This is a genomic window from Halalkaliarchaeum sp. AArc-GB (assembly GCF_031432225.1).
In the GTDB taxonomy this organism is placed as follows: Archaea; Halobacteriota; Halobacteria; order Halobacteriales; family Haloferacaceae; genus Halalkaliarchaeum.
The window spans coordinates 55,896-111,456 of record NZ_JAVKGM010000002.1 but is presented as its reverse complement, the minus strand read 5'-3'; the positions used below and the strand labels follow the sequence as shown (position 1 = coordinate 111,456).

Sequence of the window (55,561 nt, the reverse complement as noted above, 5' to 3'; positions counted from 1 at the left end):
CGACGCCGATCGGCATCCCTGGAAACTGCTGACCTACGAAGGGCTCGCAGAGCGTCACTACTCCCTGGTCAAACCGCACAACTACGGCGTCCTGGCACGGGTAACTCGGTCGCAACTCGAGCGGCGTGCTCGGTATCTCTTCGACGACGAGCGGTACCGGAGCGTCGAGGAGGCGATCGCGGACGTCCCCTACACCGCCGGCTGGGATCGCCTGTTCGAGGTGCGGGAGAGTCACAACGACGTGACGTTCATCGACGAGTTTCTCACTCAGGAGTTCGTCGACGAGTACGACTACTTCACCTACGAGTACTCCCGAGCGGCCCAGGAGTATCGGGTCGCCTCGACCGACGCCGCCGACGTGAAAAAGAAGCTGCTGTTGCGGTTCACCAACTTCGGGAAGCCGACGATCGTCGTCTACGACGGCAACTTCGACAACGCGGGCGAACTGCTGTTGGGCCACCAGTACAACGGGGTTGCGATCGACGATCGACAGACACGGGCGACACTCGAGCGCGTCTTCCAGCTGTGGGGCCGGCCGGTCAACCTCGCGACGATCCGGGTCGAATACGACGATCGAGAGATCGAACTTGCCCGGCGGCGCTCGCGGGAACCAGAGGGGACCGAGATCGGCGTTCGGATCCGGTACGACGGCGACGGCTTCGAAGAGCACGACCTCGATGACGGCCTGTTCGACCGGCTGGCGGCGAACGACGTCGATTACGACACGAAGCCGGACGACTGGCTCGCGTGAGTCGCCGGCCGGCCGTGGCCGTCGAGGACAGCGCAGGATTGATAGCAGCAGCGTGACGACACTTGCGTATGACATCGGGGGGTGCCGAAGCGTCGGGCGAGGACAGGACGGCAGCATCGGGGGAGACGTCGTCGTCCGAATCGGCCGAGGAGAGGGACGACGTGGGCGATCTCGCGGAGACCGAGATCCACGACGTGCTCCGAAACGAGCGACGCCGCCTGGCGCTAGAGCGGCTCTCGGAGCGATCGGGTCCGGCGAGTGTGAGCGACCTGGCGGAACACGTTGCGGCGCTGGAGGCGGGCGAGCGCCCGCCGCCGAACAATCTCCGGCAAAGCGTGTACGTCTCCTTACACCAGACGCATCTCCCGAAGCTGGACGAACTCGGAATCGTCGAGTACGACACCGACGAAAAGACCGTCGAACTCACGGACCGTGCCGGACAGGTGACCGTCTACCTCGAGGTGGTGCCCCGGTACGGCATCTCCCGGAACGAACTGTATCTTGGGCTCGCGGTTCTCGGGATCCTCCTGACGCTCGCCGCCGCGCTCGGCGTTCCCGGGTTCGCCGCTGTCGCGCCGGGAACCTGGGCGCTGGTCGCGCTCGCGTTGATCGCGACCGCAGCGACGTTTTACACCGCAAAACAGGGAGAGACTGTGTTCGATCGGTTCTAGCTCGAGTGCGTTCCCGGTCGGTGACGTTCCGACGTTTTTCACTTGTCGACCGTGTCGTCTTCGAGTCGCATCCGACGACCGGAAGCGACGTGCACGAGCGCCGAAACGAACAGCACGAGGCTCACGACGGCAGCCAGCGTCGTTCCGGTGACGATCCCTGCCGGAAGGGCACCGAGGGCGAGAGCGACGGTCGTCGCAAGCGAGACGGCACCGAGCCCGAGGTAGTATTCGCTCCAGGGAAGTTCGTGTTTCCCGACCGTCTCGAGATAGACGTCCAGTTCGGCTGCGGCGGGCGTCAGCGCGACGCGGCCCCTGTGAGGTTCGTACTCGATGAATCCGCCCGCTGCCAGTTTCGGGAGATGGGTCTGGTGGAGCGACGTGTACACCCGTTTCCGCTGTCGGTAGGTCACTTCGGAGACGTCGACGTCGTTCTCCCAGGCGGCGATCCGCTCGGAAAGCGTTCGGACGCTCGTCTCGCCCGGGTTCCCCTTCAGGTACCGGAGCACGTCGCGCCGCCGTCGGTTGCTCAACGTCGCGAACGTCGCGTCCAGGGAGAGTTCCGACCCTGCAGACGTCACGGACGTCGCTGACGGTCCGACGGCCTGTAGCTGCCGCCGGGAGGGAACCGGCGTCGTCGAAAGCTGCAGATCCAGCTGTGGCTGTTGCCCCGGGTTCACTTGGAATACACATATAATATATGATATTTCAAGGTATTAACTGTATCGCCGAAAAGAACGTTATCGGCACCGTTCTCGTCCGCGTAGTCGGATAGGCCGGCACCTTTTATACTGCCTCGGGCGAACTCGGATCGAGATGCGGTTTACCGTCGATACCGACACCGGGACTGCGGTTCACGACGTGACGGAGCAGGTGGCGGACGTTCTCCCGCCGTCCGGGGACGGTGTCGCCACCGTGTTCGTTCGCCACACCACCGCCGGCCTCGTCGTCAACGAACCCGAAGCGCGACTGCTCGGGGACGTGGAGACGTTCCTCTCGGAACTCGTTCCCGACGAGGGGTGGGAACACGACCGGATCGACGACAACGCCGACTCCCATCTCCGGGCGCTCCTTTTGGGTGAAAGCGTCACCGTCCCGGTTCGGGACGGGGAGCCGGACCTGGGGACGTGGCAGGCGATCCTGCTCGTGGAGTGTGACGGGCCACGGTCCCGGACGGTTGAGGTGATCGTTCACTGAAAAGGGGACGTCGGTACTTTGGATGGCTTTGTCGTAGAAGCGTGCTCGCAGACTGTTCACAGCAAAATGCTCCCAGGAGTATCCGCTGGACAGTGCCGTACTCCGGCCACGTGCTGTCGTCAGCCGTTCGCAGGACCACAGCGAGTCGGCCAGCGAGACGACGACGACGTTCTGGTCGATCGCCTCGGCGTAGGAACGCTCGCCGAGTGGGGCGCTGACCTGCGAGAGCAGTCCCGCAGCGACGTGCGAGGGCTGCGTCGCGACGACTGCCGTGGGTGGTGACCGCGGCGACGTGGATGACACACGTCGGAGTCGTCTCCGAGACGGTGCCAGCCGGGGGACAGTGGCAGTTCGCGGTACCCGTCGCTGGCGTGGATGCGCGTGGGGAGGGCCTCGGCGAGACGGCGTGGGTGGGGGTTGGGTGAGAAGTGGATCGCCGAGGGGTGGGGACCCGAGTTCTTTCACTGATTGTGGTCACATCGAATCATATGACCGTCTTCCTTATCCAGGTGAACGGGGCCGAACAGTCGAAAGCTGCGCCGCCCGGTCACAGTAAAGCGGGCGGAAAGGGGCCCCGGTACTGTGATGATCCGTTCAAACACCACCAGTACGTGAATGGCGGGGACTACTGGAAGCAAGAGGCCTTTGGCCGGCGGGACGCCTGGGAGGCGGCTGCTCCGGGTGACGTGGTGTTTTTGTACGCGACATCGGACGTGCACGAGGAGTGGGGCGCCTCGTTGAGTCACGTGCTTCGCATTGAGGAGAAACAGATCGACGAGGTCGGGGCACGGTTGGACTTTGATCGAGTTATCGAGTTAGACCAGAAGATTCCGTATGCGGAGATCCACGACCGGGTCGACAGCGGGGAGTTTTCCGAGCGCATGGCCTACTGTGGGCAAGAAGGCTTCAACATCACTCACGTGACAGCTGGTGATCTAGAGACGGTACTGGAGTTGACCGAACTGGAGTAGGCTGAACTCGCAGCATAATCTCATCGATGTCTGGCATCTGAGATCGGATTTGTCGATCGGCAACGGGATCTCGCACGGGTTTGCTGCATTGGAGGAGATGGTGTATTAAAGATAATCGCTCCAGTCATTCCAACCACAGGAGACCACGTTAGACCTCGCAGGGCCCTTTTGTTGAGTTAATTTTTTAATAGTTGGTGAAATGGTATTACATGGTATGATGAATGTCAACAGGCGAATGGTGCTGGCTGCTGCGACGGGCGCTGCGACGATTGGCGTCTTCGGAACGGGAGTCGCCGTCGCGGACGACACGAAGGGTGACGAACTCCCGAATCCAAACGTTCCGGACGCAGATGTCTACGCCTTTCCGGACGAGGACGATCCGATCACAGTCGAGGCCGGCAAATGGATCACTTTCTCGAACGGGTGGATTACGAGTGACACGGATGAGATAGACGAATGCAGACTGGATTTTCTGAACGATACGACGACAACGTTCATCATTGACGACGAGAGGTTCGTCCTCAAAAGTCTCGAGGACTGGGAGTTCGACTCCGACCCTGACGAGGAGCACGAGGGCGACGAAATCTATTGTCGTGCAACTTTCACCCACTCCATCCCCCCGAAGCCGCCAGGATACACGTTTCCGGTCCGGATGGATATTGAACCCCGGGATCCCTTTGAAGGCTTCCCGTTCGAGAACGAAGTCAAGGTTGTCGGTCGCAGCGACGACGAGTAGGGGTCGTGCTCGCTGAGTTGATATCGGTCGCCGGATTTTTCCCGGCCTCATCATCAAGGTCTTCAAGATCCTTGTCCGCCTCGGGGTTCGGGTTGGGATTCATGCTTCTGAAAGTTCCTCGTGGGATGTAGCCGCTACCTGATCGATGTAAACTGGAATCTAGAGGCGAGTTTTAGCCGGACCTCGCAGGTCGATATCGAAGAGGACGGTACCAAGAGTAACAAGAAAGGCTTCCCAACAGAAGCTATAATGGGGCCTTGTTTAGACGGTTGATTCCGATCAGTCTGAGAGCTGTGTCACTCGGGTTGCCGTACTCGTCTCTCCGCAGAAGTGCCACATTTTCTAGGAACTGAAGCGGGACGGATTGGGTGTGCAAACCAAGACCGCCCGCTTCGCAGAAACGGTTGTAACGCTTGCTCAAAAAGCCGTCGCTGGTGAGCCAGCTCCCGCATACCGACCCGGAAAAGAGGGGTATGCCGACTGGGTAATTCTCGCCGTTCAGGGGTTCAAAGAGTATCTTGAACACGATTACCGGAAATTAATGGATGTTCTCCGAGAGATGCCGAGAGTAGCAGACTCACTTGGTTTGACGGTCGAGACGCTGCCACACTTTTCGACCGTCTGTGCGCGCAAGCAAGCGATCCCGATGAAGCGGTGGCGAGCGATCCTCAACGCGTCGGTCGAACTGTATCAACTCGGAGATGTCCAAGCAATCGACGCAACCGGCGTGGATCGCGTTCAAGCTAGTCAGCACTACGCGAAACGAACAGATTACACGTTTGAGGCGGTCAAAACCACGCTACTCATCGATTGTGAAACGAGCGCGATCATCGATATACACTGCTCGATGAAACAACCGCACGATACCCAAGTTGGTTTGCAGGTGTTAGTGCGGAATCTCGACGATCTAACGGCTGTGGCGGCGGATAAAGGATACGATTGGGAAGCTCTCCGGACGAGGTTGCGGGCTGAAAGTATCACACCACTGATTCCGAAACGTGGCCCCGGCTTCCGAGGATGGGCGAGAAACTTACTCATCCACGATCGGGAGCATAACCAGCGTTCAAACGCTGAATCCGTGTTTTTCGGATTGCGACAGCGATACGGTGAGACGCTGTGGGCGAGAACGTGGTTCGGTCAATTCCGCGAACTTGTCATGAAATCAGCGGTGCGAAACATCGAACGCGCAATCGAGGTGGCAGACCGCTAAACGCTGGCGTCTAAACAACGCCCAGGGCGCGAATGTCACACAAGTCAGGGTGTAACCGATCCGAAGAATTGAACACTCAGTGCAGCGGTTGGTCGTATTCGTGATGGTTCTTACTGGTGATCACTCTGAATACAGGAAGTAATTACAGCGTCAATTATTTTGCACCCGGATTCAATAGGCCGAATAAGACGAATGTCTGAGTCGCCACCGGCGGATGATGACCTCGGTGACTTCGGGCCGCCGGAGTATCTTCTGTATCGGGTGGCTGCGGAACGTCACGAGCAGGACAGCCGTGAGACGGGGCGGACCCGTATCCACAAACTTTGCTGTTTAGCTGATCGGCTGTTAGCGCAGGAATACGACCGAGAAGTCGGTCTGCCGAAGTACTGGTACAAGTATGGCCGTACTATCTCCGAAGCTCATCTAAATTCAGCGGTTACGTACAGGCCCAACGCGAATCACTTTGGTGGACAGGCGTACTATCCGGCCGACCAAGTTAGCGAATCCGACTTCGACCACCTGTCTGAAGATCTCAAAGACGACATCTACAACGCGGTTCAGTACGTAGTTACTAAACACGGCGACAAAACAGCTGAGGAACTGGAAGAGTACCAGTACCAGAACTTTGCGCCCGACGATTTCGTTATCGCATATGCTGATTTGCGGTGGTACTTAAACACGATTTCGCAAGACGAAGGTCAGCATAGGCTGAGCCAATTCGTTGCCCCCGATGAGAAGACCCACATCGAAGAACTTCTGGATGAGATGCTGGCGAACTTCGACGAGGAGCGTTACTCGGAAATTTACGATATCTACCTTGATTGGGACGACACGATGCGCCTGTTGGTCGATATCGGGCGAAGCCCGAGAGAACTCCATGACTTCACAGAGATCTTCATTGAGGGGGCCGCAAGAATCATTCTCCGCTTTGAGGAGCATTCAAATATTGATCCGGAGACGCTTGAAGACTGGTGCGAAGAGAAGGAAAAAGTGCGCAGAGATCTCCAGAGCCGGGTAACACAGAAGCGGAAGGAAGCCCTCTCAGAAAGACAGTCCACCTCGGCTTTAGACAGCGTCGCTGATTCGTACAATACGGCTATCTCTGAGGAGCTAGACGACCTATAGAATGGCAGACAACGCCTTTCTCGACAAGGGAGTCATCCTCGGATTCTGTTTCTTTACTGACCCTCACCACCGAGAATGTAGGAGGTACTTGTTTAGTGACGAAACAGAGTATTTCGCTACGGAACAGGTTGAGAACATCTTCCGAAATGCCAAGGACTCAATTATCGAGGAGCACCGGAGGGGCATTCTCCGGAACCTCCAACAGGTGAAGGTCAATTACGAGGGGGAGCTAACTGAGAGTGATATCGAGGAGATTCAATCAGAAATTGATCGGGATGAAAATTCGGCATGGAGGTATTTAGAGGATTTTTACGAGGATAAAGCCGGAAGAGGTGTCTACGAGGTCACTGATGAATTGCGGGAGGTAATCCGTGAGATCGAACAACGAGCCGAGGCGCGAAAGGAGACGCTCTACTCAACGTTCCAAGGCTGGCTGAGGATTAGTTCGCACGAATCGGTACAGGACGAATTGACTCAACTCCGGGCTCAAGACGAGGAAGATTTCTGGATTGTGATCGATGCTCACGATGTCGCCGCAAACGTGCCGGGAGAAACAGAACTAGCGACAACGAATCCTGCAGAGTTTGCAGATGACCAAATAAAAGAGGAAGTTTTGGGAGCAACAGCCATCGATAGTATCCAGTTAGTGTTTGTTTCGAGGGACTATTCACCATTAGCACTCAGGAACAATCCCAGTGATGGCAGCGTCCCGACGGACGTTTCTGGGGACAATACCTGACCACTTCAAACACCAAGTCCGTAACGCGTTCCCTCGCTGAATTTCGGTTAAGGGAGCGACCTAAGTGCGCACGTATAGTGAGTATATATTCACTAATTCCGGCATGAAACAAGCTCACCTGTCTTGCTGCATTGCTATATCTTGCATACGAAGAATCGAATTGTCTCGTTCGATTACTATCTTGTCCGAACTTCTTCCCCCTCTACCAAGTTCGGCACTCGTGAGCGGTGATCCGTTCTGGTAACCCAACCCGCCCACAGACCGGACACTCCACCAGCGGCCTCACCGGAAGTTCCTCGGCGGCCTCCAGCGCCGCCTCGACGTGCGCCCTGGCATCCGGATCCTCGACCCGCGTGGCCGCCTGGGCGAGATGCATCCGCAACTCCTCCGCTGCCGTTCGGCCGTCGGTCATCGCCGCGCGCTCCGTTCGCGGTGTTCCCACGCTTCCCGTGCTTCCACGGGATCGCGCCGCCCGACCTTACGGAGCCCCCGCGCTTCCCGCGACGGAGTGTCACCCAGCGGCGCCACGCCCGTGAGCACGCCGATCCACTGGTTATGCTGGTTGGTGAGCGCGATCGTGGTCCCGCGGGGCGTCTCCGGGCGTCCCTGCCGGACGGGGATCTCCTCGGCCGGGTCGAGCGTGTCGGGATCGCCTCAAGGGTGCTGTTCTCACGCGTGACGATCCAACTTGCGGAGGCCGACGTGATCGAGACCGAACGAGTGCCGATCGATATCGGTAAGCCACGGAACCGGTTGTAGCTGGCGGACGACGTTGTGACATAAGCTCCGACGTTCGAATCGGTGATCGGTGCGCTTTAATATAAGTCGGCAACCGTCGACTAAATACGCCACACGTTTTCCAGCGAAAACTGACAGGCGTAACGAGAGAGCAAGAAGGCCCGATTCAACCAGGTCAGGCGTCCTCTGTTTCCGAGACCTCGACTAGAGCTGCAGAAAGCAGTTTTGTGGCATCTGCTCCGTCCTCGGCCTCGTCCTCCTCGGCTTCGAAGAATTTCGTCAATATATACTCATAATTGACATCGACAACAAGGAACGTTCCGAGCTCTTCAGTCCGTTCTCCGGCCCTCTCCGTGTCACTATCTGGTTCGGGATCATATATGAGCAACTCCGAGAGTGTTATTTCACTTCCCTCGCGAGGGACCATCATTTCCTCATCGTGGAGTGAAGCAATCGGATCGTCCGGATCCCCATCGTGGAAAATGATGAACTCCGTTGGCGGTAGCGATTGCGATTCGGGGTCCCGATCTAATAATAAATCAGCCATGTCTGTCTCACTTATTTGGGGAGGACAGCTTTCTGGGCCGCCCTGTCGTACGAGCGTTCACGTTCGGATTGCTCCGATTCAGTTGGCCCAGATGCAGCGTCGCCCGACACATCATTACGTTCTGTCTCAAGCCGGTTCCCGAGTGCGTCGCGGATCTGCTCGATATCCCTGTGCAGCAGCCACCCCGGCTTGTACACCTCCGTCTGTTCGGCGATTACAGGTGCGTGTGCCTGCAGTTTGGTGTGGGTGTCGTGAAGGATCTCGACGAACTCGTTCTCCTTGTTCAGTCGATAATATTCCGTCTGACCCTTGACGCGGGTTTGTTCGATAATGCCGAGATCGAGGAGTTCCTTCTTGTTTTTGTGGAACGTGGCCTTGTCGATGCCGCCGAGATCAGCGACCTCTGCGGCCGAAAGCTCGGTGTAGTGCTTTCGCAAAAAGACATCGTAGATTCGAACATGTGCCGGTTTCTCCAATAGCCGAACGAACGGCGAACGGTCACTGTACTCCGATCGCTTGATCCGGCTATCTTTCTCCATCATAGTGGAAGGTACTGTGCATACACATTAAAGGTATTGCATCTATGCAACAGACCGATGCTAAAATGCAATGGTGGGGGAAAGGGGGTGCAACGAGAAGATTCTTTACCGATGCCACCGCCCCGTCGGATAATGAGCAACTCGGCGAAGAAGAAAGCAGTTATGTCTGATATTCTTCGCATCCTCATCAACAACCATACGCCGGGTGGACGGAGGCGTATCGAAACGGGAGTCAGTATTGACAAACTATGTGACTACCATTTCCAGGCCGACGGAACGGATGACGAGTTCGTCGAGACCGCAATTGACGAACTCGTAACTGGCGACTTCGGGGTGGATTCTTGGGGGCGAAGCGGTGAGATGATCTATCTCGAAGATTGTGACACGGCGATCGACAAGCAGCAGGAACTCGAAGACGAGGCGTGGTGAGTGTGTTGCATCAACCTCCAAGGAGCCAAGCCTCGGTGGGATCCCGTCTTACGCGATTCACCCTCGGGGTCAAGTCGTTCGAGAATCTTCGATTCTCGTGATCACGAAAATCTTCGATTTTCGGACGACTCCGAGGCACTCTCGCTGTCTCTCTGTAGACTGATCGGAACCATTGAAAAACAGTTTCTCAACACTCGTGTACGGCGAGTTGCTCCGGCAATTCCTCCCGCTCACACGCCGGACAGATCTTCAGAAGAGTGCTCGCTAGGGGATCGTGAACCGAATGGAGACGGTCCGGGATGCTCGCTTCGCTGCGCTTTCGGGCTGCGACTCCCCGGGTTCAAATCACTCGCTGCGCTCCTCTCTCGTCACTTCGTTCCTCGAGAAGTGCTCGCTAGGGGATTTGAACCCCTGTCATCGGCTCGAAAGGCCGATATGATTGGCCGGGCTACACCAAGCGAGCGTGCAACCGCACGTATTGCTGCCTTCGATTTAACTCTTCTCAACTACGGCCAGTGTGTGGGCCGCCGGCACACCTTTAAATCGGGATGTAGATGTTCGGAATATGACGGAATCGAACGGCCTCGAGCCGGGCACGAAAAAAGGGGCAGGATCGGAAAACGCGGGCCCTGAGGACCCGAACATCGGCGACCTGATCGCGAAACTCGAGCGACTGGAGTCGACGGTCGACGAGGGACACGAGCGACAGAAGGTACGACAGACGATCGCCCTCGTCGAACGGATGCCGGGAAGTCGGGCGTTCACCCAGCGCGTGAGCAAGTACACGACCCGGGACATGGCGGAGGCGTTCGTCGGGGCGGTGCTGTTTTCGTTACCGCTTCTGGTCGAAGACGGCGTCTTCGAGATCGCCGACTACCTCACGTCCGTCACGGTCGGCGCCATCCCGGCGTTCTTCCTCGCGAACGTGACGTTTGTCGTCGTTCTCACCGCCGGGATGCTGTACTACACCGACTTCCGGGACGTACAGATCCACCGCCCGGTGTTCGGAATCATCCCCCGGCGACTGATCGGTGTCCTCGTGATCTCGCTTCTCACTGCGGCGATGATGATGTACATGTGGGGCCGTCTCGCCGCCGAGGATCCGACCTCCTTCGAGACCGTCGGTCGGATAACGGTCATCTGGGCGGCAGCCGCCTTCGGCGCGGCGCTGGGCGACATCCTCCCCGGCGAGTCGACCGGGACGGACGTCAGTGAACTCCTCGACCGTTCCGGCTCCGAACGGTAGCCGGGACTTTTTCGCCGGCGGTCCGCGTACGGTTCCGTCGATGACCGACGAACCCGATCCCAGGGCGGACGATCCGGGGGGACGGCCGCGCACCCATCCCGAGGCTGTCGGAGGACAGAATAGACCCGACATCGACCGAGAAAACCCGGACGTATCGGATCTCCTCACGGAGCTTGCAGAACTCGAAAAGACCGTCGACGAGGGGCACGAACGACAGAAGGTACGCCAGACGATCGCCCTCGTCGAGCGGATGCCGGGAAGCCGGGCGTTCACCCGGCGCGTGAGCAAGTACACGACGCGGGACATCGCGGAGTCGTTCGTCGGCAGCATCCTGATCTCGCTGCCACTTCTCGTCGAGGACGGCGTCTACGACATCGGCGACCACTTCCTCGCAGTGACCGTCGTCGGCGTCCCGATGTTCCTCCTCGCCAACGTGGCGTTCATCGTCTTCCTGTCGGCCGGACTGATGTACTACGCGGATTTTCGGGACGTCGACGTACAGCGCATCCTCGGTATCGTTCCCCGTCGGCTCCTCGGCGTCCTCGTCGTATCACTCGTCACGGCGACGACGCTCATGACGATGTGGGGTCGCGTCGAGGGGTGGGAGGACCCCTGGGTCGCGTTCGCCCGGATTTCGGTCATCTGGACGGCTGCCGCGTTCGGCGCGGCGCTGGGTGACATCCTTCCCGGCGAGTCGGAGGGGCCGGACATCCGCGAGCGGATCGACTCCTTTACCGACGCAGTCGGTGGCGACGACTAGCGCCGCCCGGGCGCTCAATACGCTTCGGCCCCTACATCGATCATGGAACGAAGCGAAGATCTCGCCGCGCTGGCCAGCGACCTTCGTGAGGCGGACACCGCGATCGCGCTCACCGGGGCGGGTCTGTCAGCCGCCTCGGGGATCCCGACGTTCCGGGGTGAAGACGGGATCTGGGGCGAGGAGTTCTCCGAGGCGGATTTTCATATCAGTCGGTTCGAGCGTGATCCAGAAGGGTTCTGGGAGGACCGACTCGATCTGAACGAACTGTTGCGGCCAGACAGCATCGAACCGAACCCGGCACACGAGGCGCTCGCGGACCTCGAGAACGCAGGGATTCTCGACGCAGTGGTCACCCAGAACACGGACGGGTTACACGCCGCCGCCGGCACCGGGGCGGTACTGGAACTGCACGGCAACGCCGACCGAGTGGTGTGTCACCGATGCGGCCGAACGAAACCGGCCACCGAGATCCACGAACGGGTTCGAACCGGGGGGAACCCGCCGGCCTGTTCCGACTGTGAGGGCATTTATAAGCCGGACGTCGTCCTGTTCGGTGAATTACTCCCCCGGGCCGTCCTCAAGCGTGCCCGTCAGTTAGCAGAAGACAGCGACGTGATCGTCGCCGCCGGCTCCTCGCTGCGGGTGGACCCGGCGGCGTCGCTGCCGAGTCAACAACGGGACGGCGTGCTGGCGATCGTCAATTTCGAGGAAACTCGGTACGCCTCGCGGGCGACGTACACGTTTCGCGAGGACGTCACCGAACTGCTGCCCGCCCTCGCAACGCGAGTGTTGAAGTGCGATCCGGAGTGAACACCGACTATGGCCATCCGAGCGTTCGCACCGGGTAGTATCACCGGACTGTTTGCCCCGCCCCCGGAGGAGGGCGGTGCCTCCCGAGGAGCCAGCTTCGCGACCCACGACGGGGTCGTCGTCGAGCTCGAACCGGCCACCGTAAGCGCCGTTACTGTTGACGGGGAGCCGGCCCCGTTCGAGCCCGTCGAGCGCGTCCTCTCGGAGCTCGGCGTCGACGCCGCGGTCGACGTGATGCCCGACGTGCCCCTCGGTCACGGGTTCGGCGCGAGCGGCGCTGCGACGCTCGCGACTGCGATCGCCGCGAACGACGCGTTCGATCTAGGACAGGCCCGCCCGGAACTGGTCGACGCCGCCCATCGAGCGGAGATGGCTGCCGGAACGGGACAGGGCGACGTGTTCATTCAGGATCGGGGCGGTCTGCTGTGGACCGTCGGCGATGGCGTCCGGCGGACGGTTCCCACCGAACCAGTTGAGTACGCCACCGCCGGCGGAATCGCGACCGAATCGATGCTCGCAGACGACGCGTTCATGGAGGCGGCACGTCGGGTCGGCTCCCGTGGACTGGATGCGCTCAAGTCGGAGCCGACCCTGCAGGCGCTCGCAGAACGCTCCAGTGAGTACGTCGACGCAACCGACGTCGCGACGCCGTTCGTCGAGCGAGAGATCGACCGGGTCGAGGAAGCCGGCGGCACGGCGGGGATGGCACTGTTCGGCGAGACTGTCTTCGCGGTCGGGGTCGAAGATATCCTCCCGAACCGGACGCAGGTGGCCAGAGAGGGGGCGAAACTGTTGTCCGGAGACTAGCTCCGTCTTCCGGGTTCTCCCCCGACTGCGCTCACTCCAGGTACTCTTCTTCCCGTTCGTCTTCCTCGACTGCGTCGTCGACCCGCTTTCGCACGTCGACCCGGTAATGCTGGAGGATGTCGCGCCCGAGCAACAGCGGGTATTCCATGTGTGAGCGGTCCTCCACGCTCGCGGTGACGGTGTGCTGGTTGCCGCCGATCCCGATCACGAGGTCGACGACGGGCCTGGCTGTGCCGGTCTTCATGCTGCCCGACTTCACGCGGGTCATACTCTTTATCGGGCCGGCGCCGATTTCGGCGGCGAGCTGGGTGTCGATGCTCGTGCGGGTCGCACCGGTGTCGGACTTGGCGTGGGCCTGCTTCGAGCCGCTGGTTCCGATGACCAGTACTTCCTCGATGTAGCCGATGAGCGGCGTTTCTCCGAGACCGGTCCGGCTCGGTCTCGGTGCCGAGGCCGGCCGTGAGTCGTCCAGCGTCGTCGAAAGTCCCTCGACGCGGTCCTCGTCGACCTCGCCGCCGACTGTCTCGATCGCGTGTTTCGCGATGTGCGGGGCGGGCGAGACGCCGGTCGCTTCGAACAGTCCCTTGAATCCCGCGGTCGGGTTCACCTCCAGCACGTACCAGCCGTCGTAGCCCTCGACGAGGTCGACGCCGGCGTAGTCGAGGCCGATGACCTCGGTCGCGTACAGCGCGGTTTCGGCGGCCTCCTCGGGCATGTCGGTCGCGTCCTCGACGGCGCCCCCGAGCGCGACGTTCGTCCGCCAGTCGCCTTCGGGGGCGTACCGGTACATCGCGCCGACGATCTGATCGCCCACGACGTACACGCGCAGGTCTCGATGCTTCTCGCCGTCGCGGTCGATCAACTCCTGAAGGAACGCCTGCCGGTTTCCGACCTTCGGGTTCACCGGTTCGGTGAGATCGACCTTCCAGGTACCGCCGCCGTGAGTTCCGATCGCGGTTTTGTAGACGCCGACGTCGCCGAAGCGTTCGCGGTCCTGGTTGAGCCGTTCGTTCGACAGCGCGAGCAGGGCGTCCGGGACGCGGATGTTCCAGTCGGCCAACGTTGCGGCGGTCGCGAACTTGTGGATCGCCGTGAGAACGGCGCCGGGCTCGTTGAGCATCGGACGGATGCGATTGAACGTCGTCGCGAGCCCGAGCGCTTCGGCTGGCTCTTCGGTGTTCGAGAGCAACAGCCGGTTCGCGATAACGTCGACGTCGGGTTCGACGCTCACGTCGCCGTCCTCGATCGAGACCGCAGCGTTCTCTCGTCGGAGCCAGATCCCCTCGTGTCCCAGGTCGTCGATCGCGTTGCAGATCGCTTTCGTCTCCTTGCTGTTGTGCAGCGACAGTACGCCCACTCGGACTGGCTCCTCTGACATGGAACCCTGTATTTGGGGCGCGTCAATATGTTTGCCGGTTTTTCCCCTGTTCGGGTTTCCCATCGCCCGAACGACCGCTCCGCTGTCAGACCATTTAAGACCCCACGCGCCCGATCCCGGCTCATGGCCGAATCCGGGGACGTTTTCACGTACAACGGCGGCAGGGTCGAACCCGGGGAGCGGCAGAACCTCCGGTATCGGATCAGCGAGACGTATCTGGGTGATCCAGTCCGCATCCCGGTGACGATCGTCAACGGCAAGCGTCCCGGTCCGACCGCGTTTCTCTCCGCAGCATCTCACGGCGACGAACTCAACGGGATCGAGGTGGTTCGGGAGGTCGCCCACGAGTGGGAACTGTCCGATCTCGCCGGAACGCTGGTCTGTCTGCCCGTCCTCAACGTGCCCGGATTCATTACCCAGCAGCGCTATTTACCGATCTACGATCGCGACCTCAACCGGTCGTTCCCGGGTGATCCCGAGTCGACGAGTTCGAAACGGATGGCCCACCGCATCTTCACGAACTTCCTCGAGCCGTGTGACGTCGGGATCGACTTTCACACCTCGACTCGAGGACGAACGAACATGCTTCACGTCCGGGGGGACATGACCGACCGGGAGGTCCACCGTCTCGCGATGGCGTTCGGCTCGAAGGTGGTTATCGACAGCGAACCGCCCGAAGGGACGCTCAGAGGGGAGGCGACGAGAGCCGGGACGCCGACGATCACCGTCGAGATGGGGGAGGCACACCGGTTCCAGCGGGATCTCATCGACGACGCGCTCGCCGGCGTCGAGTCGGTCTTCGCGGAGTACGGGCTGTTGGAAACTGCGGCGGTTAGGTGGCCGGGATGGCGGACGATCGTCGCCGGCGGGGCAGAGAAGACGTGGATACGCGCGGACGCGGGCGGCATCGTCGATATGCACGCTTCGCGGGGCGAACTCGTTCGCGAGGGCGACGTGATCGCGACGATCACGAACCCGTTCAAGGCCGACGACGTCGCCATCGAAGCGCCGTTCACTGGGGTGTTGGTCGGCGTACTCGAAAATCCGGTCGTCTACCCCGGGAACCCCCTGTGTCACCTCGTCGAGCTCGAGCCGGAGGTTCGGCGAGTGCTCGAATCCGGAGCGTGAGTGTCCGTCGCCGTCGGTTCGTATTTTCCCCTCCGAGTTTCCGTTCCCTGCCGCCGACTACGTAACTACTATACCCCCCCGCGACGGACTGCCAAACGTTATGAGTCAGTCGTACAACAGGGGCGTGATCGAGGACTTCAGCCGCTGGCGGGAGTTCTCGGCGGGGATGTGGGCCTGGATCTTCCACAAGTTCACCGGCTGGGTGCTCGTGGGATACCTGTTTACCCACATTGCCGTGCTCAGTACGGCGATTCCCGCGGCGAGTCAGGATCCGTCGGTGATCGCAGCCGGAAACGACATCTACACGCAGACGATCGTGACGCTCGAAGAGTTGTTACTCGTGCGCGTGCTCGAGGTCGGGTTGCTCGCAGTCGCCGTGTTCCACATCCTCAACGGGACGCGGCTGCTGTTCATCGATCTGGGGATCGGCCTGGAGTCACAGGATAAGAGCTTCTACGCGTCGTTGATACTGACTGGTGCAATCACCGTCGCATCCGTTCCGACGTTCATCGCGGGGGCGTTCTGAGATGGCACAGCAGTACTCCTCCTTTAGACACGGCGGGACGATGTGGCTGCTCCAGCGGATCACGGCGGCGTTTTTGATCGTCGTGCTGGCGTTCCACTTCTTTTTGCTGCACTTCGTCCATCACGCCGACGAGGTGTCGTTCCTCGCGACGGCGGGACGGATGGAACAGTGGAGCTACTACTCGCTCATGGTGTTGTTTTTGATCACGGCGACGTTCCATGGGGTAAACGGCGTGTACAATGCGCTAATAAATCAGGGACTCTCGGGGACCAAGCGCACCGCGGTGAAGTGGATCCTCGTCGTCGCCAGCCTTGTCGTGATCGTCCAGGGGATCCGGACCGCCAACGCCTGGGCAGGAATCGGGGTGTTTTGAACCATGAGTACTGACGCAACTGAAACTACGGACGCGGAGACGGCAGCCGAAACGGAGACGGAAACCGACGCGACGGCAGACTCCGAGGTGGCGACCGACGCGAAACCGGAGGCTCCCTCGCCGGGCGAACAGAGACGACAGGCGAAACAAGAGCGTGCAGCCGACCGCGAGGCGGCAGCCGACCGCGAGGCCGAGGACATCGCAGCGTCGGCCGACAACACTGTTCACCTGCGCGTGTTCAGGTACGACCCCGATGTCGAGGGGAAGACGGAACCGTACTTCGACGATTTTCACGTCCCGTTCACGAAGGGGATGACCGTCCTGGACGCGCTGATCTGGGCACGCGACAACTACGACCCCTCCCTCACCTTCCGGCACTCCTGCCGGCAGGCGATCTGTGGGTCGGACGCGCTGTTCGTCAACGGGAGACAGCGGCTCGCCTGCAAGACGCAGATCAGCGACATGAGCGAACCCGTCATGGTCGAGCCGCTCCCGCACTCGGAGGTCGAAAAGGATCTGGTCGTCGACATGGAGCACTTCTACGACCAGATGGAGGCGGTCGAGCCGTACTTCCAGACGAACGAACTCCCCGAGGACGAACTCGAAGAGCAGCGACAGTCCCGGGAGAACCGCGAGACGATCAAGATGTCCACCCGGTGTATCTGGTGTAGTGCGTGTATGTCCTCGTGCAACATCGCCGCCGGGAACAACGAGTATCTCGGACCGGCCGCGCTCAACAAGGCGTATCGGTTCGCCATGGACGAGCGGGAGGGCGAGGACATGAAACAGCACCGGCTGGAGATCATCGAAGAGGAGAACGGCGTCTGGCGGTGTCAGACCCAGTTCTCCTGTACGGAGGTGTGTCCGAAGGACATCCCGCTCACCGAGCACATCCAGGCGCTCAAGCGCGAAGCGGTGAAACACAACCTGAAGTTCTGGTGACCCCAGACGCGAGAAGACATTCAGATCCAATCCATGTACGAATACGACGTTATCGTGGTCGGCGCGGGCGGTGCCGGTCTCCGCGCGGCGATCGCGGCACAGGAGGCAGGGGCCGACGTGGCCATCGTCACGAAGCTCCATCCGGTCCGGTCTCACACCGGTGCGGCGGAAGGCGGCGTCAACGCCGCCCTCCATCCGGACGACTCGGTGGAGGATCACGCCTACGAGACGATGAAGGGATCGGACTACCTCGCCGATGCCCCCGCGGTCGAAACCTTCGCCGAGAACATCCCGCGGGAGGTGGTCCAGCTCGAACGGTGGGGAATGGCCTTTTCCCGCGAGGAGGACGGTCGGATCTCCCAGCGACCGTTCGGCGGAATGGCGTTCCCGCGGACCGCCTACGCCGGGGCGGAAACCGGCCACCACCTGCTCCACACGATGTACGAGCAGGTCGTGAAACGCGGCATCACGGTCTTCGACGAGTGGTACGTAACCAAGCTCGTCGTGACCGACGAGGACGATCCTGCCGATCGGACGTGTCACGGCGCGGTCGCGATCGACATCGCGACCGGCGAGATCGCGGGCTTTCACGCCCGGAACGGTGTGATACTGGCGACCGGGGGCGCCGGACAGGTGTTCGAACACACCACGAACGCGATCTCCAACTCGGCTGACGGGATGGCAATGGCGTACCGTGCGGGGGTGCCGCTGGAGGACATGGAGTTCATCCAGTTCCACCCGACGACGCTCCCCTCGACGGGTGTCCTCATCACGGAGGGCGTTCGGGGGGAAGGCGGAATCCTCTACAATGCGGAGGGGGAGCGGTTCATGTTCGAGCACGGCTACGCGAACAACGCCGGGGAGTTGGCCTCCCGGGACGTGGTCTCGCGGGCGGAGCTCACCGAAGTGAACGAGGGACGGGGGATCGAAGACGAGTACGTCCATCTCGACATGCGCCACCTCGGCGAGGAGCGGATCATCGATCGACTGGAGAACATCGTTCACCTCGCGGAGGACTTCGAGGGCGTCGACGCGCTCGAAGAGCCCATGCCCGTAAAGCCGGGCTGTCACTACACGATGGGCGGGATCGAGACCGACGAAAACGGCCAGACCAGAGTCGATGGGCTGTACGCCGCCGGCGAGTGCGCCTGCGTCTCGATGCACGGCGCGAATCGCCTCGGCGGGAACTCGCTCGCGGAACTACTCGTGTTCGGGGAGCGTGCCGGTCGAGACGCGGCCGGCGACGAGATCGAGGAGCCGGAGATCCCGACCGGCTGGACCGACAACGCCGAGGAGGCCGACTTCGTGCCGCCGGTCGAACTCGGGGCCGCCGGCGTCGAGCCCGCCGCGGTCGCGGACGGCGGCGCGATGGCCGCCTCGCCGGTCGAACTCGTCGAGAACGCGGTGGAGTCAGAACGCGCGTGGGTCGATCAGTTGCTCGAACGCGACGACGGCGTCAATCACGCCCAGATCCGGGCGAGAGTCCAGGATACGATGGGCCAGCACGTCAACGTGTTCCGCGAGGAGAAGGGACTCGAGCAGGCGGTTCGTGACGTCCAGGAGGCACGGAAGCTGTATCGGGAGGTGCACGTGGAGGACCCCTCGCGGACGTTCAACACCGACCTGATCCAGGCGCTGGAGACGCGCAACGTCATCGACGTTGCGGAAACGATCGCAGTCGGTGCGCTGGCGCGCGAGGAGTTCCGGGGGGCCCACTGGCGCGAGAAGCACCAGCGGCGCAAGGACGACGAGTGGCTCAAACACACGTTCGTCTCGTGGAACGACGGGGAGCCGCAGCTGTGGTACCGGCCGGTACTCCTCGAGGGCGAGATGCAAAACTACGAGCCGAAAGAGCGAAGCTACTGAACTGTCGCCGGCGGTTGTGAGTTCTCGCGGTTGCCGTTTTCTCGTGTTCGATTGGATCGAGCAGTACAATTAGGTCGCTGTAGTTCCAATACGGAGAGGAGATAAATGTACGAGTACGACGTCATCGTGGTCGGCGCGGGCGGCGCCGGCCTCAGAGCGGCGATCGCGGCACAGGAGGCAGGGGCCGACGTGGCCATCGTCACGAAGCTCCATCCGGTCCGGTCCCACACCGGCGCGGCGGAGGGCGGCATCAACGCCGCACTCAGGGAGGGCGACTCTTGGGAGGATCACGCCTACGACACGATGAAAGGCTCCGACTACCTCGGCGACGCCCCGGCCATCGAGACGCTGTGTAAGGACAGTCCAGAGGAGACCGTCCAGCTGGAACACTGGGGAATGGCGTTCTCCCGCGACGACGACGGTCGGATGAGCCAACGGCCGTTCGGCGGGCTGTCGTTCCCACGGACCACCTACGCCGGTGCGGAAACCGGCCACCAGCTGCTTCACACACTGTACGAACAGCTCGTGAAGCGCGGCGTCGAGGTGTACGACGAGTGGCACGCCACGCGGCTCGCGGTTTCCGACGAGGAACAGCCGGAGGATCGGACGTGTCACGGCGTCGTCGCCTACGACGTCAAGACCGGCGAGATCGCGGGGTTCAAGGCGAACGACGGCGTGATACTGGCGACCGGTGGTCCCGGCCAGGTGTACGATCACACCACGAACGCGGTCGCGTGCACCGGTGACGGCACTGCGATGGCGTACCGTGCGGGGGTCCCGCTGGAGGACATGGAGTTCATCCAGTTCCATCCGACGACGCTCCCCTCGACGGGCGTGCTGATCACCGAGGGTGTCCGCGGGGAGGGCGGCATCCTCTACAACGCCGAGGGGGAGCGGTTCATGTTCGAACGGGGGTACGCGAACAACGCCGGGGAGTTGGCCTCCCGGGACGTGGTCTCCCGGGCGGAACTCACCGAAGTGAACGAGGGGCGGGGGATCGAAGACGAGTACGTCCATCTCGACATGCGCCACCTCGGCGAGGAGCGGATCATCGACCGCCTGGAGAACATCCTCCACCTCGCGGAGGACTTCGAAGGCGTCGATCCTCTCGAGGAGCCGATGCCCGTAAAGCCCGGACAGCACTTCGCGATGGGCGGGATCGAGACCGACGAGAACGGCCAGACGTGCATCGAGGGCCTGTACGCCGCCGGTGAGTGTGCCTGTGCGTCGGTTCACGGCGCCAACCGTCTGGGCGGTAACGCGCTGCCCGAGTTGACCGTCTTCGGCAAACGGGCGGGCCACCACGCTGGCGGCAAAGAAATCGAGGAGGCGAAAATCGAGACGGGGAAACGCGGCGAGTACGAATCCGGTGCGATAGAAACGCCCGTCGAACTCGGCGAGGTCGACACCTCCGGCGAACCCGTCGCCTCCGACGGTGGAACGCCGGGAGACGGCGGTGCCGCGGACGGGGGAGAGATCGTCGAACGCGCGGTCGAAGACGAACGAGAGCGCGTCGAGATGCTGCTGGAACGCGACGACGGCGTCCACCACGCCCAGATCCGGGCCGAACTCCAGGAATCGATGACCCAGTACGTCAACGTGTTCCGCGAGGAGGAGAGACTCGAGCAGGCGCTTCGGGACATCCGACGCGCACGCGAGCGGTACCAAGACGTCGCCGTGGCGGATCCCTCGCGGACGTTCAACACCGACCTGCTTCAGACGATCGAAACCCGGAACCTACTGGATCTGGCGGAGGCGATCACCATCGGTGCGCTGGTGCGCGAGGAGTTCCGGGGAGCCCACTGGCGGAAGGAACACCAACGGCGAAAGGACGACGAGTGGCTCAAACACACCATGCTCTCGTGGAACGACGGCGACCCGGAGCTGTGGTTCCGGCCGGTCGTTCTCGAGGGCGAAGAGAAGACCTACGAGCCGAAGACGCGCAGCTACTGATCCGCGTTCCGTCGTATTTCCGGCCGCCGCGGCGACCTCACGCAAGCAATGTTTTCGGGAAACAGGGGATTCATAACGATCGTTTTGTGGTAATTCATAGCAAGCCCTTTTACCTCGCCCTTGTAAATTCAGATTACTCGGCCCGAACGGGCCGCGGCCAAAACTATGACTGAAAGTGAACTCATCTGGCGGATTTCCGGCGGTTCGGGGGACGGTATCGCCTCGACTAGCCAGAACTTCGCCAAGGCGTTGATGCGTTCGGGACTGCACGTGTTTACGCACCGCCACTACCCGTCGCGGATCCGGGGTGGCCACACGTACACGGAGATCCGGGCGTCGGACGAACCCGTCAAGTCACGGGGTGACGGGTACAACTTCCTGCTCGCGCTGGGGGACTCCTTCGCCCGGAACCCACAGGAGGACGCCTACTACGGCAACGAGGAGCTCAAACCGCTCTCGGAGAACCTCGACGAACTCCGCGAGGGGGGCGTGATCGTCTACGATTCGGGGCTGCTCGACGCAGACGAGATCGAGGATTTCGACCGACGAGTCGAGGAGAACGATTGGCACGTCTATCCGATCGACCTCCGCGGGATGGCTCGCGAGCAGGGGCGTGAGGTCATGCGGAACACGGCCGGCGTCGGTGTGACGTGTGCGCTGATCGGGATGGATCTGGAGTACATCCAGGACCTCATGCGTGAAGCGATGCCGGAGAAGATCCTGGAGCCGAACCTCGAGATCCTCCAGACGGCGTACGAGCAGGTCCAGGAGGAGCACGATCCGGACGCCCACGACGTTCGGGTTCCGTCCGGGGAACACGACGAACCGCAGCTCCTGATGTCGGGATCGGACGCGATCTCCTACGGCGCGATCGACGAGGGCTGTCGGTTCATCGCCGGCTATCCGATGACGCCCTGGACGGAGGTGTTCACCATCATGACACAGGCCATGTCGGGGCTCGGCGGAATCTCCGAGCAGGTCGAAGACGAGATCGCGGCGGCGGCGCTGGCGCTCGGGGCGTCCCACGCCGGCGTCAAGTCGATGTCCGGCTCCTCCGGCGGCGGGTTCGCGTTGATGTCCGAGCCGCTCGGGCTGGCGGAGATGACCGAGACGCCCGTGGTGTTCGTCGAGGCGATGCGTGCCGGTCCCTCCACGGGGATGCCGACGAAGACCGAACAGGGCGACCTCGAACACGTGCTGTACACTTCTCAGGGTGACACCCACCGCGTGGTGTTCGCCCCGGGGACCGTCGAGGAGGCGTACGACCAGACCCGGACGGCGTTCCGGATCGCCTACGAGTACCAGATTCCGGCGATCGTCCTGTACGACCAGAAGCTCGGCGGGGAGCTGATAAGCGTCCCCGAGAGCACGTTCGACCGGGAGCCGAACCCGGACCTGGGATCGGTGCTCACGGAAGAAGAGCTCGTGGACGCGCCGCACAACGCCGCCGGCAAGTACGAGCGGTTCCAGCACGACGTCGAGGACGGCGTGAGCCCGCGCTCGTTGCCCGGCCAGAAGGGTGGTCGATTCCTCGCGACGGGCAACGAACACGAGCCGTCGGGGCACATAAGCGAGAGTCCCGAAAACCGGGTTGCGCAGGTCGACCGGCGGAGCCAGAAGGTCGAGGCGATCCGGGCGGAGCTCGACGACGAGGGCAACCAGACGCCGCACGGGCCCGAGGACGCCGAGTACGGCATCCTCACGTGGGGGAGCCAGCAGGGAACTGTCGAGGAGGCGGTCGACGAACTGAACGCTGCCGGCCATTCGGTGAAGTCGCTCGGAGTCTCCGACCTCACGCCGTATCCGGTTACGGACGTCGAGGCGTTCGTCGAAAGCGTCGAGGAAGTGCTCGTCGTGGAGATGAACGCGTCGGCACAGTTCCGTGGGCTCACCCAGAAGGAGCTGGGTCGCTACGGCGAGAAGCTGTCGAGCCTGCTGAAGTACAACGGCAACCCGTTCGAGCCGGCCGACATCGTCGAGGGGTTCGAGTCGACGATGATCGACGGCAACGACGACGTGCCGGGCATTGAAACCACGTTCGTACCAGCGGCGGGTGATTAACTATGAGTGCATTCAACGCGATCGGCGAGGAACGCGAGATCGATCGAGAGGAGTTCACGCCCGGAATCGAACCGCAGCCGACATGGTGTCCCGGCTGTGGCGACTTCGGCGTACTGAAGGCGCTGAAACAGGCGCTTCCCGAGGTCGGGCGGACGCCCGAGGAGACGCTTCTGGTGACTGGAATCGGCTGTTCGGGCAAGCTCAACAGCTATCTCGACAGCTACGGCTTCCACACCATCCACGGTCGGTCGCTGCCGGTCGCCCGCGCAGCGAAGCTTGCAAACCCCGGACTCGAGGTCATCGCTGCCGGCGGCGACGGCGACGGCTACGGGATCGGCGGGAACCACTTCATGCACACCGCCCGGGAGAACCACGACATGACCTACGTCGTGTTCAACAACGAGATCTTCGGCCTCACGAAGGGGCAGACGTCCCCGACGAGCCCGAAGGGACACAAGTCCAAAACACAGCCCCACGGCAGTGCGAAGGATCCCATCCGACCGCTGTCGCTGGCGTTGACCTCCGGGGCGTCGTACGTCGCCCGGACCGCCGCAGTGAACCCGAACCAGGCGAAGGAAATCCTCACGGAGGCGATTCAGCACGACGGCTTCGCTCACGTCGATTTCCTCACGCAGTGTCCGACCTGGAACAAGGACGCTCGCCAGTACGTCCCGTACACGGACGTGCAGGACTCCGACGACTACGACTTCGACGTCCACGATCGCGTCGAGGCCCAGGAGGCGATGCGCACCGCCGAGGACGCGCTGTCCGAGGGCGAAGTGCTCACCGGTCGGTTTTACGTCGACGAAAAGCGGCCCTCCTACCAGGAGGAGAAACAGCGCATCGGCGAGATGCCCGAGACGCCGCTTGCAGAGCGGTACTTCGACGACGACTACGAGTGGGAACGCGCCTACGACGAGTTCATCGACAAACACCGGTAGGCTGACCGCCACCGGACGTACCGATCTGCGGCCGCCCTTCTTTCTTTTCGACGCTATAACTCACAGACTGGGGCGCCTTTTTCGGCCGACCAAATCCTGTGTTGGCGGAGACGAAGGGTGTGATCAACTGTCCGACAAACGATTTTGTAATTCGGAAGGTATTTTTTCTATCCGGCCAAAACACGTGACATGAGCGCTGCCCCGACGGAGGATCGAATCCTCGAAGCTCTCGAGGAGGACGCCCAGGCGTCGTACGCGGAGATCGCACAGCAGGCCGGGGTTTCGAAACCCACCGTCCGGAAGTACATCCGCAAGCTGGAGGAGGAGGGAGTCATCGTCGGCTACTCCGCGGAGGTCGACCCGAAGAAGCTCTCCTCGCAGTCGATCGCGATGGTCGGGATGGACGTCGACAGCGGGCGGTACGTCGAGGCCACCCGGAAGCTCAAGCAGCTCGACGCCGTCGAATCGCTGTACACGTCCTCCGGGGACCACATGCTGATGGCGGAAGTCCGGGCCGGAAACGGCGACGAGCTCGGGGACGTCATCGCCGAGGAGATACTGGGGATCGAGGGAATCACGGCGGCACACCCCTCGTTCCTCCAGGAGCGGCTGAAGTGAGCCACTGTCGGTTCGAACGGGGGCCAACTGTCGGTTCCATCGGTTCCATCAGTTCCTTTTCTCGGCTCCGCCGACAGGTTAGGCGGAGAAATTACTAAGGCCGATGGGCAGAGACGTTGAAACTATGGGGGGTGTCGACACAGGGGCGCGGATAGCGTTCACTGCCGATGGAGAGACGCTTCGCGTCCGAGATCTCATCGAGGGGAAGGAGATGGTCGTCGAGGCCGACCGGGAGATCGATCCGGTGCCGGCGCTTACTGACCTGTTCGTCTTTCCGGTCGACCGGGCAGTTTCATTCGAGACGGAATCGATTCACCTCCCGTCTCACTCGATGGTTCGGGTCCGCGATGGGGAGGGGAAGTTCCTCGGAAACCTTTTGGAACCCACCGAGTATCCGACTCGAGATTATCTGTTCGACGTTACTGGTAACGTTCGGACGTACGTTCGCGTGGAGGACAGAGCGTTTGCAGCGTCCGGAAGAAATCAGGACGACTCATTCACCGTCGAGTTCGACGAGCCCACAACGGTGACGGTCGGGTCCCGCTCACTTCACACTCGACCGGAGGCGACGATCGTCGTACCCGACGAGCCGACAGCCGCGATGGAGGCAGTTTCGCATCTCGGCTCCTCGATCAAGGAGTTCTCCGCCGAGCGGTCGTGGCCGACGCTCCGGGGGCACCCGCCCCGGATTCGTCGGGGCGATCGGCTCGAAATCCCCGACCTGATCCAACGGCCCGAAACGGGTATCCGGATCGAGGTGCCTCCGGAGTATCCGGACGTCTATCGGGTTGCGCCGCTTGCCTTTTACTTGGGGGCGAGCGTCGACCCCGGCGATGCGGCCGAGCTCCATCTCGAAAACGGATACATCGAACCGCTTCGATCCCCCGGTCGATCGCTTTCGGAGACCGTCGAAGAGCTATTGAAGCGGTGTCTCCTTCTGGATTCTCTCGTTCGAATCGGGGGATACATTCCCTCACGGCGCCTCGAGTACGAGGAGCTGGGTCCGGATCTCCCGTTTTATCCGCCGAACCTCTACGACGCCACGCTGTCGGAGCAGCTGCTCGAGTATCTGGAGGTGGAGCGATCGGTACTGGAACCGTACTTCCCCACGTGGAGTACGACGGCCGTCCTCCGGCCCGATCCGGCGGACGTCGAACTGCTTCCATACCTGGCACATACGCTTTCGCCGATACGCGTATGCGATTCGCCTGGTGACAGTAAGAACGGAGAGAAGACCGCCGGAACAGTTCCATACGGTTGGCCTGATGGGCGAATCCCGGATTCCCCGACCGACGCCAGTACCCTAGCGGTGACCGCCGAGACTCTTCCGTCGAATGCTGCCCTCCTGAACGTCGAGACGTACGAGAACGCATTCGATCTCCCGCCGGTGCCTCCGGGAGAGGCTGCCGTCGCGCTCGTCACCGACTCTCCGGAACGGGGGCGGCGATGGCGAGAGCAATTGCGTGGCCTCTCCGATGGAGACGTCGGCATCGGGGCGATCGAGGTCGTCGTGCGACCGGATTGTGATCGGTTCCGGGCGCTGTTCGCCGGGAGGTACGATGGAGTATACGCTTCGCTTCCCGTGGTGGGGGACGAAATCGTCTGCGATGACGGCGGCATGCGTCTCGAAAGAATTGGGGCCGTCGGAGCCCGGTTTGTTGCCTTCGAGGCGGGACCGTCCGTGGAGCAATCCGCGTCGGTAGTCCGGAACGGCGCCGTCACTGCCGCCGTCATCGATGGGCCAGTTTCGGATGACCGGTTACGCGAGTTCCTGGAACTGCTGGGGATCGGCCTTTCACTGGAAACGAGCAGTAGACTCGTCCTCTCTGAGGGGCCCATCCAGATTCGGTTCGTCGGCGATCCAGGACATCAGATGACGATCAACAAAGACGGGACCCCACCACAGATCGTCGAGGTGGATCCCGTCGAAGTCGACCGCCATCGAGTGGCGACCGAAAGTTTCCTCACAGTTCGTCATCGTCCCGGTCAAGAGAAGCGATTCAACACGAATTGGGCGGACGATCGTTCTCACTTGACAGGCACGCGTCGAAGTGACCATTCTCTGGTGTCGACCGACGATCTCCTGGAGATCGCAACGTTGGACGATTCGGTCATCGCAACCCCGGATATGGTTACGGCCGATCCCGAACGCTTCACCGAGAAGGACGTCAGACGAACGGTCCGGCGTTCCCGGTGGAAGGGATCGGACCGTGAAGTTCCTGAAACCTAGCGATCGGTCGCGGTCGAACGCACCCTCGAACCCGACGCGCCGCTTATAAGTTCCGACGGCACCCAGTCCCGGACATGATCGGATTCATCGGCGGTAGCGGCATCTACGAGGCCCTTCCCCTCGAGAACGTCCAAAAAAAGGAGTATGCGACCCCGTACGGGGAGCCGAGCGCGCCGGTGACGGTCGGCGAGTTCGGCGACACCGGGCGGGAGGTGGCGTTCCTGCCCCGGCACGGGCCGAACCACGGCAAGTCGCCGACCGACCTGCCGTATCGTGCGAACATGTACGCCCTGAAGCTCGCGGGGGTCACACACGTCTTCGCGTCGAACGCGGTCGGCAGCCTCAGGGAGGAGCTCCCGCCGGGGACGCTCGTGATCCCGGACAACGTCTACGACCGGACGAAACACCGGGAGCTGTCCTTTTACGGCGACGGGATCGTGGTCCACCAGCCGTTCGCGGAGCCGTACAGCCCGGAGCTGGTCGATCACCTCACCGAGTCGGCCCGGACGGCCGTGTCGGATCGCGGGATGGACGCCGACGTGGTGAAGGGGGGGACGTACGTCTGCATCGAGGGGCCGCAGTTCTCCACGAAGGCGGAAAGCGAGTTCTACCGGTCGCAGGGGTGGGACCTGGTCGGGATGACCACAATCCCGGAAGCGAAACTGGCCCGCGAGGCCGAGATCGCCTACGCGACGATCTGTGGCGTCACCGACTACGACGTCTGGAAGGAGGACAGCCAGGTGACCCTGGAGGAAGTGCTCGAGAACGCCGAACGGAACCAGCGCGCAATAAAAGCGACCGTCGAGGAGGCGATTCGGACCCTGCCCGAAGGCCACACCTGCGAGGCGCATTCGGCGCTCGAGGGCACCGTGAACACGCCGACAGAGTCGATTCCCGAGGAAGTCCGCGATCGGGTGGAACCGCTCGTGGGTGAATACCTGTAACAGCGTACCGGAGGCGATCGGGGCGTTACTCCTCGTTTTCGTCTTTGATTTCCGCCAGTCGGTCGACGAGGTCGTCAGTCGACGCGTCCGACTCGAACTTGACTTCCCCCTCGTGGTCGTTTTCGTGGACGTTGACGCCCTTGCTCTCGTCCGCGTCGACTTCCTGATCCTGTTGTTCGGACTCGTCGTAGCTTCCAAAACCCATACACGTCCCTAACCCCGTCTCGGATTAAAACAACCGATCCGGGCCCGCAGTCGGGCCGATCGGACGGCACGTTTCGAGGGCCACTCCGACAGTCGAGGCGACCGTACCGACTACTCTGCGTCGGTGTTGGCGTCGCCGTCGACCTGGGTCTCGCCGTCGGGGTTTTCGACCTCGACGTCGAAGCTGTCCGAGAGCGTCACCGTATCGTCCTCGTTCTGGTTGCCGTCGGCGTCGACGGTCAACTCGAGTTCCACCGTCGTCGTCTTCGAGTCCCCCGCGTCGAGCGAACTGTCACTGAAGTCGTCCTCGGTGATGTCGGTGCCGACGTCGGTGATGTCGTGTTGGGTGAATGTTATTTGGAACCACCCATCTGTATTCGAGAATTGGTCTGTAGTACCTCCCTCCGCGCTCTCGACCTCATCACTCGAGTCGTCGTCGACTTCCTCCAACACTACGTCGTAAATCTGATCGGTCTGTTCGCCCACGCGCGCTTCCAGCGTCACCGAGACCACGTCGACGCCGTCGGCGAAGTTTTCCCAATCGATCTCGATCTGCGGTGCGACGTACACCGCCGACACTTCGCCGTCGTTGTTCTCGACGGTCGGCGTGTCGGCGGCGGTGAACTCCGAGGCGTCGGCGTCGACGGCGGCCGTCGAGCCGGCGAGATGATTCGCGATCCCGGCCGCCAGCAGGGTGGTGCCGGCGGTGGTCCCCAGTCCCCGGAGGAGTCCTCTTCGTGTGCGGTTCGCCTGTCCGTGTGAATCGACTTGCTCGTCAGTCATCGTTGTGTAGCGATCGGTCGCTACCCCACTGGCTCGATCCCTCTCGGGACGCTCCGACGCTCCGTCTCCGTGAGTCATCGCCGAACGCGACGCATCGTGCCGCGTGTCATCCCCCGACGGCGATTCCCTGCCTGTTGTCTTTCCTTCCTTCCTTGTATTCTCGAGATTCCGTAGAGTATTTAGTAGTTTTTATTGTGTAAAAAATACCTCAGTTGAAACGTTCGCGGAGAGTCAGCTGTCGTCGACGTGATCGGTTCAGGCCCGGCTGGGCCTGGTCGTCGATGCCTCGTTCCTCCCCAGCCGCAGCCGTGTCGCCGTCGCGAGCGGTGAAACCGCGAGCCGGACGACACGGCTGCCCTCCGCGCGTTTCTCGCGCGCGCGCCGAATTTAAAGGGGATCCGCGATGCTGTCCGGTGGTACTTACACTTATCCGACCGTCGGGTTCGCTACCCGTTCGAACCCCAGACCGGGTTCGAAACCGTACGGTCGCCGATCGTGACCTTGATGATCTGGCCTCCGCCGTCACGGAGGGAAACCTTCTGATTTTCGGGTATCTCGATCTCTTTCTCGGTGGAAGTCGGTTCACCCTGGCCCTTTTTGTACGTCACCGTCACGGTGTAGTTTCCGGGATCTCCAGAGACGAACACGTTTCCGGTCCCTTTGAACTCCACGGTGAGATCCCCTTCGTCGCCGTCGACAGTGCTCACGTTCTCCAGTGTCACGGTCTCCGTTCCGGTCGTCGGCCCGCAATCGACCTCGACTGTCCGAGTGATCTCGAAGCTCGCGCCGCCCGCCCCGCCTTCGATGTCGAGTTCGACCACGCCAGTTCTTTCGACCGCTGTACACTCGGCTGTTGCGGCCGTCCCTTCGCCGACACCGATCGCCGTCGATTCGAGTTCTACTGTGTCGGCGTCGATCACGTCGTTCCCGTCGGCCACCGTGACGTCCAATTCGTCCATCTCGCTCGCGAACTGGTTCGTGATCGTCAACAGGTGAATCCGGTCCTCTTCGGACAGTTCGTCGCCTACCATTTCGATCCCGACGTACGCCTCGTCGTCAGGAACGACGCTCACGTCGACGCCCCGGTCGGCGGTCATCGCCGAGAAGCCGCCGGTCCCGGCGACTAAAAATAGGATTCCCAGCACCGCGAACGCGACGCTCACTCGCGTGAGTGGGCTCACGGCTGATCACCGTCCGCGTTCGCACTCGACCCCGTGTAATCGTCCGTCATATCTCCCCCAGGTTTACGTTCCGTGTCAGTTTCGCCAGTGGCTGTCGTGGGTGACTGCCGCGTCGATCCGCTCGATCAGGACGACTCCCGTTCCATCTCCGGCGGCACGTCGCCGGCTCCCAGCCGCATCTCGGAGGTGTAGTAGCGGTGCGCGAGCGCCGACACCAGGAACGCGACCACGATGAACACCCCCCACGAGAGGTCCGGCAACAGCGTGAACGGGTACACCCCCAGCCAGACGGCGGCGTACAGCGCCGCCGACACCAGCGAGAGGCCGAGGTAGTACTCGCTCCAGGGAATCTCGTTGCCGTGGATGACGTCCATGTAGATCTCGACGTCCTCCATCGCTGGCGTGGGCTCTACCACCCCGCGATCCTTGTTGAACGAGACGATCCCCGCCTCGTCCATCTTCGGCAGGTGCGACTGCTGTAAGGCGGTGTACACCCGCTTTCGCTCGTCATAGGACACCTCCGCGAGGTCCACCTCGTTCTCCCAGGCGGCGACCTGCTCGGCCAGCGTCCCCAGGTCGACCTGCTCGTCGGCGCCTTCCGCGTCGCGTTTGAGCGCGTGCAACGCGTACCGCCGCCGCCGGTTGGCTAACACCTCGAACAACTCGTTTTCGCTTACGTGGCCGGTCCCCCCGCGGCCTGTGGCTGACGCGACACCCATCTCGGTCCACATGTTGCTCGGAATACTATTAAAGATAAACGACTGTTTTACTTTCTCCCCCGTTCAGGCGGGGCTTGAGAATCACTGACAGAGAATGCCTTCCCGACCGGACTCGCGACCGTTGCGCTATCTCCACTGATACTTTCGTTTAATCGACGATTAGCTGTCGATTGAATCCCCCGAATATCGGATTCAGCTCCGACGCGCCGCCCGGGTGGGTATTTCAACCGCGTATACACCGGCGGTGTGTCACACTCCGGAGTCGTTCGGGTAACCGGTCGGTTCGGGACGCTCTCGTGTCGACGGGTCGGTGGGCATAAAACGTCTCAAGGTCACCCTGAGCGACACCGAACGAAAAAACCCTCCGGTCGCTTCCCCTCAAACGGATCAATACCTTATATGCTGGACGGATAGGTCGAACCGAACGCGAACCGATGACTCGGTAGCAAACGATGGACCGGACGCACATCGTCCTCCTCGCGGTTGCGCTCGCAAGCGGCCTCGTGGTAGTGGCGACTGCCGGAGCGCCGATCGACGCGCTCGCGTCCGGGGACGGGATCGACGTGATCGGGCCGGACGAACCGGCCGGCGCGACCGGACAGCTGGAACTCGAACCGCACGATGGACCGAATGGAAAGTACGCGTTCGTAAACGACGACGACGAGATCGAGATCGCCATCGACGCTTCCAATCCGAACATCGACGGGGAGCGCGGGGTCAACGTCGAAGCGGGGACGACGATACACGACGTGTTCACGGTGACGTACAACGCGTCGACGATCGAAAACAACACGCCGGTGCGAGTGTGGATCGAACACGGCGACGATCCGGACACCGACGTCGTGGAAAGCGAACTTCTCACCTTCACCAGCGACGGCAAACCGATCGAAGGCGAGAACGCGAACCTCACCCTGTCCCCGAACGAGACGGCGTCGATCGGCCTGCACGTCGACTCGACCGGCGCAGATCCGGGCCTGGTGACGAGTAACTTCACGATTCGCGCCCAGTTCCCCACGGAACCGGAGACGGACGACCGGGCGGTGACGACGACCCGGACGAGTTTCTCCTTCACCTCGCCGGCGCCGACCCTGTGTGAGGGGACGGTGTACAACGCCAGGGGCGGCGAGACGACGCGCGTCGACGCCTGTTCCGTGGAGATCGTCGACGGTGTTACGCTCGAGTCGGCGGCGTTCACGATGTCATCCGACGACACTGTCGACGTCCGCCTCGAAGGGAGCCCAACGCAGCTCTCCGACCGGCCTGCGCTCGATCCGGCCGGGACCGGTGCCGCCCCGCTCGGTTACTTCACCGCCGAGTTCGAGCCCCACGCCGGAGACGCGACGTCGGTGACGGACGTCAGTTACGACGTCTTCGTGTCGTCGGAACGACTCGCGACGCCCGGTATCGAGACGCCCGGAACGGTACGCAACCCCGATCCGATCGACGAACTCGATCCGGCGTCGATTCGACTGTACGGCTTCGATCCGGTCAACGAGAGCTGGATATCCCTCGAAACGGAAGTCGTGGAAACGACCGACGAAGGCGTGCTCCTCCGAACCGACGCGGGTCGGTTCCCGGTGTACGCTGTCGGCGTCGACGCCCCGGTCCTGCGCGTCGAGGAGACGAGTCTCGATCCGTCGACCGTCGCGGTCGACGAACCGGCGACGGTCACTGTGACGCTCGCAAACGATGGTCTCGCCGGAGGGGACGCCAACCTCACTCTGCGGGCGAACGAAACGGTGATCGCGACGACAACGGTCGCAGTTCCGGCAGGAAACCGGACGGTCGCCACCGTCGAGGCAGTGTTCGACGAGCCGGGTGTCTACGAGATAACCGTCGACGGCGAGGCTGTCGGGGAGCTCACCGTCGAGGCGCCGCCGACCGAGGATCCGCCGGAAACCGAGGAGCCGTCGGTCACGACGCCGGGGGCGGCGGATTCGACCCCCTCCACCCCGGAGGAACCCGATGAGACGCCCGACCCGGAGGACGTTCCGACGGAGGCTGACGGGGCGTTCGACGGCATCGAGGAGCCGGCCGGGATCGACCTCGAGCGGACGGTCGGACTTGTTTCGTTGCTCGTCATCGTCCTGGCAACGACGTATCTCGTCAGGCGGATGCCACGGAGATGAGAGATAATTCATGAACGGCGCACGCGACTCGGGAGCCCGAGCCCCGAACGACGGCGAACTGCCGCCGTTCTCTGCGGCGCTCCGTCGGCTCATCTCCCTCCGCGAAATTGCGGTGCTCGCGGTTTTTCCCCTCGTGCTTGTGGGAACCGCTCTGCTCCCGGCGGAAACGAAGCGAACACTCGTGTTCGCGTACACCGACCCGACGGTGATCACTGCGTACGCCTCTCACTTCGTTCATTTCCGGGTCGATCACCTCCTCGCGAACCTGCTCGGATACCTGCTCGTGGTGCCGACGACGTATCTCCTTTCGACCTTTGCAGATCGTCGCCGACTGTTCTGGACCATGTTCGCCACCGTATTGCTGGCGGGGCCGTTCGTCCTCTCGGGGCTGAACCTCGCGATCCCCCGAGACGCGATCGGGTACGGGAGCTCGGGTGTCATCATGGCGTTTTTCGGCATCCTTCCGGTCGCGCTGTACAACTACGCTCGTCCGTTTTTCGTCTCCGACCTGCGAGCCCGTGATCTGCCCGTGCTGTTTTTCCTCGTGGTCGGGATCATCAGCGGAATCGTCCTCCCGCGGTCGGACGCGACGGTGGCGATAGCGGTCGTCTCCGGACTCCTCGCCGCCGGCTACGGTGGATTTATTCTCGTCCGGGAACGTCGTGCCCGGAACAGATTGGGATCCCCGTCACGTCCGGTACGACCGTTCGGATACGTCGAACTCCCCCTCGTCGGCGGGGTGTTGCTCGTCGGCTATCCCCTCGTCGGATTCCCGTCGGAACTCGTCGCTGCTAACCGCGTCGTCAACCTCTACGTGCACTTCCTGGGTTTTGCGATCGCGTTCGTCGCCGCGTACGTCGGGGAAGTAACTCACGTACTGGCAGAGACGACCGGAGCGGACGCGGAGTGAGTTCGCGACCGGCCGAAGCTATAAGACGACGACCGGCAAACGGTGAAAAGTAACAACAATGTCACGTCGTCGGGGCATGCGGGGGGACAGAGCCGTGAACGAACGGACACTCCGGGTTCGCGCGTTCGTCGACTCGAACTGGGGCGTCCTGCTTGCGGTGTTTCTGCTGGTGGCGCTCGCGGGGGGCTGGTTCGCCTACGGCGCGTACGTCGATCCTCCGGAGGAGACGACGACCGAAACGGTCTCCTCCTGGAGCGTCGACGCGGAGTGGAGCCACAGTGCGACCGTCACGGAGGACAACACCGTGTTCCCGGTCGGCACCGAACTCGACGACCGGACTACCTACTTCGGCGCGATCGCGCCGACCCTCTCGGGAGCGTTCGAAGTCGGCTACACCGCGACGGACGCCTCGGACGTCTCGATCGACACGGAGAGCACGCTCGTCGCGCAGTCGGTAGACGAAGAGACGGAGACGGTTTACTGGTCGGAAACTGACGTGCTGGATTCGGCGTCGGCCGACGGGCTCGATCCGGACGGGACCGTCGAGACGACGTTCTCGATCAACACCACCGCCCTCGACGAGCGGATCGGGCAGATCCGCGAGGAAATCGGTGCCGATCCCGGCACGCTCGAACTGTTCGTCGAGACGACAGTAACGATCGAGGGCACGTTCGACGGCGACCGGGAGACGGCGGAACTGACCTACGAGCTGCCGCTCGACCTGGACGGAACGACATACCGCGTCGACGATCCCGGTTTCCTGACCGAGGAGTTCGAGCGGACCGAACCCGTCTCCGAGCCGGCAGACCCCGGGCTTTTGGGTGGCGTCCTCGCGCCGATTCTCCTTTTCGTCGGTCTGGTGGGCGGGGCAGGCGTCGCCGCCGGGCGTCACACCGGCCGGTTCGCGGTCGACGACGCCGAACGCGACTGGCTCGCGTTCCGCGACGACAGGTCCGAGTTCGACGAGTGGGTGACCCGGATCTCGCTGCCCGGTGATGCGCTCGAACGCCCGACTGCTCGCGCCGCATCGCTACAGGATCTGGTCGACTTCGCGATCGACAACTCCGCCGGAGTCATCGAGGACCCCGAACGGAACACGTTCTACGTGATCACCGACGAGTACGTCTACACGTACGAACCGCCGGCGGCTCCCGCCCCCGAGGGGGACTCCGACGGCAGCGACGATGACGTCCTGGCGCCCGATAGCGAGAAGAAACCGACCACCGACGACGTGTTCGAATCCGACGAGATCGTCTCCACGTCCGTCCCGGGAACCGGGACAACGGAGGACGACGTTTCGACTGGGGATGGAGAGAACGGAACCGGGGCGGCCGACGGACAGCCCTTCGAGTCCGTCGACGGAAACGCTGACTCGGCTGAAAATCCACGTTCGGACGGAGGCTAAGTCGCTATCCTGGGTCTCCGTCGGCCCGGAGACGTGCAAACCCGCCGGTCGTTCGCCGAACCGACCACACGTGGATCACGGCCGATCCCAGGAATCCGACGACGACGCCCGCGACCCAGGCTTCGACCGGGAGCAGCGTAAACGGGTACAGTTCGAGCGAGACCAGCACGAACACCGCGAGTGTAACCAGCGACAGCCCGAGGTAGTAGCCGCTCCAGGAGATTTCCTCCGCGCCGACGACGTCGAGGTAGACGTCGTACGTCTCGATCCCCGGCGACGGGTCGACGACCCCCTGGTCCTCGTCGAACCGGACGAGATCGGCCTCGTCGAGCCGGGGGAGGTGAACCTGCTGTAGGGACGTGTACACCCGATGACGCTCGCGTTCGGTTATCTGCTCGACGGTGGTGTCGTGTTCCCACGCGGCCACTCGATCCGCGAGATCCCCGACCGACACGGGCCCGTCGGCGACGGACAACGCGTGGAGGGCGTACCTGCGTCGTTCGTTGCGAAGGAGCTCGTAGACGTCCTGTGTGTCCTGGCGCTGACGCTTATCCCGCTGCAGTAGCTGTCCCCCCGTCGCTTCACTCGACGACCCACGCACTACCACATACTGGGTGGTTACTCGGACATAAGTGTTCTGTCGACGACACGATCCGCGGTTGCCGCCCCGGCTAGTCGGGGCTTCTCATTCGATCCGGGCGAGTAGATTCATCACGAACGCGGTGCGTAAAAGCGAGGCAGACTGCCCCTTCTCGAACACCAGATCGTCGGTATCCATCACGTGTTCGAGCACGTCCGTGGAGGCGTGTGCGGGTGCTGCCGCGATCCCGGTGTCGTGTTCCTCGGCCCACCGCATCACTCGGAGGTCCGACTTGCTGTCGCCCATCACCAGCACGAACGGGTCCTCGATTTCGAGCACGTCGAGGGCGGCTTCGACCCCGGCGACCTTGTTGAGTTCCAGCGAACCGATCTCGGCGGCGTCGGCGTGGTAGTAGGCGACGTCGATCCGCTCGAAGAGCGCCCGGACGGGGTCGGGGACGTCGTCGACCCCGATCGAGGACGTCTCCCGTTCGGTTTCCAGCACCTCGCGGACCTCCGGATCCGCGTCGGCGTAGAACGCCCGGGCCCACGCCGGACCCGGATCGAGGCCGCCGTCCTCGGTGTGATGTTCCGGGAACTCCTCGCCAGCGCCGTCCACGTGTGTGGCGACAGCCTCCCCGAGTAGATCGAGCAGATACACCACCCCCGAGTCGATCACGGCCTCGGCGCGGTCGCTTCCGGTCTCGAAGTTCGGCTTCAGCGTGACGTTGAACTCGTTGCCCTGGAGGTGACAGCCCCGGCGGATCTCCTCTGGAGCGTCCGGCAGCACCCGCGAGCGGATCTCGTCGAAGACGGATCGGACGCCCTCGTCGAGATCTTCATACAGGAGCTGTTTCGTCCGGGAGCCGTGGCCGGGCGTGAACACGCCGGTTCCCGCCTCGTAGACGATACTCATCTTCCCCGAGTGGACGATCTCGTTTCCCAGCCCCTGGATCATAAAGCCCTTGACGTTCTCGAGGGTCTGGCCGGTGCAGATGACGATCGGAACGCCCGCCTCGTGGAACTCGGTCAACACGTGGAGCGTGTCCCGAGGGATCTCGTTGTCGGTACCCCCTGCGGATCGAAGCGTCTCGTCGACGTCGAGCACGAGCGCATTCAGAGCCCGGTCGTAGGATGTGAGCAGATCCAGCGCAGTGAACGCCGACTCCCGGTCGGCTCGGGCGGCAACCTCGGCGAACACCCCGCCGGACGGGAAGGCGGTCCGGATCTCTTCTTTCCGGCGGTCGAGTTCGTCGTTCGCGTCCTGCCAGTGGTCGAGTGCGACCCGGGAGTCGACGGGCGGGAACAGGTCGACAAAGTCCTGGTACTCGCGGAGCGTCTCGGTGTCGAACTCGTCGTAGAGCCTGTAGAGGAGATCGTACCGTTCCATTTTCGGCGAACTTCGCGTTCCAGTTAGTTAAGTGCGTCCCGGCTGGCAGCTATTTCGACTCGGCTCCCGTCTCGAACCAGTCGATCGCGTCGCCGATCGAGTGCCGCGGCGGCGAGCAGCTGAACCCGCGACAGGCGTACACCGTCGGCTCGCCGTCGACGGCCGCCCTGTTTGCCCAGATCGGCGGTGCCGCCGCCAGCCCGAGCGTCTCGAGCCACTCGTCGAGACCGTCGTCAGTCGGCGGTCGATGTGCGAGGACCGATCCCGGAAGATACCGTTCCGAGAGCGCCTTTCGCCAGGGTTCGGGGAAATCCTCGGCAGCAAGCGTCAGTTCGAGTGATCCCCGCCGTCGGCGCTGTGCGGCCCTGACGAGGGAGACGTGCTCGATCGGGCTCGCCCGGATCCGGTCGGCGTGGGTACGGAGGATGCGATCGGCGCGGTCGCCGAACTCGTCTTCCGGCGCGAACGCGTCGAGTTCGATCAGCAGTTCCGTCGCGACGCCGAGGCTCGACGGGGTCGATCCGTCGGTGAACTCCTGGGGACGAACCTGCAGTGTTTCTCCCGATTCGGGCGTGTAGTACAGCGTTTCGTCCTCCTCGTCCCAGAACTCCGCGATCGCAGCTCTGGAAAGCGAGAGTGCAACAGAAAGGGGTTCGACGTCTCCGGTGGCCTGATACAGGTCGAACGTGCCCCGCGCGAGGAACGCGTAATCGTCGAGGAATCCCGGTCCCGAAACGTCGTCGTCGAGCCACCGGCGGTCGAGCCGTCCCGTCTCCCCGGCGTCGGGGTCCCATAGCCGACCGCGAAGGAACGCAAGCGCCTCCCGGGCGGTGTCAGCGAGGCTGTCGTCCCCCAGCACCAGCGCTCCCCGGGCGAACGCCGAGATCGCGAGCCCGTTCCACGCCGCGATCACTTTCCCGTCGCGATCGGGACGCGGTCGGTGCTCCCGAGCGTCGAACAGCGACTCGCGACCGTCTTCGATCGCCTTCTCGACCTCGTCGATGGCCATCTCGTGATCGTCGGCGATCTCCTCGACCCGCTTTGCGATCGTCGGCACGGTGGTTCCCCCCTCGAAGTTCCCGCCGTCGGTGATCCCGTACCGCTCGCAAACCACGGTCGCGGTCGGCTCCGCCAGGATGTCGCGAACCTCCCTGGGCGTCCAGACGTAAAAGGCGCCCTCGGTCGGGCCGCCGTCGCGGCCGGCCGGCGGCTCGCTTTCGGCGTCGAGCGTGGCGGCGAATCCACCGTGGTCCCCCTGGAACTCCCGTTTCAGGAACTCGAAGGTCTCCGCCGCAATCCGGGCGTACTCGTCGGTTCCCGTGATCCGATACGCGTCCAGATACACCGGAGGTAGCAGCGCGTTGTCGTACAGCATCTTCTCGAAGTGGGGGACCGTCCACTGCCGGTCGACCGCGTATCTGTGGAACCCGCCGCCGACGTGGTCGTACATTCCGCCGGCTACCATCGCGTCGAGCGTCCGCGTTGCAGCCGACAGCGCTGCATCCCGTCCCCCTGCCGTGGCGCCGTACAAAAGCAGATCCAGCCGTCCGGGCTGGGGGAACTGCGGGCCCTCGGAGCCGAACCCGCCGTGGTCCGTATCCGCGCTTCGCAACGCGGCGTTCGTCGCCGACGCGAGCAGATCGTCCCCCGAGTCGTCGTCCAGGCCGAGGGGATCGACGACGTCGTCGGCCGTACCCGACGTCTCGGAGGACTCACCCGCCGATTCGAGGTGACTTCGAGCCGCCTGGATCCACTGGTCGCCCCGCGATTCCATCTCCGCCCGCTGGTCCGGATCCGCCCAGGAGTCGGCGATCCGTCGGCACAGTTCCGCAAAGCCCGGCCGCCCCCGTTGCGGCTCCGGCGGGAAGTACGTCCCCACGTAAAACGGGTTTCCCTCCGGTGTGAGCCACGCCGAAAGCGGCCAGCCGCCGCCCCCGGTGACGAGCTGACACACCGTCATGTAGAGCGTGTCGACGTCGGGTCGGTCCTCGCGGTCGACCTTGATCGGGACGAACTCCTCGTTTATCACCGCCGCGATCGACTCGTCGGCAAACGACTCCGACTCCATCACGTGACACCAGTGACACGCCGAGTATCCGATCGAGAGAAAGATCGGGCGGTCGCGATCGCGGGCGCCCGAAAGCGCTGTTTCGTCCCACGGCTGCCAGTTCACTGGGTTCTCGGCGTGCTGCCGGAGGTACGGGCTGACCTCCTCGTCGAGACGGTTCCGGGATAGCGGGTCCGACATGGCCGTAGCTTGGACCCCACGCCGAAAAGCGTGTATCCCGCGGGACGACTGTCCCAGTCGCCGTGAATGCGGGTAGCTATCGGTTCATACGTAGCTTTCCTGCTCTTCGAGCAGGGAGTCGAGGTACTCGTGGGCCTCCTCGAGTATCTCCCGGGGGCCGTCCTGAGTGATGGTGTTTATCGCCTGTTCGTAGTCGCGCCACTGGAGGTCGCGGTGCTCCTTCGACAGCTCCGCGCTCGCCTCGAACGAGTGGGCGATGAACAGGTGGACCGTCTTGTGGATCGTTTTGCCGTTCGCTTCGAAGACGTAATCGTAGTCTTCGCGGAAGCCGTCGATCAGCCGGAACTCCTCGATCCCGGCCTCCTCTTCGACCTCCCGTATCGCCGTCTGCTGGAGCTCCTCGTCGCCTTCGACCCCGCCTTTGGGGAACTCCCAGTCCCCCGGTCGGCTCTTCAGGAGGAGATACTCCCTCCGATCGCGGGTGTCGCGGAAGAGGATGGCTCCAGCGCTGGTCGCTTCGACCGCCATTGACGAGAGGTAAGCTATCGGCGGTTAAATGGGTGTCGGAGGAACGGCCATCCCGGTTCCGCTGCCGTGTTTCGCCACGTGGGTCCCGATCCAGCCCGTTCGACCGTCGATCCCGCGGATTTATATCGCATGGGGGACACGTCGGAGGTGATGAGTCTGCCCGAGACACTCGCGACACGTCTGGACGACGAGGAGGCCGTCGCGACGGTCCCGCTGGGCGGCGACGACCGGCTCGTCGTGACGCCGTCTCGGACCCTCGTTTACCGTGCGGAGGGGTTGCTCTCCGACGAATCAGTCGAGGAGTATCCCCACGGGGCGGAACGTCTCACGGTCTCGCAGGGGCGACGGAAAGCGAAGCTCACCTTCGATTACGGGCTCGACGGCGAACGGACCGTCTCGATTCCGGCAAAACGGCTCGAGGACGCGCTTCACCCGGTGCTCGCGGGGACGCTCAGCGCGGCTGGAATCACGGATCCGGGGGAATCCGCGCTTCGCACCTTCCGGTTCAGCGAACTGACGCTGATAATCACCAGCGACCGGGTCGTCAAACACGTCGGCACCGCCGTGTGGGACGACGACTACGAGGAGTTCCACTACGACGACGTCACCGACCTGGGGTTCGAGGAAGGATCGGTCGCGACGTCGGTCGTCTTGACCGTCGATGGCCGACAGCAGCGGTTCAAGGCGCCCAACGAGCAGGCGCGGGCCGTCCAGGAGACGCTCGTGGACGCGCTGTGTGATCACTACGATGTCGCCAGCCTCGAGGAGTTCCGACTCGCGGTCGAACCGGAGGAGGAAGGCGGGAAGGAGACGACCGATCCGACAGACTTCGGCGAAGGTCCGGATCCCCTCTCGGCGGAACCGGCCGAAGTCGACGCTGCCGACGACGCAACGACCGTCTCGGAGGGGGCCACGGCGGCGGACGCGGTCTCCTCGGGTTCCGACGCGACGGGCACCGGCCCGGAGTCGAGGGGAGACGGTCCCTCTGGCACCGAACACGCCGCCGCTGTCGACGACGCGATCGACGACGTCCTCTCCGCCGCCGAATCCGGTGAGTCGGCGTCGAAGCCCGGGGACAGAGAACACGCCGGAACCGGTGCAGCGCCGGACGCGACGGCTGCCTCCGGGACAGATTCCGAAAGCGATAATGGGTTCGAAGGAACCTTCGAGCCCGCACGCGCCGCCGACGGCGATTTCCAACAGCTCATCGAGGAGGTCGAAACGCTGCAGGAGACGGTCGAACGGCAAGGCGAGCGTCTCGATCGACAGTCACAGCTCATCGAGCAGTTGATCGAAGAACTCCGCCGCGGACGGTAGTGCAGTGCCGTCGCGTGCCGTCGCATCCTGTCGCGTGCCGTCGCATCCTGTCGCGTGCCGTCGCATCCTGTCGCGTGCCGTCCCGTCTCGTTTGCGTCTCATTCGCGTCCCAGCACTTTTCTGACACAGGAGGAGCCGAACGGGCCGAGCTCTCCGGCGTCGAACCGGACGAAGTGACCGTTCGTGATCGAGGCCCCACACCGTCTGCACTCGAACTCCCCGTCCCGCTGGATCACCTGGCTTTCGAACCTGACGAACGTCCCGCCGCGTCGGACCCGGATCCGTCCGTCCTCGCGGTCGATCAGTCCGCGCCGATCGGCGGTGTCGAGGATCTCTCGAGTGAGCGACGGGCTCGTCGTGATCGTCTCGATCCGGTCGACGACCGCCGACATCGGGAGGTCCTCGTCCTCGAGGCTGGCAAGTAGCTCGAGACCGAGTTCCCGTTTGCGCTCGCGCTCGCTCACGTCGCCACGTTGTCCGGGGGGCACAATAACGGTTTCCGCAACCGTCCGTTCGCGGCCGGTCGTCCCCGTTTCGATCCGCGGGCGATCACAAAGCGTTTGTCCGGAAGGCCGGGAACAACGGTCGAGAACGGATCGTGAACCGTCGTCGGATCGCACTCGGAACTGCCGTGCTCGTCGTCGTCCTCGTGGGAGCGTGGACCACCTCCCCGGAGCGTGCGCTGTCGGCGCTCGTCTGGCTCGCCGACCGTCCGATCGCGTTCGGCACCCTCCTGCTTGTGGTCGCGGTCGTCCGACCGTTTCTCGCGTGGCCGACCACGCCGCTTGCGATCGCTGCGGGATACGGTTACGGCCTGTGGGGAGTTCCGATCGGCGTCGGGCTGCTCACGCTGACGGCAGTACCGCCGTACCTCCTCGCGATCCGGACGGTTCCCGACGGACGGTTCTCGGCGGCCGGGGCTCGCCTCGTCGACGCGGGCGGCGGGATCCGGACCGTGACTGCCAGCCGACTGCTCCCGGCGCCTTCCGACGTGATCACAGTCGCGTGTGGCGCCGCCCGGGTCCCGCCGCGTCCGTTCCTCGTGGGGACGGCCGCCGGAGAACTTCCCTGGGTGATCGCCGGCGTCCTGATCGGGGTCTCCGCGGAGTCGCTGCTGGCCGACGGGCTGGTTCTCGACTGGCGGTTCGTCGCCGGTCTCGCGCTCCTGGGCGTCCTGTTGCTCGCGGGACCGGTGTATCGGACGTATCGTGGCGACCCCTCACCGGCGGGAAGTTCCGAAGGGTAGCCCGAAATCGCCGAGATGCTGCGCTCGCGACCCACTTCCGTGGCCGCTACTCGCGGGCGACCCGCGTGAACGCGTCGAGGTGGTCCCGGATCTCGTCGGCGACGGCGACCGGCTCCTCGTGGTGGACCCAGTGGGTCGCGTCCTCGTGGGTTTTCAATCGCCCGTCAGCACAGTATTCGAGGCTCTCTCTGGCCATTTCGCGTTCCAGATACTGGTCCCGGGCGCCCCAGATTACGAGCGTCTCCGGTTCGACGCGTGCGGTCTCCGGCCGGGGACGGTCGCGCCCGACCGCCCGGTACCAGTTCACCATCGCGGTGAACGCTCCCGGGCGACTCCAGGCTCGCCGATACCGACGAAAATCGACCGGAGAGAACGTCCCGGGGAGGCTGCTCTTTTGCATCCCCCGCACGATGAGCCGCCAGTTTCCGGCGCGGGCGACCGCTTCCGGGACTCGGGGAACCTGAAACCCGAGGATGTACCAGCTTCGGAGCCGCTGGCTCCAGCTTTCCCCGAGCCTTCGATACATGACTGAGGGATGTGGGGCGTTGACGGCCACGAGCGAGGAGACACGCTCGGGTCGGTGCATCGCGAGCCACCAGCCGACCGCCGCGCCCCAGTCGTGACCGACGATCCCCGCGGATTCACAGCCGTGCGCCTCGACGATGTCGGCCACGTCGGCGGCGAGTTCGTCGATGTGGTACGGCCACACGCCGGACGGTTTTTCGCTTCTGTTGTATCCCCGCTGGTCCGGGACGACGACCCGGTACCCCGCGTTCGCGAGCGGCGCGATCGCCTCGCGCCATCCGTACCAGAACTCCGGAAAGCCGTGTAACAACACGACGAGTGGGCCCTCCGACGGCCCGGCGCGAACGGCGTGCAGCTTCGCCCCGCTCGTTCGGATCCGGACCGACTCTCCGGGTACCTCCGGCGGGATCTCCGGGAGGTCGTCCCCGCTCGCTGTCCCGTCTCCGGACATGGCCGAATCTACGTCCGCCCCGGATTTATATATCCTGCCGGCAGGAGTCCGGCCGTCCGTTTTCGATTCGAAAGCCAATCCGGGGAAATCTTACGGAAACAAAACTTTCCGGTCCACGATAGCCTCGACCGACCAACGAAAAGGGGGAAAAAACCCGACAGCGTATCTGTATCCATGAGCGACAACGGTTTGCTACGAACGCTGCTTCTGGTGGGGGTGGTGCTTCTTTTCGCCCCCCTTCTGCTCGGCTGGTTGTTCACGTTCGGCGGATCGACGATGATGGGTGGTGGGATGATGGCGTTCGGGGCACCGATGTTCGGCGGGTGGCTGCTGTTTGTCGCGCTGGTGCTCGGTGCCGGGTACCTCCTTTTGAGCGGCCGGGAAACGGGAGCAGAGGAGCCGGCGGATCGGACTGCTCGGACGCGAGATCGCGAGAACACAGACGACGAGGCGCTCGCGACGCTCCGGGACCGATACGCACGCGGCGACCTCGGCGACGAGGAGTTCGAACGAAAGGTTGAGGCACTGTTGGAGACGGAGTCGCCCGAAGACGCCCGCGATCGGATCCGGGATCGGGAGCGGTGAACCGCCCCGGGGTCGGCGTCGCGTGGGCGTCGTATCGAGCCAGGTGCAAAGCGTACAAATCCGGTCCCTGCGTCCGTCGAATTGATGCCGGATACCGGAAAGGTCGACCGCGAGTTCTTCGAGACGCAGATCGAACCGAAGCTGGGCGCAACGCGGGACGACGTTGCACTCGGGCCGAAACACGGTGTCGATTTCGGGGTCGTTACCGTCGAGGACACTGCCGTCGTGACGGCGACTGACCCGGTGTCGATCCTCCCCCAACTCGGCTTTCGGCGCGCCGGCCGGTTCGCGGTTCGGATCGTCCTCTCGGACGTCGCCGTCTCGGGACTGCCTCCTTCGCATCTCTCGATCGCGTTCACGCTTCCCCCGTCGATGACCGACGGGGAGTTCGCGCAGGTCTGGGACGCCGTCCACGAGGAGTGCAGCGATCTGGGCGTAAGCGTCGTCACCGGACACACGGCCAGATACGAGGGATGTTCGTACCCCTGGGTCGGCGGCGCGACCGCGATGGCGGTCGGAGATCCCGAAGGGATCGTTCGTCCCGACGGCGCACGCCCCGGGGACGACCTTCTCGTCACCCGCGGACCGGCGGTCGAGGCAGCCGGCCTGCTGTCGTCGCTGTTTCCCGACGAGGTCGACGTCGACGAGTCGACGCTTGCAACCGTTCAGTCCGGGCTGGACGATCTGGACGCGGTTCGGGACGCGGCGACGGCGGCCGCCGCCGGTCGGGTGACAGCGATGCACGACGTCACCGAGGGAGGGCTCGTCGGTGCACTCCACGAGATCACCGAAAGCGGCGACGTCCGAATCGCATTCGACACCGACGCGGTGCCCACACAGTCACCTGTTCTGAAAACGTGTGAGGCGCTCGGGATGGATCCGTGGCGTGCGACGAGTGCGGGGACGCTCCTGATCGCGGTCGATCCGGAGGACACCGACCGCGTGGTCGAGGCGCTCCGGGAACGGGACACCCCGGTCGGGGTCGCTGGGCGGGTGGAAGCCGGCAGCGGCGTCGTTATCGACGGCGAGGAGATCCCCCCGCCGGATGGTGACGCGTCGTGGCCGGTGTACGAGCGACTTCTCGAGGGATAGGGATCCTCGAATCGTGTCGTTGTCGGTTATTTATTTTGCTTTAACATTCGGAAAAAAGCGTCATTCCTTTCAGTTTCCGGGCACTACTTTTCGGTGCCGGACGGTTCACGCCGTTCCACGCGCCGCCCGACATGCGTGGTCGCCCACCTCTCGCTCGGACGCTTCCCCAGCGTCCGGCGACACCCCCCAACGCGCGGATCATCCCCCCGACGCCGCGCACCCTGCCACCGTCCACGCCTGGATTTTCCGGCGCGGCGGCACCGGACCGCTCCGGTCGTTTTTCGGACGCGTCGGATACACGGTCCCGAGCTTCGAATCGGCCGACGGGGCCGCGGAACATATATGTGGAACGCGCCCTACGTGCGGATAGTGACCCGTTTCCCTTCGATCTCCCTTCCCGGACTGTTGGCCGCGACAGCGATGGGCGTGTATCTCTTGCTGGTTGCCGGCGCGGTTACGGCAGTGACGGATGCGGCGTCCGCCTGTATGGCGTGGCCGGCCTGTGGGGACGGATTGAGCCTTCCGACGACGACCGACGGTTGGGTCGCGGTCGGTCACCGACTGGCGGCGGTCGTCGTCGGGATCGTGCTCCTGGGGACGACGGTTCTCGCGTGGCGACGCGGTGTCGAACGCCGCGTCATGGCAGCACTCGGGGTCGCACTCGCGTTGTACCCGATCCAGGCCGGGATCGGCGCAGTCGTGGCGGTCGCCGGCGCGAACGCTCCCCTGTCCGTGATCCACCTCGTAGTCGGCGTCCTCATTTTTGCGAGTACGCTCGCAGCACTTGCGTGGCGGCTCGAGATCCTGACCGGTCACGACGAGGACACCGACACGGGTGGAGTCGACACGCCCGGACTCGTCTCGACGGACGGTTCGGGGGCTCCCCCGGCAGACGGTGGGGGTATGAAAGCGTCGAAGCGACCGGAGCTACCGACCTCGTCGATCGTCCGCGTGAAACTCACCGTGCGGGCGTACTACAGCCTGATGAAGCCCCGGCTGATGTGGTTGCTGTGTCTGGTCGCCGCCGCCGCGATGGCGCTTGCAGGTGGCCCCGGCTTCACGCCGAGCACCGTCGTGGCGACGCTCGGCGGTGGCGCGCTCGCGATCGGCGCCTCGGGAACGTTCAATCACGTTCTCGAGCGGGACGTCGACAGACGGATGCAGCGAACGAGCGACAGGCCGCTCGCGATCGACCTGATTCCGATCCGCAACGCGGTGGCGTTCGGGCTCGTTCTGGCGACAGCCTCGCTCGTGCTGTTCGCGTGGGTAAACCTGCTCGCGGCGGCGCTTGGACTCGTCGCGATCCTGTTTTACAGCGTGATCTACACGCTGGTGTTGAAGCCCAACACGGTCCAGAACACGGTCATCGGTGGCGCCGCCGGGGCACTGCCGGCGCTCATCGGCTGGGCGGCGGTCACCGGCGAGATCGGTCTCGGCGGGGTGCTGCTCGCGACGTTGATCTTCGCGTGGACGCCCGCCCACTTCTACAATCTCGCGCTGGCGTACAAGGAGGACTACGCCCGCGGCGGCTTCCCGATGATGCCGGTGGTTCGCGGCGAGACGGCCACGCGGAGACACATCGTCTGGTATCTGGGCGCCACACTCGTGGTGGCGGCCGTCCTGGCGGCGTGGACCGACCTGGGGTGGCTGTTCGCTGCGACGACTGTCGGCGTCGGGGGCGTGTTCCTGTGGGCCGTGATCCGGCTCCACTTCGAACGCACCGAAAAAGCCGCGTTCCGTGCGTTTCACGCCTCGAACGCGTATCTGGGGCTCGCGTTGCTCGCAGTGCTTTTCGACGCGACCCTGTTTTGACCGACGTTCGCATGCGAGGCTCGATCCCCGGATCGAAAAGGAACGCTTAGGGCCGTCGCTGGCTTTCGGAGGGTATGGACGCGGCGCTCGTCGCCGAGGACGTACGCAAGCGGTACGGCGAGACCACGGCGCTTTCGGGGGTCTCCCTGTCGGTCGACGGAGGCGAGGTGTTCGGGCTCATCGGCCCGAACGGCGCGGGAAAGACGACGCTCGTGCGGGCGCTTTCGGGAACGATCCGGTACGACGGTTCGATAACCGTCCTCGGCGACCGCCCCACCGAAGTCAGCCGCCAGCGGATCGGGCTCCTCCCGCAGTCGTTTTCTCCACCCGCCCGACTCACGGCCCGCGAGTTGATCGGCTACTACGCGGGGCTCTACAAAAGTCCACGGCAGGTGGGGGAGGTCCTCGCCGACGTCGGACTCGAAGACGCCGCCGACACCTGGTACGAGAACCTCTCGGGGGGACAGCGTCGCCGAACCTGTGTCGGGACCGCGCTGGTGAACGATCCGGACGTGCTGTTCCTCGACGAGCCGACGACGTCGATCGATCCCGCCGGCCGTCGGTCGCTGTGGAGCCTGATCGACAGGCTCGCGGAAGGCGGGACCACTGTCTTCCTCACGAGTCACTCGATGGCGGAGGTCGAGCGGCTCGCCGACAGGGTCGGGATGCTTCGGGACGGCGAACTCGTGGCTGCCGGTACGCCGGCGTCGCTGATCGCCGAGTACGGCGGCCGGAGCCGGCTGGTCGTCCGTGGCACTGTGGCACCGAGCGACATCACCGACGCTCTCGCCGACGCGACCGGCTTCGAGGTTACGGCCGCCGGCGGGAACGTCGTGTTCTCCGGCGTGACGCCGGCCGACATCCCGGCTGCAGTCGACGCCCTGGAGTCGGCGGGCGCGAGCTACGAGTCGTTGACCTGGACGGAACCTTCCCTCGAAGACGTGTATCTCTCCTTGACTGGGGAATCGTTCGAGGGACGGCGGGCCCCTGGCGCGGGAATCGCCGTCGACGGTTCGGCGACGGCGACACCGGAGATTGAACCGACCGTCTCCGCCGACGGGGGGGACGAATGACCGATCGACCCGGGCGCGTCGGGAGTCGAGTTCGACGCGTCCGAGCCGAGTCGCTCGCCGCCTGGCGCTCGTTTTTCCGGCGGCGCACCGCGGTGTTTTTTACGTTCCTCTTTCCGGCACTTCTGGTGTTGATCTTCGGGGCGCTCATCCAGACGCAGTCGGCCGACGGCGGGCTGTTCGCGGAGCCTGCGGGCTTTTACGTTCCGGGGTACGTCGTCACGGTGGTCCTGTTTACCCCACTTTCGCGCATCGGTAGCGAGGTCGCCCGCCACCGCGAGGACAACCGGTTCGAGAAACTCGCGACGACGCCGCTGTCCCGGGCGGAGTGGCTGTTTTCTCACACCATGGTCAACGTGTTGATCATCGTCGCGGCGAGCCTCCTCATCCTGGTTCTGGTCGTCGGACTTACCGGTGCGGCGATCCCACTATCCGGGCAGCTTGTGGTTTTGCTCCCCTTCGTCGCGTTCGCGTCTGCGCTGTTCTGTGGGGTCGGCGCTGTCCTCGGCCGAATCACCGACTCGCGCGACGGCGCGATCGCCGCCTCGAACGGCATCGCGTTCCCACTTTTGTTCCTCTCGGAGGCGTTCGTGAGCGGCGAGATGTTCCCCGCCTGGATCCTCCCGATCGTCGAGCACTCGCCGGTCACCTACTTCGCCCGGGGCGTGCGGGCGATCACGTTCGATCCGACGATGTCCTGGAAGCCGGAGCTCGCGGTCGTGATCGGGCTCGCGGTCGTCGCCTTCGCTGTCGGGGCGTACGCGATCCCCCGCACCGACTGATACTTTTATTCCGGTGCTCGCCCGACACCGGGACATGGCTCACGAGACCGACGAATCGCTGGGGACGTTCGAAGCGCTGCGGGAAAGCGGCGTCGTGGCGGTCATGCGCGGCGGGGATCCGGACACGGTGATCGACACCGTCGACGCGCTGGTGGCCGGCGGGGTGACCGCCATCGAGATCACCGCCGACACCGACGGCGCGAGCGACCTCATCGCGGAGGTGAACGCGAGCGTTCCGGAGGCGGTCGTCGGCGCGGGGACGGTTCTCGATTCGGAGACTGCCCGGGCCTGCCTGCTTGCCGGTGCGGAGTTCGTCGTCTCACCGTCGCTGCATGCCGATGTGATCGAGACGGCGAACCGCTACGGCGCGCTGGTCGCGCCCGGGATCATGACGCCGACGGAGGCGATCCGCGGCTACGAGGCCGGCGCCGACCTGGTGAAGGTGTTCCCGGCGTCGACGCTCGGCCCGGGGCACCTGTCGTCGATGAAGGGCCCGCTCGGACAGATCCCGATGATGCCCACCGGCGGAGTCGATCTCGACAACGTCGCCGACTTCGTCGAGGCCGGGGCGGTCTGCGTCGGGGCCGGAAGCTCGCTCGTGGACTACGACGCAGTCGAACGGGGCGACCCGGAGTCGATCACGGAGACGGCCCGGGAGTTCCGCGAGCGGATCGAGGCGGCACGGGAGTAGGCTCCGGAAAATATCCGTCGTGAGTAGTTTCCGTCAACTACAATACCTGGCAACCACGTGCTGTCGTAGCATGGTAGAGAAGGACGCCGTTCGTCGCGGATACGACGAGGTGGCCGAGGCGTTCGCCGCCTGGCGCTCGTTCGACGACGAGGAACGGGAGATATTCGAGGAGTTCCTCGACTCGCTTCCGCCGGGCTCGTCGGTACTCGACGCCGGCTGTGGCCAGGGGACGCCGATCTTGCGAGCGCTCGCGGAGCGGACGTCCGAGTCGCCGCCGATCGGACTCGATGTCTCGGCCGTACAGTTGGATCTGGCGTCCGAACGGGTCCCCGAGGCGACCCTGATACAGGGCGATTTCACCCAGCTTCCCCTCCCGGAGTCGTCGGTCGACGGGCTGGTCGCCTTCCACTCGCTGATTCACGTCCCGGCGGACCAGCACCGGCGGGCCATCGAGGAGTTCGCACGCGTCGTCCGTCCGGGCGGTCGAGTACTCCTCTCGGAGGGCACCGAACCGTGGCGTGGAAAAAACCCCGACTGGCTCGAGACGGGCGCGGAGATGCAGTGGCACATCGCCGGCGCACGGACGACCAGAGAGCAGCTCCGGGATGTGGGACTCGCGATCGAGAACGAATGGACGACCGGCGACGTCCTGGTGGAGGGCGAGTCGTGGACCTTCTTCGAGGCCGTGCTGCCGGAGTGACGCCACATCCGCTGGAGGTGAAACTGTCCCTGGAACACTTACCGGGGAGACGGGATCCCGTCGGCGACTTTTTAAGTAGGATCCGGGTGGTATAGAAGGGTTAGTCGTGCTCGACGAACACGGCGAGGGATCCGTGAAGGGGGCGAGACGGGTTTCGTGGAGTCGCAGCCGTCACCGACCCTGCCCACTAGAGATCCAACTGCGTCCCGACCAGCTTACTCAAAAGCAACGCGGCGGGCTCGGGCGCGAGCGGTTCGTTCGCGTTGCCGCAGTGGGGCGACTGCACGCACGCGGGACAGCCGTCCTCGCAGCCGCAGCCGTCGATCAGGCGCGCGGTTCGCTCGAATAGCGATTCGGCGACGTCGAACCCCCGCCGGGTGAGGCCGACACCGCCGGGGTACCCGTCGTAGACGAACACTGTCGCACGGTCGGTGTGGGGGTGACACGGCGTCGAGAGCCCGCCGACGTCCGCCCGGTCACAGAGAAACGCAAGCGGGAAAAGCGAGATCACGCCGTGTTCGGCGGCGTGGATCCCGCCCGCGAGCGCCCACTCGCCGTTCGTCCCGCCCGCGTCGCCGGCGTCTCCGGTACCGAATGCACGCATATCTTGCTCCACGTCCGGCGGCACCGTCACGTACAGCCCGGTCGTCGACAGCGTCGTCTCCGGCAGGTCGAGGTCGACCCGCCCCAACGGCTCCCCGGTGGAGCCGTCCCGGCGCTCGTAGCCGGTCACCCGCTCGGTGACGGTGAGATCCGCAAATCGGACGGTCGTCTCCGGCCGGGCCGGGAGGGGTCGTCGTTTCCGGTCCTCGTCGACGACGATCGTCTTGTCCGTGAGCACCCGGGTGTAGTAGTCCGCCCACGTCGGGGTGAGCTCGGCGACGTCGCGATCGAGATCCAGCTCCGCCACCTCGTAGGTCTCCCCCTGGTGGTGGTAGATCGCGCCGGGATGGGCGTCACGGAGCGCGTCCGAAAACCCCAGTGAGGCGATGACCTCCCCGTCCCGCCGATCGAGCAGGTCCACCTCCCGGTCGTCGATCGTCCGGAGGCTCATCCCGTGCTGGGGGCTTCCGTCCCCGTCGAAGAGCCACCGGAGCCCGGCGTCGGTCTCCCGCCGCGAGAGCGTTCCCGCCGCTTCCAGGTCGCTGACGACGTCCGGGAACGATTCCCCGAAATACGCCTCGTCGTCGGGCGACAGCCAGTTCTCGGTTGCGGCACAGGGAACGTGATTCCGGAGCAGTCGCCCGTTCTCGGGATCCGTGATCGCCTCCTCCGGATCGCCGTCGAACAGCTCGTTCGGATGACCCATCAGGTACTGGTCGAGCTGATCCTCGCCGGCGACCATGACGACTGCCGCCGGCTCCGATCCCCTGCCGGCACGGCCGGCTCGCTGGAACGTCTCCATCCGGGTTCCGGGGTACCCATCGAGGATCACCGCGTCGAGCCCGCCGACGTCGACGCCGAGTTCGAGCGCGTTCGTCGACCAGACGCCCCGGATCTCGCCAGCGTCGAGCTGCCGTTCGATCGATCTGCGACGGTCGCCCCGCAGCGACCCCTGATACGCCTGGACCGCCCCCGCCAGGTCGTGGTGTCCTCGCTCTCGCAGCTCCCGTGTGCTCTCCTGGGCGTACCGTTCGGCGGTCTGGCGCGCCCGGGTAAACGACAGCGTCTGGTGGCCGCGGACGAGCAGGTCGACGAACAGCCGCATCGACTCGACGTGGCTCGACCGCCTGCGGCCGCTGTCTCCGGGTGTCCGGTCACTCCAGTCTGCGTCGTACTCCGGCGGGTTCCAGAGGATCCAGTGGCGTGGACCCCGACCGGAGGCGTCGGTGTCGACCAGCCGGAACCCCTCGGCCGGTCGGCCAGTCACCCGCGAGGCGTGTTCGACCGGGTTGCCGATCGTCGCCGAACAGCAGACGAACTGCGGGTCCGAACCGAACCGTTCACACAGCCGCCGGAGCCGTCGGAGCGTCAACGCCATCTGGGAACCGAACACGCCCCGGTAGCTGTGGACTTCGTCGACGACGACCAGCTCCAGCGAGGAGAACAGCCACTCCCACAGCCGGTGGGCGTGGGGCAACAGCGCGTAGTGGACCATATCGGGGTTCGAAAGCAGCACCGTCGGCCGCCGATCGCGAACCTCGCGCTTTTCGGTTTTCGAGAGGCGTCCGGTGTACTGGTCGACGGAAACTCGGGAACCGAACCCGAGCCCCCGGGCCAGTTCCGACAGTGTTTCCAGCTGATCGGCGATCAGGGCGTTCTGTGGGCCGAGATACAGCGTCCGCCCGCCGTGATCCATCGCGCGCTCGAACGCCGGCACCGTGTACGCGAGCGACTTCCCGCTCGCCGTCTCGGTCGCGAGCACGACGTCGTACCCCTTTCGGATCTCCTCGATAGCGTCCGCCTGGTGGGCGTACAGCGAAGCGATCCCTCGCTCCGCGAGGGCGCTCTCGAGCCGTGGCTCCAGGTCGAGGTCGGAAAACTGCGGGTCGCGTGCCGGGCGCCGCTCGTGGGCGACGATCTGTCCCTCGTAGTACGGTCGGTCCCGGAGCCAGGAAAGGAGATCGTCCACGGTACTCGTCGGCGTTGCCGGCGCCTAACAGTTGTGGTCGGTGGTAGACGGAAACGTGTCCGGCCGAAAAGCGGCGTCGACGCGGTTGGTGCGGTTCAGTCGCCGCCGTCGGTCAGTGCCCGCCGGTCGAGCACGTCCTTCGCGAGGGCGTTCGCCTCGTCGGCTGTCGGCCGCCGTCCGTCGCTGATTCGGGCGCCGAGTTCGCCGGCGACGGTCGCGATGTCCCGTCCAGTGCCGTGCTCGGCGACGCGCTCGAACGTCTGCCCGTACATCGGGGCACAGCGACCGCCGACCGCGTCGGTCTTCGCGTCGAAGACGTACTCGAGTTGTTTCACCGCGTCGCTGGGGTCCATATGCGTCTTATACTGCCGAATCCTTATAAGTGTACTCGAATACGGAACTGAGTAAATTTCGGTCGAACGGCGGCTCACATCTCACCGGTTCGATCGACCGTCCGGCGGTGGACGACGGCGGCCAGTTCGCCGGCGGCGTCGGGCTCGAACCGGAGGACGCGGCGCCACCACGGTCCCCGCCCGGAGTCGTTTGACAGCCGGGTTACCAGTTCGTTCGCTTCGCTTCCGGCCTCTGGGGTCGAAAGCGGAACTGCGCGGTCGTACAGCCTGGAGTCGTCGGTTCCGAGCACGAACACCTCGGCGTCGACCGTCGATCGCTTCACGTGGGCGTTGTTCGCGAACGGTCGGCGTCCGTCGCGGGACAGTTCTGCGTACTCCTCCCCGGTGAGGCTCCGTTCCACCTCGAAGTGACCGATGAGAAACGCGCCCCACTCCGGCGGGATCCAGTCGTTCCCGCCGTGGCTGTCCGCCACTCCGACGGATTCGACAGTCGACAGGGTGGCATAAAAGTACAGCCGGTCGCCGGGGTCGAGCCTGGAGAGCGGTCCAGCTTTCACGCCGTGCTCGTCGCCGTACGTGTACCGTTCACAACACGGATAGCCCGCGAACTCGGGATCGAGGTGGACTTCCCGGTCGAACAGATCCTCGGGAATCGGCGTCGTGAGGGATGCCGCGAGGTCGCCGTACGTCGGAACCGACGCCTCGGGATCGGTCGGTTCCCGTTCCGGGATGGGGACGTACTCGAAGCTCCCGTCGGGATAAATCGGCCCTCGAAAGCCGGGAAGTGCGGTGTTCGCGCCGACGTTGATCGCCACGGCGCGGTGAAGTGATGGCGACATCGACGCCGCAGGCTTCGAACTACGGCTCCAAAGTGGTTGCGTCCCGCTGGGTCGGCCTGCTGGCACCGATCGGAGGGTCGCGACGAGAGGCCGTACAGTTTTCACGGCCCCGCCCGGTTCATCACGTATGAAGGCGGTGCAATTCACCGAGCACGGGGACCGGAACGTCATCGCCTACGACGACTATCCGGAGCCCGAGGTCGGCCGGAACGAGGTGCTGATCGACGTGAAGGCCGGTGCGCTCAATCATCTGGACGTCTGGACCCGTCGGGGGCTGCCGGGGATCGATCCCGAAATGCCACACGTGCCCGGTAGCGACGCCGCCGGCGTCGTGCTCGAGACGGGCCCGGACGTCACGAGGTTCCACGAGGGGGATCGGGTCGCGGTCTCGGCGGGCGTCGGCTGTGGGCGCTGTGAGTTCTGCCGGGACGGCGACGAGTCGATGTGCGTCCGGTACCGGATCATCGGCGAGCACCTCCCGGGAGTGCACGCCGAGCGCGCTGCGGTCCCCGAGGACAACCTGATCCCCGTCCCGGAGGGAGTCGACTGGGCGGTCGCCGGCTCCGCGACGCTGGTGTTTCAGACCGCCTGGCGGATGCTCGTCGATCGGGCGGATCTCGAGGCCGGGGAGGCGGTACTCGTTTTGGGTGCCTCCGGCGGCGTCGGCCACGCGGCCGTCCAGATCGCAGCCCACACCGGGGCCGAAGTGTTCGCGACCGCGTCGACCGACGAAAAACTGCAGTATGCGGCCGACTGCGGTGCGGATCACCTGATCAACTACGAGACGCAGAACTTCGCGGCGGCGATCCGGGAGCTCACCGGGAAACGCGGCGTCGACGTCGTGGTCGATCACATCGGGGAAGCGACGTACGACGACTCGCTGAAGTCGCTCGCGAAGGGCGGTCGGCTGGTCACCTGTGGTGCGACTACGGGCCCGAACCCGCCGGCCGGTCTCAACCGGATCTTCTGGAACCAGCTGTCCGTGATCGGATCGACGATGGCGACGCCGGGTCAGGCGGACGACGTGCTCTCGCTCGTCTGGGACGGGACGTTCGAACCCCGGATCCGGGAGGTGCTGCCGATGAGCCGCACCGCGCGGGCCCACGAACTGCTGGAGAACCGTGAGGGCTTTGGCAAGGTGGTCGTAAAACCCGACAGTGAACTCTGATCGACGCGACGGGACGGTGGACGGCGAAGCGACGGGGACGGCCGCCGAG

58 protein-coding genes and 1 tRNA gene (2 of these 59 only partly in view) are annotated in these 55,561 nt (G+C 63.9%); 40 read left to right on the top strand and 19 right to left on the bottom strand.

Annotated elements, in window-relative coordinates:
- Positions 1 to 751, top strand: partial view of a SpoVR family protein gene (locus RH858_RS04090; RefSeq protein ID WP_310561191.1) — the final stretch only. It extends 1,310 nt beyond the left edge of the window; 751 of the gene's 2,061 nt are visible here — the last part of the coding sequence; the start codon falls outside the window, past its left edge; it ends in the stop codon at positions 749 to 751.
- 68 nt (positions 752 to 819) lie between these two features.
- The gene (locus RH858_RS04085) at positions 820 to 1,422 is read left to right on the top strand and encodes a hypothetical protein (protein ID WP_310561190.1); all 603 of its coding nucleotides are present in this window, start codon (positions 820 to 822) and stop codon (positions 1,420 to 1,422) included.
- Positions 1,423 to 1,460: 38 nt separating this feature from the next.
- On the opposite strand, the gene RH858_RS04080 is transcribed toward RH858_RS04085, so the two are convergent.
- Positions 1,461 to 2,099 carry a hypothetical protein gene (locus RH858_RS04080; protein ID WP_310561189.1) on the bottom strand — a complete coding sequence of 213 codons (639 nt, stop codon included), beginning with the start codon at positions 2,097 to 2,099 and terminating at the stop codon, positions 1,461 to 1,463.
- 136 nt (positions 2,100 to 2,235) lie between these two features.
- On the opposite strand from RH858_RS04080, the gene RH858_RS04075 reads away from it, so the two are divergent.
- The 7 genes from RH858_RS04075 (at position 2,236) to RH858_RS04045 (ending at position 7,397) form a co-directional block, all read left to right on the top strand.
- Complete coding sequence (locus RH858_RS04075) at positions 2,236 to 2,616, top strand: secondary thiamine-phosphate synthase enzyme YjbQ (RefSeq protein ID WP_310561188.1); 381 nt, start codon at positions 2,236 to 2,238, stop codon at positions 2,614 to 2,616.
- A gap of 296 nt (positions 2,617 to 2,912) precedes the next feature.
- Positions 2,913 to 3,041 carry a hypothetical protein gene (locus RH858_RS04070; RefSeq protein WP_310561187.1) on the top strand — a complete coding sequence of 43 codons (129 nt, stop codon included), beginning with the start codon at positions 2,913 to 2,915 and terminating at the stop codon, positions 3,039 to 3,041.
- 63 nt (positions 3,042 to 3,104) lie between these two features.
- Positions 3,105 to 3,587: a hypothetical protein gene (locus RH858_RS04065; protein WP_310561186.1), complete on the top strand. Its 483-nt coding sequence runs from the start codon at positions 3,105 to 3,107 to the stop codon at positions 3,585 to 3,587.
- 214 nt (positions 3,588 to 3,801) lie between these two features.
- Positions 3,802 to 4,323, top strand: a complete 522-nt coding sequence (locus RH858_RS04060) for a hypothetical protein (protein ID WP_310561185.1) — start codon at positions 3,802 to 3,804, stop codon at positions 4,321 to 4,323.
- Positions 4,324 to 4,693: 370 nt separating this feature from the next.
- The gene (locus tag RH858_RS04055) at positions 4,694 to 5,533 is read left to right on the top strand and encodes an IS5 family transposase (RefSeq protein WP_310561184.1); all 840 of its coding nucleotides are present in this window, start codon (positions 4,694 to 4,696) and stop codon (positions 5,531 to 5,533) included.
- Between the two features lie 192 nt (positions 5,534 to 5,725).
- Positions 5,726 to 6,658, top strand: coding sequence for a hypothetical protein (locus tag RH858_RS04050; RefSeq protein WP_259535208.1), 933 nt, complete (start codon positions 5,726 to 5,728; stop codon positions 6,656 to 6,658).
- Position 6,659: 1 nt separating this feature from the next.
- Positions 6,660 to 7,397 (top strand): hypothetical protein, encoded by a 738-nt coding sequence (locus RH858_RS04045; RefSeq protein WP_259535209.1) that lies wholly within the window; start codon positions 6,660 to 6,662, stop codon positions 7,395 to 7,397.
- A 202-nt stretch (positions 7,398 to 7,599) separates the two neighbouring features.
- Here the strand turns inward: RH858_RS04045 and RH858_RS04040 are convergent, their stop codons facing one another.
- Positions 7,600 to 7,839: a hypothetical protein gene (locus RH858_RS04040; protein ID WP_310561183.1), complete on the bottom strand. Its 240-nt coding sequence runs from the start codon at positions 7,837 to 7,839 to the stop codon at positions 7,600 to 7,602.
- 113 nt (positions 7,840 to 7,952) lie between these two features.
- On the opposite strand from RH858_RS04040, the gene RH858_RS04035 reads away from it, so the two are divergent.
- Positions 7,953 to 8,156, top strand: coding sequence for a DUF5821 family protein (locus tag RH858_RS04035; protein WP_259535211.1), 204 nt, complete (start codon positions 7,953 to 7,955; stop codon positions 8,154 to 8,156).
- Between the two features lie 154 nt (positions 8,157 to 8,310).
- Here the strand turns inward: RH858_RS04035 and RH858_RS04030 are convergent, their stop codons facing one another.
- Together RH858_RS04030 and RH858_RS04025 are read right to left on the bottom strand one after the other, a co-directional pair.
- The gene (locus RH858_RS04030) at positions 8,311 to 8,682 is read right to left on the bottom strand and encodes a hypothetical protein (protein WP_259535212.1); all 372 of its coding nucleotides are present in this window, start codon (positions 8,680 to 8,682) and stop codon (positions 8,311 to 8,313) included.
- A gap of 11 nt (positions 8,683 to 8,693) precedes the next feature.
- Positions 8,694 to 9,158 (bottom strand): winged helix-turn-helix domain-containing protein, encoded by a 465-nt coding sequence (locus RH858_RS04025; protein WP_310561182.1) that lies wholly within the window; start codon positions 9,156 to 9,158, stop codon positions 8,694 to 8,696.
- Between the two features lie 195 nt (positions 9,159 to 9,353).
- Here RH858_RS04025 and RH858_RS04020 point away from each other — a divergent pair, with 195 nt between their 5' ends.
- Positions 9,354 to 9,650: a hypothetical protein gene (locus tag RH858_RS04020; protein ID WP_310561181.1), complete on the top strand. Its 297-nt coding sequence runs from the start codon at positions 9,354 to 9,356 to the stop codon at positions 9,648 to 9,650.
- A gap of 388 nt (positions 9,651 to 10,038) precedes the next feature.
- Here the strand turns inward: RH858_RS04020 and RH858_RS04015 are convergent.
- Positions 10,039 to 10,113, bottom strand: a tRNA-Glu gene (locus tag RH858_RS04015).
- Positions 10,114 to 10,215: 102 nt separating this feature from the next.
- Between RH858_RS04015 and RH858_RS04010 the strand changes: the two genes are divergently transcribed.
- The 4 genes from RH858_RS04010 to RH858_RS03995 are packed head-to-tail and all read left to right on the top strand — an operon-like array spanning position 10,216 to position 13,273.
- Positions 10,216 to 10,896 carry a DUF2391 family protein gene (locus tag RH858_RS04010; protein WP_310561180.1) on the top strand — a complete coding sequence of 227 codons (681 nt, stop codon included), beginning with the start codon at positions 10,216 to 10,218 and terminating at the stop codon, positions 10,894 to 10,896.
- A 40-nt stretch (positions 10,897 to 10,936) separates the two neighbouring features.
- Positions 10,937 to 11,656 (top strand): DUF2391 domain-containing protein, encoded by a 720-nt coding sequence (locus tag RH858_RS04005; RefSeq protein ID WP_310561179.1) that lies wholly within the window; start codon positions 10,937 to 10,939, stop codon positions 11,654 to 11,656.
- A gap of 42 nt (positions 11,657 to 11,698) precedes the next feature.
- Positions 11,699 to 12,466, top strand: coding sequence for a Sir2 family NAD-dependent protein deacetylase (locus RH858_RS04000; RefSeq protein ID WP_310561178.1), 768 nt, complete (start codon positions 11,699 to 11,701; stop codon positions 12,464 to 12,466).
- A gap of 9 nt (positions 12,467 to 12,475) precedes the next feature.
- Positions 12,476 to 13,273: a GHMP kinase gene (locus tag RH858_RS03995; protein WP_310561177.1), complete on the top strand. Its 798-nt coding sequence runs from the start codon at positions 12,476 to 12,478 to the stop codon at positions 13,271 to 13,273.
- 31 nt (positions 13,274 to 13,304) lie between these two features.
- On the opposite strand, the gene RH858_RS03990 is transcribed toward RH858_RS03995, so the two are convergent.
- Entirely contained in the window at positions 13,305 to 14,651 is a 1,347-nt protein-coding gene (locus RH858_RS03990; RefSeq protein WP_310561176.1) for a RimK/LysX family protein, read from the bottom strand.
- 123 nt (positions 14,652 to 14,774) lie between these two features.
- Here RH858_RS03990 and RH858_RS03985 point away from each other — a divergent pair, with 123 nt between their 5' ends.
- From RH858_RS03985 to mtnP, 11 genes are all read left to right on the top strand, one after another.
- On the top strand, positions 14,775 to 15,779 hold the full coding sequence (locus RH858_RS03985) for a succinylglutamate desuccinylase/aspartoacylase family protein (protein ID WP_259535222.1): 1,005 nt from the start codon (positions 14,775 to 14,777) through the stop codon (positions 15,777 to 15,779).
- A 100-nt stretch (positions 15,780 to 15,879) separates the two neighbouring features.
- Positions 15,880 to 16,305: a succinate dehydrogenase, cytochrome b556 subunit gene (gene sdhC, locus RH858_RS03980; RefSeq protein ID WP_119816274.1), complete on the top strand. Its 426-nt coding sequence runs from the start codon at positions 15,880 to 15,882 to the stop codon at positions 16,303 to 16,305.
- Between the two features lies 1 nt (position 16,306).
- Positions 16,307 to 16,678, top strand: a complete 372-nt coding sequence (locus RH858_RS03975; RefSeq protein ID WP_259535223.1) for a succinate dehydrogenase — start codon at positions 16,307 to 16,309, stop codon at positions 16,676 to 16,678.
- Positions 16,679 to 16,681: 3 nt separating this feature from the next.
- Positions 16,682 to 17,620: a succinate dehydrogenase/fumarate reductase iron-sulfur subunit gene (locus RH858_RS03970; RefSeq protein WP_259535224.1), complete on the top strand. Its 939-nt coding sequence runs from the start codon at positions 16,682 to 16,684 to the stop codon at positions 17,618 to 17,620.
- Between the two features lie 33 nt (positions 17,621 to 17,653).
- The gene (locus tag RH858_RS03965; RefSeq protein ID WP_259535225.1) at positions 17,654 to 19,486 is read left to right on the top strand and encodes an FAD-binding protein; all 1,833 of its coding nucleotides are present in this window, start codon (positions 17,654 to 17,656) and stop codon (positions 19,484 to 19,486) included.
- Between the two features lie 105 nt (positions 19,487 to 19,591).
- Positions 19,592 to 21,439, top strand: a complete 1,848-nt coding sequence (locus tag RH858_RS03960; protein ID WP_310561175.1) for an FAD-binding protein — start codon at positions 19,592 to 19,594, stop codon at positions 21,437 to 21,439.
- 165 nt (positions 21,440 to 21,604) lie between these two features.
- Positions 21,605 to 23,500, top strand: coding sequence for a 2-oxoacid:acceptor oxidoreductase subunit alpha (locus tag RH858_RS03955; RefSeq protein WP_310561174.1), 1,896 nt, complete (start codon positions 21,605 to 21,607; stop codon positions 23,498 to 23,500).
- 2 nt (positions 23,501 to 23,502) lie between these two features.
- A complete protein-coding gene (locus tag RH858_RS03950) occupies positions 23,503 to 24,441 on the top strand; it encodes a thiamine pyrophosphate-dependent enzyme (RefSeq protein ID WP_310561173.1) in 939 nt (312 codons plus the stop codon).
- Positions 24,442 to 24,630: 189 nt separating this feature from the next.
- A complete protein-coding gene (gene lrpA1 / locus RH858_RS03945; protein WP_259535229.1) occupies positions 24,631 to 25,059 on the top strand; it encodes an HTH-type transcriptional regulator LrpA1 in 429 nt (142 codons plus the stop codon).
- A 124-nt stretch (positions 25,060 to 25,183) separates the two neighbouring features.
- Positions 25,184 to 27,289, top strand: a complete 2,106-nt coding sequence (locus RH858_RS03940) for a hypothetical protein (protein WP_310561172.1) — start codon at positions 25,184 to 25,186, stop codon at positions 27,287 to 27,289.
- Between the two features lie 74 nt (positions 27,290 to 27,363).
- On the top strand, positions 27,364 to 28,233 hold the full coding sequence (gene mtnP / locus RH858_RS03935; protein ID WP_310561171.1) for an S-methyl-5'-thioadenosine phosphorylase: 870 nt from the start codon (positions 27,364 to 27,366) through the stop codon (positions 28,231 to 28,233).
- A gap of 25 nt (positions 28,234 to 28,258) precedes the next feature.
- Here the strand turns inward: mtnP and RH858_RS03930 are convergent, their stop codons facing one another.
- The 4 genes from RH858_RS03930 to RH858_RS03915 form a co-directional block, all read right to left on the bottom strand.
- Positions 28,259 to 28,438: a DUF5786 family protein gene (locus RH858_RS03930; RefSeq protein WP_259535232.1), complete on the bottom strand. Its 180-nt coding sequence runs from the start codon at positions 28,436 to 28,438 to the stop codon at positions 28,259 to 28,261.
- 110 nt (positions 28,439 to 28,548) lie between these two features.
- Complete coding sequence (locus tag RH858_RS03925; RefSeq protein ID WP_310561170.1) at positions 28,549 to 29,220, bottom strand: hypothetical protein; 672 nt, start codon at positions 29,218 to 29,220, stop codon at positions 28,549 to 28,551.
- A gap of 446 nt (positions 29,221 to 29,666) precedes the next feature.
- Positions 29,667 to 30,401: a hypothetical protein gene (locus tag RH858_RS03920; protein ID WP_310561169.1), complete on the bottom strand. Its 735-nt coding sequence runs from the start codon at positions 30,399 to 30,401 to the stop codon at positions 29,667 to 29,669.
- Between the two features lie 125 nt (positions 30,402 to 30,526).
- Positions 30,527 to 31,120: a hypothetical protein gene (locus RH858_RS03915; protein ID WP_310561168.1), complete on the bottom strand. Its 594-nt coding sequence runs from the start codon at positions 31,118 to 31,120 to the stop codon at positions 30,527 to 30,529.
- Between the two features lie 452 nt (positions 31,121 to 31,572).
- Here RH858_RS03915 and RH858_RS03910 point away from each other — a divergent pair, with 452 nt between their 5' ends.
- The 3 genes from RH858_RS03910 to RH858_RS03900 all read left to right on the top strand — a co-directional run bounded on the left by RH858_RS03910 (position 31,573) and on the right by RH858_RS03900 (position 35,564).
- Positions 31,573 to 33,249, top strand: a complete 1,677-nt coding sequence (locus RH858_RS03910; protein WP_310561167.1) for a DUF1102 domain-containing protein — start codon at positions 31,573 to 31,575, stop codon at positions 33,247 to 33,249.
- Positions 33,250 to 33,259: 10 nt separating this feature from the next.
- Positions 33,260 to 34,159 carry a hypothetical protein gene (locus RH858_RS03905; protein WP_310561166.1) on the top strand — a complete coding sequence of 300 codons (900 nt, stop codon included), beginning with the start codon at positions 33,260 to 33,262 and terminating at the stop codon, positions 34,157 to 34,159.
- A 94-nt stretch (positions 34,160 to 34,253) separates the two neighbouring features.
- Positions 34,254 to 35,564, top strand: coding sequence for a DUF5305 domain-containing protein (locus RH858_RS03900; RefSeq protein WP_310561165.1), 1,311 nt, complete (start codon positions 34,254 to 34,256; stop codon positions 35,562 to 35,564).
- Between the two features lie 4 nt (positions 35,565 to 35,568).
- Here the strand turns inward: RH858_RS03900 and RH858_RS03895 are convergent, their stop codons facing one another.
- The 4 genes from RH858_RS03895 to RH858_RS03880 form a co-directional block, all read right to left on the bottom strand.
- Entirely contained in the window at positions 35,569 to 36,165 is a 597-nt protein-coding gene (locus RH858_RS03895) for a hypothetical protein (RefSeq protein WP_310561164.1), read from the bottom strand.
- A gap of 84 nt (positions 36,166 to 36,249) precedes the next feature.
- On the bottom strand, positions 36,250 to 37,533 hold the full coding sequence (locus tag RH858_RS03890; protein ID WP_310561163.1) for an HAD family hydrolase: 1,284 nt from the start codon (positions 37,531 to 37,533) through the stop codon (positions 36,250 to 36,252).
- 49 nt (positions 37,534 to 37,582) lie between these two features.
- Positions 37,583 to 39,781, bottom strand: a complete 2,199-nt coding sequence (locus RH858_RS03885) for a thioredoxin domain-containing protein (RefSeq protein ID WP_310561162.1) — start codon at positions 39,779 to 39,781, stop codon at positions 37,583 to 37,585.
- Positions 39,782 to 39,865: 84 nt separating this feature from the next.
- Positions 39,866 to 40,309: an NUDIX domain-containing protein gene (locus RH858_RS03880; protein WP_310561161.1), complete on the bottom strand. Its 444-nt coding sequence runs from the start codon at positions 40,307 to 40,309 to the stop codon at positions 39,866 to 39,868.
- A gap of 150 nt (positions 40,310 to 40,459) precedes the next feature.
- Here RH858_RS03880 and RH858_RS03875 point away from each other — a divergent pair, with 150 nt between their 5' ends.
- Positions 40,460 to 41,626, top strand: a complete 1,167-nt coding sequence (locus RH858_RS03875) for a hypothetical protein (protein WP_310561160.1) — start codon at positions 40,460 to 40,462, stop codon at positions 41,624 to 41,626.
- Between the two features lie 98 nt (positions 41,627 to 41,724).
- Here RH858_RS03875 and RH858_RS03870 read toward each other — a convergent pair whose 3' ends face one another.
- The gene (locus RH858_RS03870) at positions 41,725 to 42,090 is read right to left on the bottom strand and encodes a DUF5830 family protein (protein WP_259535244.1); all 366 of its coding nucleotides are present in this window, start codon (positions 42,088 to 42,090) and stop codon (positions 41,725 to 41,727) included.
- A 134-nt stretch (positions 42,091 to 42,224) separates the two neighbouring features.
- On the opposite strand from RH858_RS03870, the gene RH858_RS03865 reads away from it, so the two are divergent.
- Positions 42,225 to 42,872, top strand: coding sequence for a VTT domain-containing protein (locus RH858_RS03865; RefSeq protein WP_259535245.1), 648 nt, complete (start codon positions 42,225 to 42,227; stop codon positions 42,870 to 42,872).
- Between the two features lie 46 nt (positions 42,873 to 42,918).
- On the opposite strand, the gene RH858_RS03860 is transcribed toward RH858_RS03865, so the two are convergent.
- Positions 42,919 to 43,848 carry an alpha/beta hydrolase gene (locus RH858_RS03860; protein ID WP_259535246.1) on the bottom strand — a complete coding sequence of 310 codons (930 nt, stop codon included), beginning with the start codon at positions 43,846 to 43,848 and terminating at the stop codon, positions 42,919 to 42,921.
- A 174-nt stretch (positions 43,849 to 44,022) separates the two neighbouring features.
- Between RH858_RS03860 and RH858_RS03855 the strand changes: the two genes are divergently transcribed.
- The 7 genes from RH858_RS03855 to RH858_RS03825 all read left to right on the top strand — a co-directional run bounded on the left by RH858_RS03855 (position 44,023) and on the right by RH858_RS03825 (position 50,580).
- A complete protein-coding gene (locus RH858_RS03855) occupies positions 44,023 to 44,433 on the top strand; it encodes an SHOCT domain-containing protein (protein ID WP_259535247.1) in 411 nt (136 codons plus the stop codon).
- A gap of 84 nt (positions 44,434 to 44,517) precedes the next feature.
- Positions 44,518 to 45,525 (top strand): AIR synthase-related protein, encoded by a 1,008-nt coding sequence (locus RH858_RS03850; protein WP_259535248.1) that lies wholly within the window; start codon positions 44,518 to 44,520, stop codon positions 45,523 to 45,525.
- 342 nt (positions 45,526 to 45,867) lie between these two features.
- Entirely contained in the window at positions 45,868 to 47,337 is a 1,470-nt protein-coding gene (locus RH858_RS03845; protein ID WP_310561159.1) for a heme o synthase, read from the top strand.
- A gap of 74 nt (positions 47,338 to 47,411) precedes the next feature.
- Positions 47,412 to 48,410, top strand: coding sequence for an ABC transporter ATP-binding protein (locus RH858_RS03840; protein ID WP_259535250.1), 999 nt, complete (start codon positions 47,412 to 47,414; stop codon positions 48,408 to 48,410).
- Positions 48,407 to 49,189 (top strand): ABC transporter permease, encoded by a 783-nt coding sequence (locus tag RH858_RS03835; protein ID WP_259535251.1) that lies wholly within the window; start codon positions 48,407 to 48,409, stop codon positions 49,187 to 49,189. Before RH858_RS03840 ends, RH858_RS03835 begins: the two co-directional genes overlap by 4 nt.
- Positions 49,190 to 49,223: 34 nt before the next feature.
- A complete protein-coding gene (locus tag RH858_RS03830; RefSeq protein ID WP_259535252.1) occupies positions 49,224 to 49,880 on the top strand; it encodes a bifunctional 4-hydroxy-2-oxoglutarate aldolase/2-dehydro-3-deoxy-phosphogluconate aldolase in 657 nt (218 codons plus the stop codon).
- A gap of 70 nt (positions 49,881 to 49,950) precedes the next feature.
- Positions 49,951 to 50,580: a class I SAM-dependent methyltransferase gene (locus tag RH858_RS03825; RefSeq protein WP_259535253.1), complete on the top strand. Its 630-nt coding sequence runs from the start codon at positions 49,951 to 49,953 to the stop codon at positions 50,578 to 50,580.
- Between the two features lie 187 nt (positions 50,581 to 50,767).
- Here the strand turns inward: RH858_RS03825 and RH858_RS03820 are convergent, their stop codons facing one another.
- The 3 genes from RH858_RS03820 to RH858_RS03810 all read right to left on the bottom strand — a co-directional run bounded on the left by RH858_RS03820 (position 50,768) and on the right by RH858_RS03810 (position 54,344).
- Entirely contained in the window at positions 50,768 to 53,152 is a 2,385-nt protein-coding gene (locus RH858_RS03820) for a DEAD/DEAH box helicase (RefSeq protein ID WP_310561158.1), read from the bottom strand.
- A gap of 95 nt (positions 53,153 to 53,247) precedes the next feature.
- Entirely contained in the window at positions 53,248 to 53,505 is a 258-nt protein-coding gene (locus tag RH858_RS03815; RefSeq protein WP_259535255.1) for a hypothetical protein, read from the bottom strand.
- Positions 53,506 to 53,579: 74 nt separating this feature from the next.
- A complete protein-coding gene (locus tag RH858_RS03810) occupies positions 53,580 to 54,344 on the bottom strand; it encodes a hypothetical protein (protein ID WP_259535256.1) in 765 nt (254 codons plus the stop codon).
- A gap of 127 nt (positions 54,345 to 54,471) precedes the next feature.
- On the opposite strand from RH858_RS03810, the gene RH858_RS03805 reads away from it, so the two are divergent.
- Both RH858_RS03805 and RH858_RS03800 read left to right on the top strand, forming a co-directional pair.
- Positions 54,472 to 55,512 (top strand): zinc-binding dehydrogenase, encoded by a 1,041-nt coding sequence (locus RH858_RS03805; RefSeq protein WP_310561157.1) that lies wholly within the window; start codon positions 54,472 to 54,474, stop codon positions 55,510 to 55,512.
- On the top strand, positions 55,502 to 55,561 hold the 5' portion of the coding sequence (locus RH858_RS03800) for a hypothetical protein (protein ID WP_259535258.1). It continues 297 nt past the right edge of the window; 60 of the gene's 357 nt are visible here — the first part of the coding sequence; its start codon is at positions 55,502 to 55,504; its stop codon lies off the right edge, out of view. The genes RH858_RS03805 and RH858_RS03800 overlap by 11 nt, the downstream gene beginning before the upstream one ends.

What these genes read in the sequence shown, in the direction of transcription:
- RH858_RS04085 (WP_310561190.1), top strand. Translation starts at nt 820, where the DNA reads ATGACATCGGGGGGTGCCGAAGCGTCGGGCGAGGACAGGACGGCAGCA.
- RH858_RS04075 (WP_310561188.1), top strand. Translation starts at nt 2,236, where the DNA reads ATGCGGTTTACCGTCGATACCGACACCGGGACTGCGGTTCACGACGTG.
- RH858_RS04070 (WP_310561187.1), top strand. Translation starts at nt 2,913, where the DNA reads ATGACACACGTCGGAGTCGTCTCCGAGACGGTGCCAGCCGGGGGACAG.
- RH858_RS04065 (WP_310561186.1), top strand. Translation starts at nt 3,105, where the DNA reads ATGACCGTCTTCCTTATCCAGGTGAACGGGGCCGAACAGTCGAAAGCT.
- RH858_RS04060 (WP_310561185.1), top strand. Translation starts at nt 3,802, where the DNA reads ATGATGAATGTCAACAGGCGAATGGTGCTGGCTGCTGCGACGGGCGCT.
- RH858_RS04050 (WP_259535208.1), top strand. Translation starts at nt 5,726, where the DNA reads ATGTCTGAGTCGCCACCGGCGGATGATGACCTCGGTGACTTCGGGCCG.
- RH858_RS04045 (WP_259535209.1), top strand. Translation starts at nt 6,660, where the DNA reads ATGGCAGACAACGCCTTTCTCGACAAGGGAGTCATCCTCGGATTCTGT.
- RH858_RS04035 (WP_259535211.1), top strand. Translation starts at nt 7,953, where the DNA reads ATGCTGGTTGGTGAGCGCGATCGTGGTCCCGCGGGGCGTCTCCGGGCG.
- RH858_RS04030 (WP_259535212.1), bottom strand. Translation starts at nt 8,682, where the DNA reads ATGGCTGATTTATTATTAGATCGGGACCCCGAATCGCAATCGCTACCG.
- RH858_RS04020 (WP_310561181.1), top strand. Translation starts at nt 9,354, where the DNA reads ATGAGCAACTCGGCGAAGAAGAAAGCAGTTATGTCTGATATTCTTCGC.
- RH858_RS04010 (WP_310561180.1), top strand. Translation starts at nt 10,216, where the DNA reads ATGACGGAATCGAACGGCCTCGAGCCGGGCACGAAAAAAGGGGCAGGA.
- RH858_RS04005 (WP_310561179.1), top strand. Translation starts at nt 10,937, where the DNA reads ATGACCGACGAACCCGATCCCAGGGCGGACGATCCGGGGGGACGGCCG.
- RH858_RS04000 (WP_310561178.1), top strand. Translation starts at nt 11,699, where the DNA reads ATGGAACGAAGCGAAGATCTCGCCGCGCTGGCCAGCGACCTTCGTGAG.
- RH858_RS03995 (WP_310561177.1), top strand. Translation starts at nt 12,476, where the DNA reads ATGGCCATCCGAGCGTTCGCACCGGGTAGTATCACCGGACTGTTTGCC.
- RH858_RS03990 (WP_310561176.1), bottom strand. Translation starts at nt 14,651, where the DNA reads ATGTCAGAGGAGCCAGTCCGAGTGGGCGTACTGTCGCTGCACAACAGC.
- RH858_RS03985 (WP_259535222.1), top strand. Translation starts at nt 14,775, where the DNA reads ATGGCCGAATCCGGGGACGTTTTCACGTACAACGGCGGCAGGGTCGAA.
- sdhC (WP_119816274.1), top strand. Translation starts at nt 15,880, where the DNA reads ATGAGTCAGTCGTACAACAGGGGCGTGATCGAGGACTTCAGCCGCTGG.
- RH858_RS03975 (WP_259535223.1), top strand. Translation starts at nt 16,307, where the DNA reads ATGGCACAGCAGTACTCCTCCTTTAGACACGGCGGGACGATGTGGCTG.
- RH858_RS03970 (WP_259535224.1), top strand. Translation starts at nt 16,682, where the DNA reads ATGAGTACTGACGCAACTGAAACTACGGACGCGGAGACGGCAGCCGAA.
- RH858_RS03965 (WP_259535225.1), top strand. Translation starts at nt 17,654, where the DNA reads ATGTACGAATACGACGTTATCGTGGTCGGCGCGGGCGGTGCCGGTCTC.
- RH858_RS03960 (WP_310561175.1), top strand. Translation starts at nt 19,592, where the DNA reads ATGTACGAGTACGACGTCATCGTGGTCGGCGCGGGCGGCGCCGGCCTC.
- RH858_RS03955 (WP_310561174.1), top strand. Translation starts at nt 21,605, where the DNA reads ATGACTGAAAGTGAACTCATCTGGCGGATTTCCGGCGGTTCGGGGGAC.
- RH858_RS03950 (WP_310561173.1), top strand. Translation starts at nt 23,503, where the DNA reads ATGAGTGCATTCAACGCGATCGGCGAGGAACGCGAGATCGATCGAGAG.
- lrpA1 (WP_259535229.1), top strand. Translation starts at nt 24,631, where the DNA reads ATGAGCGCTGCCCCGACGGAGGATCGAATCCTCGAAGCTCTCGAGGAG.
- RH858_RS03940 (WP_310561172.1), top strand. Translation starts at nt 25,184, where the DNA reads ATGGGGGGTGTCGACACAGGGGCGCGGATAGCGTTCACTGCCGATGGA.
- mtnP (WP_310561171.1), top strand. Translation starts at nt 27,364, where the DNA reads ATGATCGGATTCATCGGCGGTAGCGGCATCTACGAGGCCCTTCCCCTC.
- RH858_RS03930 (WP_259535232.1), bottom strand. Translation starts at nt 28,438, where the DNA reads ATGGGTTTTGGAAGCTACGACGAGTCCGAACAACAGGATCAGGAAGTC.
- RH858_RS03925 (WP_310561170.1), bottom strand. Translation starts at nt 29,220, where the DNA reads ATGACTGACGAGCAAGTCGATTCACACGGACAGGCGAACCGCACACGA.
- RH858_RS03915 (WP_310561168.1), bottom strand. Translation starts at nt 31,120, where the DNA reads ATGGGTGTCGCGTCAGCCACAGGCCGCGGGGGGACCGGCCACGTAAGC.
- RH858_RS03910 (WP_310561167.1), top strand. Translation starts at nt 31,573, where the DNA reads ATGGACCGGACGCACATCGTCCTCCTCGCGGTTGCGCTCGCAAGCGGC.
- RH858_RS03905 (WP_310561166.1), top strand. Translation starts at nt 33,260, where the DNA reads ATGAACGGCGCACGCGACTCGGGAGCCCGAGCCCCGAACGACGGCGAA.
- RH858_RS03890 (WP_310561163.1), bottom strand. Translation starts at nt 37,533, where the DNA reads ATGGAACGGTACGATCTCCTCTACAGGCTCTACGACGAGTTCGACACC.
- RH858_RS03885 (WP_310561162.1), bottom strand. Translation starts at nt 39,781, where the DNA reads ATGTCGGACCCGCTATCCCGGAACCGTCTCGACGAGGAGGTCAGCCCG.
- RH858_RS03880 (WP_310561161.1), bottom strand. Translation starts at nt 40,309, where the DNA reads ATGGCGGTCGAAGCGACCAGCGCTGGAGCCATCCTCTTCCGCGACACC.
- RH858_RS03875 (WP_310561160.1), top strand. Translation starts at nt 40,460, where the DNA reads ATGAGTCTGCCCGAGACACTCGCGACACGTCTGGACGACGAGGAGGCC.
- RH858_RS03860 (WP_259535246.1), bottom strand. Translation starts at nt 43,848, where the DNA reads ATGTCCGGAGACGGGACAGCGAGCGGGGACGACCTCCCGGAGATCCCG.
- RH858_RS03855 (WP_259535247.1), top strand. Translation starts at nt 44,023, where the DNA reads ATGAGCGACAACGGTTTGCTACGAACGCTGCTTCTGGTGGGGGTGGTG.
- RH858_RS03850 (WP_259535248.1), top strand. Translation starts at nt 44,518, where the DNA reads ATGCCGGATACCGGAAAGGTCGACCGCGAGTTCTTCGAGACGCAGATC.
- RH858_RS03845 (WP_310561159.1), top strand. Translation starts at nt 45,868, where the DNA reads ATGTGGAACGCGCCCTACGTGCGGATAGTGACCCGTTTCCCTTCGATC.
- RH858_RS03840 (WP_259535250.1), top strand. Translation starts at nt 47,412, where the DNA reads ATGGACGCGGCGCTCGTCGCCGAGGACGTACGCAAGCGGTACGGCGAG.
- RH858_RS03835 (WP_259535251.1), top strand. Translation starts at nt 48,407, where the DNA reads ATGACCGATCGACCCGGGCGCGTCGGGAGTCGAGTTCGACGCGTCCGA.
- RH858_RS03830 (WP_259535252.1), top strand. Translation starts at nt 49,224, where the DNA reads ATGGCTCACGAGACCGACGAATCGCTGGGGACGTTCGAAGCGCTGCGG.
- RH858_RS03825 (WP_259535253.1), top strand. Translation starts at nt 49,951, where the DNA reads ATGGTAGAGAAGGACGCCGTTCGTCGCGGATACGACGAGGTGGCCGAG.
- RH858_RS03815 (WP_259535255.1), bottom strand. Translation starts at nt 53,505, where the DNA reads ATGGACCCCAGCGACGCGGTGAAACAACTCGAGTACGTCTTCGACGCG.
- RH858_RS03810 (WP_259535256.1), bottom strand. Translation starts at nt 54,344, where the DNA reads ATGTCGCCATCACTTCACCGCGCCGTGGCGATCAACGTCGGCGCGAAC.
- RH858_RS03805 (WP_310561157.1), top strand. Translation starts at nt 54,472, where the DNA reads ATGAAGGCGGTGCAATTCACCGAGCACGGGGACCGGAACGTCATCGCC.